Annotated in this window: 44 protein-coding genes, 1 tRNA gene and 16 pseudogenes (2 of these 61 cut by a window edge); 24 read left to right on the top strand and 37 right to left on the bottom strand. The window is 33.8% G+C overall.

The features are described 5' to 3' along the window. From wVul_RS00535 to wVul_RS08035, 4 genes and pseudogenes are all read right to left on the bottom strand, one after another. Positions 1 to 602: the 5' portion of a DNA recombination protein RmuC gene (locus wVul_RS00535; RefSeq protein WP_047758735.1), read on the bottom strand. Its footprint begins 730 nt before the window's first position; the window shows 602 of its 1332 coding nt (coding positions 1-602); its start codon is at positions 600 to 602; its stop codon lies off the left edge, out of view. Between the two features lie 106 nt (positions 603 to 708). Further along, on the bottom strand, positions 709 to 1311 hold the full coding sequence (locus wVul_RS09415) for a hypothetical protein (RefSeq protein WP_047758736.1): 603 nt from the start codon (positions 1309 to 1311) through the stop codon (positions 709 to 711). Between the two features lie 88 nt (positions 1312 to 1399). Then, on the bottom strand, positions 1400 to 2539 hold the full coding sequence (locus wVul_RS00545) for a phage major capsid protein (RefSeq protein ID WP_047758737.1): 1140 nt from the start codon (positions 2537 to 2539) through the stop codon (positions 1400 to 1402). Positions 2540 to 3203: 664 nt separating this feature from the next. Then, positions 3204 to 3302: pseudogene (locus wVul_RS08035) on the bottom strand (orotidine-5'-phosphate decarboxylase); the annotation flags it as partial. A gap of 104 nt (positions 3303 to 3406) precedes the next feature. On the opposite strand from wVul_RS08035, the gene wVul_RS00550 reads away from it, so the two are divergent. Continuing rightward, complete coding sequence (locus wVul_RS00550; protein WP_047758738.1) at positions 3407 to 3682, top strand: hypothetical protein; 276 nt, start codon at positions 3407 to 3409, stop codon at positions 3680 to 3682. A 133-nt stretch (positions 3683 to 3815) separates the two neighbouring features. Here the strand turns inward: wVul_RS00550 and wVul_RS00555 are convergent. The 3 genes and pseudogenes from wVul_RS00555 to wVul_RS00565 form a co-directional block, all read right to left on the bottom strand. Then, positions 3816 to 5018, bottom strand: a pseudogene (locus tag wVul_RS00555) (IS256 family transposase). Positions 5019 to 5137: 119 nt separating this feature from the next. Further along, on the bottom strand, positions 5138 to 5809 hold the full coding sequence (gene pyrF, locus wVul_RS00560; protein WP_047758739.1) for an orotidine-5'-phosphate decarboxylase: 672 nt from the start codon (positions 5807 to 5809) through the stop codon (positions 5138 to 5140). Positions 5810 to 5845: 36 nt separating this feature from the next. After that, positions 5846 to 6994, bottom strand: a complete 1149-nt coding sequence (locus wVul_RS00565) for a coiled-coil domain-containing protein (RefSeq protein ID WP_047758740.1) — start codon at positions 6992 to 6994, stop codon at positions 5846 to 5848. Positions 6995 to 7277: 283 nt separating this feature from the next. Here wVul_RS00565 and wVul_RS08040 point away from each other — a divergent pair. Then, positions 7278 to 8380 (top strand): annotated as a pseudogene (locus wVul_RS08040) (IS256 family transposase). A 63-nt stretch (positions 8381 to 8443) separates the two neighbouring features. On the opposite strand, the gene wVul_RS00580 reads toward wVul_RS08040, so the two are convergent. The 13 genes and pseudogenes from wVul_RS00580 to wVul_RS10010 form a co-directional block, all read right to left on the bottom strand. Further along, positions 8444 to 8857 carry a hypothetical protein gene (locus wVul_RS00580; protein ID WP_047758741.1) on the bottom strand — a complete coding sequence of 138 codons (414 nt, stop codon included), beginning with the start codon at positions 8855 to 8857 and terminating at the stop codon, positions 8444 to 8446. Positions 8858 to 9426: 569 nt separating this feature from the next. Then, positions 9427 to 10380 (bottom strand): annotated as a pseudogene (locus tag wVul_RS10380) (IS110 family transposase). Positions 10381 to 10484: 104 nt separating this feature from the next. Beyond that, positions 10485 to 11577 (bottom strand): annotated as a pseudogene (locus wVul_RS08055) (IS256 family transposase). Between the two features lie 79 nt (positions 11578 to 11656). Then, positions 11657 to 12406, bottom strand: a complete 750-nt coding sequence (locus wVul_RS09625) for a hypothetical protein (RefSeq protein ID WP_238580334.1) — start codon at positions 12404 to 12406, stop codon at positions 11657 to 11659. A gap of 77 nt (positions 12407 to 12483) precedes the next feature. Then, positions 12484 to 12705: a hypothetical protein gene (locus wVul_RS00605; RefSeq protein WP_153295372.1), complete on the bottom strand. Its 222-nt coding sequence runs from the start codon at positions 12703 to 12705 to the stop codon at positions 12484 to 12486. Positions 12706 to 12719: 14 nt separating this feature from the next. After that, positions 12720 to 13151, bottom strand: coding sequence for a group II intron maturase-specific domain-containing protein (locus wVul_RS00610; protein WP_161794178.1), 432 nt, complete (start codon positions 13149 to 13151; stop codon positions 12720 to 12722). A gap of 218 nt (positions 13152 to 13369) precedes the next feature. Beyond that, positions 13370 to 13711 carry a hypothetical protein gene (locus wVul_RS08065; protein WP_153295381.1) on the bottom strand — a complete coding sequence of 114 codons (342 nt, stop codon included), beginning with the start codon at positions 13709 to 13711 and terminating at the stop codon, positions 13370 to 13372. Further along, a complete protein-coding gene (locus tag wVul_RS08070) occupies positions 13701 to 14156 on the bottom strand; it encodes a recombinase zinc ribbon domain-containing protein (RefSeq protein WP_161794179.1) in 456 nt (151 codons plus the stop codon). Before wVul_RS08070 ends, wVul_RS08065 begins: the two co-directional genes overlap by 11 nt. A gap of 61 nt (positions 14157 to 14217) precedes the next feature. Next, complete coding sequence (locus wVul_RS10215; RefSeq protein WP_153295385.1) at positions 14218 to 14364, bottom strand: recombinase family protein; 147 nt, start codon at positions 14362 to 14364, stop codon at positions 14218 to 14220. Beyond that, the gene (locus tag wVul_RS08080) at positions 14324 to 14818 is read right to left on the bottom strand and encodes a recombinase family protein (protein WP_161794180.1); all 495 of its coding nucleotides are present in this window, start codon (positions 14816 to 14818) and stop codon (positions 14324 to 14326) included. Before wVul_RS08080 ends, wVul_RS10215 begins: the two co-directional genes overlap by 41 nt. 17 nt (positions 14819 to 14835) lie before the next feature. Beyond that, a complete protein-coding gene (locus tag wVul_RS08085) occupies positions 14836 to 14973 on the bottom strand; it encodes a recombinase family protein (RefSeq protein ID WP_153295389.1) in 138 nt (45 codons plus the stop codon). Between the two features lie 262 nt (positions 14974 to 15235). Then, the gene (locus tag wVul_RS00620) at positions 15236 to 15751 is read right to left on the bottom strand and encodes a reverse transcriptase domain-containing protein (RefSeq protein ID WP_202966467.1); all 516 of its coding nucleotides are present in this window, start codon (positions 15749 to 15751) and stop codon (positions 15236 to 15238) included. 460 nt (positions 15752 to 16211) lie between these two features. Further along, positions 16212 to 16343, bottom strand: coding sequence for a hypothetical protein (locus tag wVul_RS10010; RefSeq protein ID WP_255351219.1), 132 nt, complete (start codon positions 16341 to 16343; stop codon positions 16212 to 16214). 43 nt (positions 16344 to 16386) lie between these two features. Here wVul_RS10010 and wVul_RS10385 point away from each other — a divergent pair. The 11 genes and pseudogenes from wVul_RS10385 to wVul_RS08100 form a co-directional block, all read left to right on the top strand. Then, a pseudogene (locus wVul_RS10385) lies at positions 16387 to 17464 on the top strand (IS3 family transposase). A gap of 142 nt (positions 17465 to 17606) precedes the next feature. Continuing rightward, positions 17607 to 18674, top strand: a pseudogene (locus wVul_RS00635) (IS4 family transposase); the annotation flags it as partial. 145 nt (positions 18675 to 18819) lie between these two features. After that, positions 18820 to 20238 (top strand): gluzincin family metallopeptidase, encoded by a 1419-nt coding sequence (locus wVul_RS00640; protein ID WP_047758744.1) that lies wholly within the window; start codon positions 18820 to 18822, stop codon positions 20236 to 20238. 20 nt (positions 20239 to 20258) lie between these two features. Beyond that, positions 20259 to 21335: a rod shape-determining protein gene (locus wVul_RS00645; protein WP_047758745.1), complete on the top strand. Its 1077-nt coding sequence runs from the start codon at positions 20259 to 20261 to the stop codon at positions 21333 to 21335. 318 nt (positions 21336 to 21653) lie between these two features. Then, entirely contained in the window at positions 21654 to 22766 is a 1113-nt protein-coding gene (gene mnmA / locus wVul_RS00650; protein WP_047758746.1) for a tRNA 2-thiouridine(34) synthase MnmA, read from the top strand. Between the two features lie 105 nt (positions 22767 to 22871). Beyond that, positions 22872 to 24089, top strand: a complete 1218-nt coding sequence (locus tag wVul_RS00655; protein WP_047758747.1) for a WD1261 family protein — start codon at positions 22872 to 22874, stop codon at positions 24087 to 24089. A gap of 65 nt (positions 24090 to 24154) precedes the next feature. Beyond that, the gene (gene ppa, locus wVul_RS00660; protein WP_047758748.1) at positions 24155 to 24661 is read left to right on the top strand and encodes an inorganic diphosphatase; all 507 of its coding nucleotides are present in this window, start codon (positions 24155 to 24157) and stop codon (positions 24659 to 24661) included. A gap of 99 nt (positions 24662 to 24760) precedes the next feature. Then, a tRNA-Ser gene (locus wVul_RS00665) sits at positions 24761 to 24854 on the top strand. Between the two features lie 209 nt (positions 24855 to 25063). Next, a pseudogene (locus tag wVul_RS00670) lies at positions 25064 to 25408 on the top strand (IS110 family transposase); the annotation flags it as partial. 42 nt (positions 25409 to 25450) lie between these two features. Beyond that, positions 25451 to 25670, top strand: a pseudogene (locus wVul_RS08095) (IS481 family transposase); the annotation flags it as partial. 39 nt (positions 25671 to 25709) lie between these two features. Beyond that, positions 25710 to 26008: pseudogene (locus wVul_RS08100) on the top strand (hypothetical protein); the annotation flags it as partial. 572 nt (positions 26009 to 26580) lie between these two features. Here the strand turns inward: wVul_RS08100 and wVul_RS00675 are convergent. After that, positions 26581 to 27396: pseudogene (locus tag wVul_RS00675) on the bottom strand (Mur ligase domain-containing protein); the annotation flags it as partial. A 17-nt stretch (positions 27397 to 27413) separates the two neighbouring features. Here wVul_RS00675 and wVul_RS00680 point away from each other — a divergent pair. Then, positions 27414 to 28082, top strand: coding sequence for a septal ring lytic transglycosylase RlpA family protein (locus tag wVul_RS00680; RefSeq protein WP_047758750.1), 669 nt, complete (start codon positions 27414 to 27416; stop codon positions 28080 to 28082). 333 nt (positions 28083 to 28415) lie between these two features. Here wVul_RS00680 and wVul_RS10390 read toward each other — a convergent pair. Then, positions 28416 to 28512: pseudogene (locus wVul_RS10390) on the bottom strand (WPE palindromic element domain-containing protein); the annotation flags it as partial. A 364-nt stretch (positions 28513 to 28876) separates the two neighbouring features. On the opposite strand from wVul_RS10390, the gene wVul_RS00685 reads away from it, so the two are divergent. Continuing rightward, on the top strand, positions 28877 to 30706 hold the full coding sequence (locus wVul_RS00685; protein WP_047758751.1) for an AAA family ATPase: 1830 nt from the start codon (positions 28877 to 28879) through the stop codon (positions 30704 to 30706). 22 nt (positions 30707 to 30728) lie between these two features. After that, a pseudogene (locus tag wVul_RS09630) lies at positions 30729 to 31089 on the top strand (IS4-like element ISWosp2 family transposase); the annotation flags it as partial. Here the strand turns inward: wVul_RS09630 and wVul_RS08110 are convergent. From wVul_RS08110 to wVul_RS00720, 7 genes and pseudogenes are all read right to left on the bottom strand, one after another. Then, positions 31075 to 31469, bottom strand: a pseudogene (locus wVul_RS08110) (DUF6444 domain-containing protein); the annotation flags it as partial. The pseudogenes wVul_RS09630 and wVul_RS08110 sit on opposite strands and share 15 nt — an antisense overlap. Before the next feature lie 227 nt (positions 31470 to 31696). Continuing rightward, positions 31697 to 32989 carry a cbb3-type cytochrome c oxidase subunit I gene (locus wVul_RS00695; protein WP_047758753.1) on the bottom strand — a complete coding sequence of 431 codons (1293 nt, stop codon included), beginning with the start codon at positions 32987 to 32989 and terminating at the stop codon, positions 31697 to 31699. 395 nt (positions 32990 to 33384) lie between these two features. Continuing rightward, complete coding sequence (gene ubiA / locus wVul_RS00700; RefSeq protein WP_047758754.1) at positions 33385 to 34251, bottom strand: 4-hydroxybenzoate octaprenyltransferase; 867 nt, start codon at positions 34249 to 34251, stop codon at positions 33385 to 33387. A 3-nt stretch (positions 34252 to 34254) separates the two neighbouring features. Next, the gene (locus tag wVul_RS00705) at positions 34255 to 34605 is read right to left on the bottom strand and encodes a ribosome-binding factor A (protein ID WP_047758755.1); all 351 of its coding nucleotides are present in this window, start codon (positions 34603 to 34605) and stop codon (positions 34255 to 34257) included. A 9-nt stretch (positions 34606 to 34614) separates the two neighbouring features. Continuing rightward, positions 34615 to 36936: a translation initiation factor IF-2 gene (gene infB, locus wVul_RS00710; RefSeq protein ID WP_047758756.1), complete on the bottom strand. Its 2322-nt coding sequence runs from the start codon at positions 36934 to 36936 to the stop codon at positions 34615 to 34617. A 4-nt stretch (positions 36937 to 36940) separates the two neighbouring features. Further along, on the bottom strand, positions 36941 to 38497 hold the full coding sequence (gene nusA / locus wVul_RS00715; RefSeq protein ID WP_047758757.1) for a transcription termination factor NusA: 1557 nt from the start codon (positions 38495 to 38497) through the stop codon (positions 36941 to 36943). Between the two features lie 87 nt (positions 38498 to 38584). Continuing rightward, a complete protein-coding gene (locus tag wVul_RS00720; protein WP_179943846.1) occupies positions 38585 to 41659 on the bottom strand; it encodes an efflux RND transporter permease subunit in 3075 nt (1024 codons plus the stop codon). A 161-nt stretch (positions 41660 to 41820) separates the two neighbouring features. Here wVul_RS00720 and wVul_RS00725 point away from each other — a divergent pair, with 161 nt between their 5' ends. After that, positions 41821 to 42498: a hypothetical protein gene (locus wVul_RS00725; RefSeq protein WP_047758759.1), complete on the top strand. Its 678-nt coding sequence runs from the start codon at positions 41821 to 41823 to the stop codon at positions 42496 to 42498. A 48-nt stretch (positions 42499 to 42546) separates the two neighbouring features. Here the strand turns inward: wVul_RS00725 and wVul_RS00730 are convergent, their stop codons facing one another. Further along, positions 42547 to 43284 carry a type I glutamate--ammonia ligase gene (locus wVul_RS00730; protein ID WP_047758760.1) on the bottom strand — a complete coding sequence of 246 codons (738 nt, stop codon included), beginning with the start codon at positions 43282 to 43284 and terminating at the stop codon, positions 42547 to 42549. Between the two features lie 325 nt (positions 43285 to 43609). Here wVul_RS00730 and dnaA point away from each other — a divergent pair, with 325 nt between their 5' ends. From dnaA to wVul_RS00745, 3 genes are all read left to right on the top strand, one after another. After that, positions 43610 to 44992 carry a chromosomal replication initiator protein DnaA gene (dnaA, locus tag wVul_RS00735; protein WP_047758761.1) on the top strand — a complete coding sequence of 461 codons (1383 nt, stop codon included), beginning with the start codon at positions 43610 to 43612 and terminating at the stop codon, positions 44990 to 44992. Between the two features lie 164 nt (positions 44993 to 45156). After that, positions 45157 to 46029, top strand: a complete 873-nt coding sequence (gene secF, locus wVul_RS00740; protein WP_047758762.1) for a protein translocase subunit SecF — start codon at positions 45157 to 45159, stop codon at positions 46027 to 46029. 82 nt (positions 46030 to 46111) lie between these two features. Then, complete coding sequence (locus wVul_RS00745; protein ID WP_047758763.1) at positions 46112 to 46432, top strand: hypothetical protein; 321 nt, start codon at positions 46112 to 46114, stop codon at positions 46430 to 46432. Between the two features lie 24 nt (positions 46433 to 46456). Here wVul_RS00745 and wVul_RS00750 read toward each other — a convergent pair whose 3' ends face one another. Next, on the bottom strand, positions 46457 to 46981 hold the full coding sequence (locus tag wVul_RS00750; RefSeq protein WP_047758764.1) for a TIGR02281 family clan AA aspartic protease: 525 nt from the start codon (positions 46979 to 46981) through the stop codon (positions 46457 to 46459). A 113-nt stretch (positions 46982 to 47094) separates the two neighbouring features. Between wVul_RS00750 and yidC the strand changes: the two genes are divergently transcribed. From yidC to wVul_RS10220, 4 genes and pseudogenes are all read left to right on the top strand, one after another. Continuing rightward, on the top strand, positions 47095 to 48795 hold the full coding sequence (yidC, locus tag wVul_RS00755; protein ID WP_047758765.1) for a membrane protein insertase YidC: 1701 nt from the start codon (positions 47095 to 47097) through the stop codon (positions 48793 to 48795). Continuing rightward, on the top strand, positions 48773 to 49201 hold the full coding sequence (locus wVul_RS00760) for a 6,7-dimethyl-8-ribityllumazine synthase (protein ID WP_047758766.1): 429 nt from the start codon (positions 48773 to 48775) through the stop codon (positions 49199 to 49201). Before yidC ends, wVul_RS00760 begins: the two co-directional genes overlap by 23 nt. Beyond that, on the top strand, positions 49198 to 49665 hold the full coding sequence (nusB, locus tag wVul_RS00765) for a transcription antitermination factor NusB (RefSeq protein ID WP_238580335.1): 468 nt from the start codon (positions 49198 to 49200) through the stop codon (positions 49663 to 49665). The genes wVul_RS00760 and nusB overlap by 4 nt, the downstream gene beginning before the upstream one ends. A 59-nt stretch (positions 49666 to 49724) precedes the next feature. Further along, positions 49725 to 49836, top strand: a pseudogene (locus wVul_RS10220) (IS481 family transposase); the annotation flags it as partial. A 7-nt stretch (positions 49837 to 49843) separates the two neighbouring features. Here wVul_RS10220 and wVul_RS00770 read toward each other — a convergent pair. The 6 genes and pseudogenes from wVul_RS00770 to ligA all read right to left on the bottom strand — a co-directional run. Continuing rightward, complete coding sequence (locus tag wVul_RS00770; RefSeq protein WP_047758768.1) at positions 49844 to 51115, bottom strand: MFS transporter; 1272 nt, start codon at positions 51113 to 51115, stop codon at positions 49844 to 49846. 335 nt (positions 51116 to 51450) lie between these two features. Then, positions 51451 to 52926, bottom strand: a complete 1476-nt coding sequence (locus wVul_RS00775) for a type II secretion system protein GspD (protein WP_458694594.1) — start codon at positions 52924 to 52926, stop codon at positions 51451 to 51453. Positions 52927 to 53092: 166 nt separating this feature from the next. Further along, complete coding sequence (locus wVul_RS00780) at positions 53093 to 54433, bottom strand: ankyrin repeat domain-containing protein (protein ID WP_047758770.1); 1341 nt, start codon at positions 54431 to 54433, stop codon at positions 53093 to 53095. 566 nt (positions 54434 to 54999) lie between these two features. Further along, positions 55000 to 55161 (bottom strand): annotated as a pseudogene (locus tag wVul_RS08115) (BRCT domain-containing protein); the annotation flags it as partial. A 123-nt stretch (positions 55162 to 55284) separates the two neighbouring features. Next, positions 55285 to 55980, bottom strand: a complete 696-nt coding sequence (locus wVul_RS00785; protein WP_161794181.1) for a hypothetical protein — start codon at positions 55978 to 55980, stop codon at positions 55285 to 55287. Between the two features lie 239 nt (positions 55981 to 56219). Continuing rightward, a protein-coding gene (ligA, locus tag wVul_RS00790) for an NAD-dependent DNA ligase LigA (RefSeq protein WP_047758772.1) crosses the window boundary here: on the bottom strand, positions 56220 to 57671 show its 3' portion. 522 nt of this gene lie beyond the right edge of the window; only the last 1452 of its 1974 coding nucleotides appear in the window; the start codon falls outside the window, past its right edge — the gene reads right to left on this strand; it ends in the stop codon at positions 56220 to 56222.

The following is a 57671-nucleotide window of genomic DNA, read 5'->3' on the forward strand; positions in this document are numbered from 1 at the left end:
CTTTTGAGTTGCATTTCACCCCACTTGCCCCTAATGTGAGGTTTCCTCAGGGCGTTAGCAAGGTTAGAGGTTTGACTCATTAATGCTCCAATTTGCTCCCTTAAACCTTCGTAGGCCCCTACCCTCTCTTTCTCTAGATCACGTATTTCACTATCGAATTTTTCTAATTTTTCTTTTATTGGCATTACAACTTCGTTGATTGTTGCTTGCCTTTTTTTGAAGTCACTTTCTGTTTCTTTTAGTTTATTATCTATTACTTCCTTTGCTAAGTTCAGAAAATTATTATTATTTACCTGCAAAGCATCAAGAGAAAGTGCTTTAAAAGTGTTTGTGAGTCTCTCCTCTGCTTTTGTCAGTAATTCTATTTCCTTTTTCTTTTCCTCACGCTCTTTTTGCAGAGTTACTTCAAGCTCTGCATTCCTCACTTTCAAATCAACTATCTCTTCATTCTTATTCAGTAAAGTTTGCTTTGCCTCTTGAAGTTCATGTTCTACTTTAAGTAAATTCCTTTCAAGCTCCTTACTTAGCTTTCTATTCTTTCTTGAAATGATATAGAGAAATAGTAATAAGGAGAGAACAAGAACTATAGAATTGAGAAGCATCAGAATAAAAAAACTGCGTTTACAATTCTATATGATTTTTGTTTATATAAGAAAGAAAAAAAGAGCACCTAAAGAGGTGCTTCTTTTTAACAGTTTGCTATAATGACTATACATTAAGAGATTGACTAGCACCAGCAGCGTGTTGTTCTGCTTCTGGATTAGTAGTTTCTGAATTTGGTGTGTTACTATTTGCAATAACTTTAGGTGCATTGAGATTTATTTCTATATACCTTTTTTTATCGCTCAAATCTAGCAGCCCTTTCATTTTTTCTGGCTCATTATCACCATAAACTTCTTTGCCATCTAGAGTCCCAACCGAATTTATAGATAGACGTATATTACCACTTTTCATTGTCGTTTTCGAGTCATAACGACCTGTGATATACAATTGTTTATCATTATTTAAATTTAAACAAAACTCGTCATCAATTACAGTGCTATCCCCTCTTTTGTTTTTAAAATGCTCTTGCAGTGTTTCATAATTCTCAGCTGATGTAACCAGCTTTATTTTACCATCGACAAACTTTAATAAAACATTATGTTTTGTTTTACCTTTAGCAGGTGCTTCTGATTGTGGCATATCTAAAAAGACAAAATCCTCTTCTTGACCAGTAGACTGATGGTTTTTCCAGCCTAATTTTCCTAAAATCCATGAAATTCCTGTGTGATCAGCAATCCATTTAAAAAACTTTTTTATGCTTTTCCACATATTGTACTCCTTAAATTAATAATATATTAACTTAATTATTTCATAAGAAACATGGTATGTCAACTATTTTAGAGAATATTATAAAACTTTAATACTTGCTCGCAATTTTTAACAATTTAATAGCGCTGGTGTTTACAACTTCTCCACCAACGCGCTTAGTGACAAAAAATCTAACATAAGGTTTGTTTGTATAAGGGTCTCTCAATATTCTCATCCCTCTGTTATCTACGATCTTATAAGCTTGTTTGAAATCTGCTACTGCAATCACTGTAGGTGGCATATCAGCAGATTGATATACTGGTATTCCCATTAAAGTATCTGGAGTTTCAAGAGATAAACTCGGCTGCCAAAGATATTGACCTGTTTCAGATTTTAGTAGCCTAACGTCCTTTAACGTACTCCTGTTCATCAAGAATGATGCATTTTTAGAGTAATGTTCATTCAGAGAATAGTACAATATCATTATGGTATCACTATCTAGCTCATCAGCTTTAATTTGCTCTATTTTATCTTCATAAGCTAAAATTCCTTTAGGCTGAAAAGTGCCATCACCTTTAATAAAGGCTTCATTCTCCTTCTTACTGAAAGTTTCGGCAACCTTTTCCACAAGCCAACTTTCAACATTGACAAATGCATCATCGAGCAATTTTTGTGATATTTGCGGCTGAGCATAGAGCTCATAAGTTGTGATGGAAATCTTTTGAATTTTAGGTGTACTTGTGTCTTGTGCAAAATCATACTTGGATTTATAGCCACCATCTTCATCTTCTACTGTTTCACCACTCCAACCTGCACCAGCACGGTCACAATCTTCTATAATATAATCCAATGTTTCAGTAGAGATTCTTTGATTGGAACATATTTGCCGCATTGGAGATGAATCAGCTATACGCTTGTTTATCCGTTTTACAATATGAGGAGTAACTAAATACCCTCCAATATCATTATCATCTCCACTGAGGGTTTTATGCGATAAATCGCCCTTGCGGACATAATCAGAAAAATGTTTGTCGTTTGTTGTGCTCGCCTCTGGACGTTGAGCTGCAGTTTCAATAAAATCTAAGCGCTCTTTGCAATTATCAATATTACTATTTATCTTACATAGCTGCTCGATTGTTGCAGGCCCTTTGCTTTCAATTTCTTTTAGTTTTCGATCATTTATTAGTTTAAATTGCTCCCATGATGAAGCGAGTTCATTGACACGGTGAGCGATATCAGTAAGTGACATAATAGCCTCCTTTAAAAATAAAATTAGAATAGTTATTGTAATTTGAGGATAATCTTTATCAGTACCTTTTCATTGTCATGCATGTAGCTAACACTGGAATCAAGAAAACCAGCGCGTGACGCTGGAATCCAGTTAAGTTAGTAAACATAAAAATAGCTATTTTATGTTAAAATACAACGTTTTGATGATTATGAAAAGGCTAGATGCTAGTGTCAAGCACTAGGATGACACTGTGTACCTAATTTAAAGAACTATCAACACTATACAGCGTTTATTTTTTCCTGTCAAGCACTTTTTTTCGCTGCATATCTGTTCAGGAGAATGTGCAAATAAAGTACGTAGCTGTACAAACTTGCCAAAACAATAAATGGTATCCTTTGAGTATCCTCAAAATTACAAGTATCAAAGTAGCTGCTTTATGTTAAAATACAATGGACTTCTTGCATAACCATATGAAAAATTAGCAGCTCACTGTTCTTTGTCATTCCAGCGCGTGACGCTGGAATCCAGAAAAAAAGAACCAGTGTCAAGCACTGGGATGACACCCATTTGCTCCCATAGTTGTCTTTTCTCGTCTACCTTGTTTTGCCACCCTGCTGAGCGGATACATACCGTTTGTTGCTTTTACTCTATGCTACCTTATCTACCTTGCCGCTCTCCTGCTTCAATCAGTAAGAGATTTCAATATTAATTCTGCACTGATGGATCTGCCAATTACAATAAACTCAGCTCCTGAATTCATTGCTTCTTTTAAGGTACCAGAAATGATTTCAACCTGTCATATATACCTAAAAAGTAATTATATTAATACAATATTTACACCTATATGCTAATATAGATATTGCTTTTAAAATTAAGGAGTAGATTATGAATAAAGAAAAAATAGAAAGTCCCGATCTTATATGCACACGTCAATGTAGATCACCATCCAAAAAAGCATGCGAAAACAAATGCCAAGATTACTGCATTAAGTATGAATTAGAAAAAGCAGAACGCGATTTAGATAATCTAAAAGATCCAGATAATTTAAGTGAGAAAGATCGGCAAGACCTTGACAAGTATCTAAAGTGTTTAGAAGATAATGATGATGATTTTGAATACTGTTTTTCAGGTGGTCAACCCAGTTCAGATTATCTATTTTAAAAAGCTTCTCGTTAAGTAACACTTTAATGAGAACGTAAAGTTATTGTCTATCGCAGATGAAATGCAAGATCAAGAGTTCATGTATTTTTAATCTGTAAAGGGAGTGTTAAATAAACTGTGTCAAACCACATTTTTAGCTCAACTGAATTTTCAATCTGTTAGGAAAGAAAATATCAAGCTGAGAAATAGTTAATGCCCAATTAGGCAAAGCCATGACCCATTTTTGCTCTACTTTTTTTATAGCACAATATACCTGTTTGTACAAGGCGTTTGTGTTGGTAAATGAGCCTTTGGTCTTAGTAAATTTTCTGATCTGCCTATGCAGCCCCTCAATAGGATTAGTAGTATAAATTAACTTTCTAACTGGACCTGAATACTTGAAATAACTGGACAAATTTTCCCAATTATTCTGCCAAGATTTTACAACTAACGGATACTTTTCGCCCCATTTTTCTTCCAGCTCAAGCAAATAATTTTCAGCAATTTCTTTACTTGTAGCACGATATATTTTTTTCAAATCATTCATAAAAACTTTCACATCTTTGCTAGATACATATTTCAATGAATTTCTTATCTGATGCACTATACATAGCTGTACTTCTGCATTAGGAAACACATTATTTATTGCTGTAGGAAAGCTTTTTAGTCCATCTACACAAGCTATCAGAATGTCCTCTATACCTCTCTCTTTTAGGTCATTTAATACACCCAACCAGAAGTTAGCTCCTTCGCTTTCAGCTAAATAAAAGCCCAGTACTTCTTTTTTACCATTTTGGTCTATGCCCAATATATTGTACATACATTTACTTACACAATGCCCATCCTCCTTGACCTTAAAAAACATGCCATCCATGAACACTATCGGGTATACAGATTGCAGTGGGCGACTGCGCCATTCATTGATTATCGGTAGCAATTTGTCAGTAATACTTGATATTTCTGCTGCAGATATTTTGTGATCATAAATTTCCTCAACATGTGACGCTATATCTCCATACCACTGGCAAATGTGCTTAAGACCTTTGCTTCAAGTTCGGGATGTAGGCTTGTTTGTCTTTTTCTAACTACTTGAGGTTCAAAGCTTCCCTCCCTATCTCTTGGTGTTAACAATTCAAATGAGCCTGCACTTGTACGTAAAGTTTTTCCCATTTCTTCGATTATTTTCTTCGCTTTCACCAGACAAGTGGTGTTCTATTTCACCTTCCAGACTTGCCTCAAGCAGCTTTTTTATAAACGGTGTCATCTCTTCCTGTTAGCGGTCTTCCTTCTCGTATAGACGACAGGTTTCTAATTCTTTATAATCTACCAATCCGGTAGTTTTATTTACTTGACTCATGTCAAACCTCCGTTTTTTTATATCAATTATATTTTTATTTCTTGGTTTGACACAGTTTATTTAACACTCCCTCTGTAAAAGACAGCATTTGATCTTAATAGTTATTTACCTGAACTGCTTCAATCAATAAGGGATTTCAATATTAATTCTGCATTACTTGCGGTTTTTGTAATTGGCCTGCCAATTACGATATAATCAGCTCCTAAATTTATTGCTTCTTTTGGTGTTGCTGTCCTTTTTTGATCATCATGACCTGAATCTATACGGATTCCTGGAGTAATAATTTTAAAGTCTTTACCACATTCTTGGCGTACTTCTTGAGCTTCTAATGCAGAGCAGACTATTCCATGTAGTCCAACCTTTTTTGCAAGCTTTGCGAGTAAAATTACCTGTGATTTTGTTTCTCTTGCTACTCCAAGCTCGCTTAGATCTTCATTACCCATACTAGTTAGTACTGTCACTCCAATTAGCTTTATCTTAGTGCCTTGCGCTGCATTTAGTGCTTCTTCAAGCATTTTTGTCCCACCGCTGATGTGCAATGTTAGCATTTCAACATCTAGAACCTTTATTGCTTCAATTGTTCTGGCTACAGTGTTTGGAATATCATGCAATTTCAGATCTAAAAAAATTGGTACATTGCATTTTGCAACTTCTCCCACTCCAGAAAGACCATGTGCAGCAAAAAATTCTAACCCAAGCTTTACCATGCCAACCTTATCACGCAGAGCATTAGCTAAAGATATAGCTTTATTCAAATCTTGTGTATCTAGTGCGCATATTATTGGGTTCATTATCTTGTATAATTTTTTTTATAATAAGGCTAATCATCACATTCTACAATCTCTATCCAGATACTCATGATGCTTTGTACACACTAAATCCAATAATTTGGTAGGAGTCGATGAAAAGTTGGCATATCCAGAATCTTCAAATTCTGATGATTCAGGATCTTTTTCCTCTAACTCTTTTAACACTGTTTGAATTTCACTAAATAGTTCTTTTAATACTGCTTCTGTATTACTATCTCCGCTCTTTGTTTCTTCTATTTTGTATATTATACAATTCACTACTTTATTAATTTGATCATCTTTCTCTAAGAGTGAAATTTTAAAACTCCTCACCTTATTATCGTAATCTTTTGTTAAGTCAAGGAACCGATCTTCAATAGAACCATTTGCTTGATTTAGCTCTTCAGATTTCTTTTCTAACTCTTCAGATAAATATTTCTTTTCTTTTGTAAGCCTTTTAATTTTGTCTTGTTGTTCACTTAATTCGTTATTTAATGTATCCTTCTTTCTATGTAATTCTTCTATTTCCTCGCTTAATATTTCTTTATCTTTAGATATTTTTCCTATTCTCTTGAGTAAATCCTCTTTTTCTTTAGATAATTTTTCTACTTCCTTTTCCTTATGCAGTTTTGCATTTTTCAATTCTGTACGTTTATTATTGTCTATTTTCCTTTTCAATTCCGTTATGCATTTTTCTTTTTCGGCTAGATTAGCTTCTTTTTTCTGTAACTGCTCACGTAAAAGCAAGATCTCAGAAAGTAATTCATCAAACTTATCTTTCGTTATTTTTTCTAATTTTTCTATATAGCGCTTTTTAGCTTCTAATTTTCGCTCTAAAGATTCCCTCTCACTTTCTAACTTACTTTCTAACACATTTACCTTATTTACTTCCCTGTTTAGATTTTGCTCTTCTCTGGTTAATTGATCCTTTAAATTTTCTATTTTTTTTGCAGCCAGAGTTATTTTCTCTTCTAACTCTCGCTCTTTTTGAGTAAATTTATTCTCTATTCTCCTATTGTTACTCATTATTTTATATAAGAGCATAAGAGCCAAAGCAGACAATGCAGCTAAAGCGAGAATTAAAGAACTAGGTACATTAATAAGCACTAAAGATGTAAGTAATGTAAGAGTAGCTAGAGAACTAGCTATAAAATAAAATGTATTACCTTTATTAAGTAAATTGTTCATAACCTATATACAAAACTGCTGCAGTTTTATATATATTGATTAAAATTGTCTTACCTGTAGACCATACGCGTCAAGTTAAGGAAAAAGATATGAGGAGATAGAATAATAAGTTCTCACAGATATGTTTTTAGTGAGAGAAGTAACGATGAATAAAATAACTTGCCTATCAAAAGACCTCAACAAATTTTTCAATGAAATGGCAATTCTTCTCTGGGAGTGTTAAATAAACTGTGTCAAACCAAGAAATAAAAATATAATTGATATAAAAAAACGGAGGTTTGACATGAGTCAAGTAAATAAAACTACCGGATTGGTAGATTATAAAGAATTAGAAACCTGTCGTCTATACGAGAAGGAAGACCGCTAACAGGAAGAGATGACACCGTTTATAAAAAAGCTGCTTGAGGCAAGTCTGGAAGGTGAAATAGAACACCACTTGTCTGGTGAAAGCGAAGAAAATAATCGAAGAAATGGGAAAAACTTTACGTACAACTCATTTGAGTTGTTAACACCTAGAGACAGGGAAGGAAGCTTTGAACCCCAAATAGTTAGAAAAAGACAAACAACAGAACTTGAAGCAAAGGTCTTAAGCACATTTGCCAGTGGCATGGAGATATAGCGTCACATATTGAGGAAATTTACGATCACAAAATATCGGCGGCAGAGATATCAAGTATTACTGACAAACAGTAATCAACGAATGGCGTAGTCGTCCGCTGCAGTCTGTATATCCGATAGTTTTCATGGTTTTTTAAGGAGTTGTGTAAGTAAATGTATGTATAATATATTAGCAAAATGGCAGAAAAGAAGTTTTATTTAGCTGAAAGTGAAGTTCTGGTTGGGAGTACTAAATGATCTCAAAGAGAGAGGAGTGGAAGATATTCTAATTGCATGTGTAGATGGGCTAAAAAGCTTTCCTGCAGCAATAAACGGTGTGTTCCCTAATGCAGAATGTGTATAGTGCATCAGATACGTAACTCACTGAAGTATGTAGCTAGTAAAGAGTTTTTTGAGTGATTTAAAGAAAAGCTTCAAGTAAGGAAATTGCCGAGAATTATCTGTTGGAATTAGATGAAAAATGGGGCACAAAGTACCCTATAATCTTGGCAGAATAATTGGGAAAACCTATCTGGTTATTTTAAGTATTCCGACCCAGTTAGGAGGATAATCTATACTACTAATCCCATAGAGGGGCTACATAGGCAAATTAGGAAATTCACCAAAACCAAGGGCTCATTTACTAGCATAAATGCCTTGTATAAACAGGTATATTGTGCTATAAAGAAAGTGGAGGAGAAATGGACTATGCCTGTACATGATTGGGCATTGACTATATCTCAGCTCGACATTTTCTTTCCCAACAGATTGAAAATTGAGTTGAATTAAAAATTCGGTTTGACACAGTTTATTTAACACTCCCAATAACAGATTTTTAGGCAAGGTCAAGGGTTATAAATTACCTTTCTTCAAGCCGATTTTCGAGATTACAATTTTATTTACCTCTTGTGAGTAGCTCTCTACAGTTGGAGTTACATTAAATTCTACTATGTTTTTATCCAAAGTTACATCACTTACCACATAGTCAGAATTCGAAAGATCACTAGAATAGCTTCCGCTTCTCCAGCTACCCTCTGATATTTGCAAATACTCTTTGTCTAGCCATATAAGAGATGTTCTCTCATGATCTTTATGAGAAAATGCTAAATTTTCATCTTCTTTTCCACACGCGTGGAGCACCAGCGAGTATAAGTAAAAATCATCTTTAATATGCTGACCATCTTTATTATATTTGTGTACTTCATAATAAAAGTTATCATCAACAAATTCTGAATCATTATTGAAAAAATCTATAAAGTCTGTCATGATGTTAGCCTCTTTTATTAATAAATTACTAATAGTGTAACTAATATTTTTATATAAGTTAATTTATTAACTAAAATTTTGAACTAAACTCACAAGTAACTTGTCATTCCTTACTGGGAAGATTTTCCTGCTTTTCACTGTTTGTTAATATATATCAAGATCTTCGCTATTTTATGTTAATATCCTTACATATTTGAGTATAAGTTTCTGTGAGCATTAGTGATCTCCTTTATAAACGTTACAACACTAATCCATAAAACTTCTCTAGATACTGTCTTTACTGTCAACAAATTATTTGACTAAAAAGATAAAAAATAACAAAAAAATTTAAGGTTACATCTTCTATAAATTAGTGTAACTGTGCTTTTGTTTGTATAGGCGCACAGTTACACTAACTTATCATTGTGTCTTCTTATATAATAGGGCTTTGTTTTAAAATAACCAAGCGTCTCTATCAAAATGAAATAGTAGCTATATAGCACCAAAACTCTAAGCACAGTCTTTTATGTTAAATAGCATATATTTCAAAACTGTTGAGCATAAGCTCATGTTACTCCTTACTGTCAAAATTATTTCACTAAATTACCATTGAATGGTTGATTGTTTTTAAGAATACCAAAAAATACATGCTTTAGTTTTCTCATCAGCGCAACAATTATGACCATTGGACATTTTCCTTTGCTTGCTAAACGTTGGCAAAATTTTTGAAAGTGAGAATTACGGTTTTTGACTACTATAGCTGGCATATAAAGAGCCTTGCGGATACGCTCAGATCCTATTTTACATATTCGGCTTTTTTTACTTACGGATGATCCTGATTGGTAATATTGAGGATTTAAACCAGCAAAAGCTGTTAGCATGATCAAAATTATCAATTAATGGCATTTCTGTAATAACAGCAATAGCAGTAAGGTGTCCTACACCTTTTACAGTCTTAAGATTTTCTATCATATTTTTTAGGTGTGAGTAGTTATTGATATGCTCGTTAATTTCTTTCTCTATGGAAGCAGTTTGTGTGTCTATTGTAGCAATCACCTCAAGTATGGCTTGTTTGCAACTGGAATACATATTTTTATTTTCCAAACGTGTTGCAACTTGTCATCTTTAAGTGCTTGCAAACAACGATAAAGTTACCTTAAACGCCTAATTTCAGAAGGGGCGGGTTTCCAAAGGTTAGGTTTGTTAGCAATACAAAATCTAGCAATCATAGCAGCATCTGACTTATCTGTTTTATTTCTAAGTAGCTCACTTCTGCCAAAAGCTTTGATTTGGGCTGGGTTTATTACGCTTACATTGTGTCCCAGATCATACATAAAATTAACTAAATCTTCACTATAACAACCTGTCGCTTCAAGACACATATGAATATGCTCTGCTCTGTGATTATTGCACCAAGCTACAAGCTTTGCAAAACCATCATGGTGATTTTGAAAGACTTTGTGTCGTTCTTTGTTGCCTAACAATAAACAAACATCAAATTTTTTTTTAGAGATGTCCACACCTAAAACAGCATTTGCTTGCATAACATTGCCTCCAAGACTATAACAAATTAAGAGTTAGACTAACCTTGCATACGGGATATAATTCCAAAGAGGGAGTGTTAAATAAACTGTGTCAAACTGCATTTTTAATTCAACTCAATTTTCAATCTGTTGGGAAAGAAAATGTCGAGCTGAGATATAGTCAATGCCCAATCATGTACAGGCATAGTCCATTTCTCCTCCGCTTTCTTTATAGCACAATATACCTGTTTATACAAGGCATTTATGCTAGTAAATGAGCCCTTGGTTTTGGTGAATTTCCTAATTTGCCTATGTAGCCCCTCTATGGGATTAGTAGTATAGATTATCCTCCTAACTGGGTCGGAATACTTAAAATAACCAGATAGGTTTTCCCAATTATTCTGCCAAGATTATAGGGTACTTTGTGCCCCATTTTTCATCTAATTCCAACAGATAATTCTCGGCAATTTCCTTACTTGAAGCTTTTCTTTAAATCACTCAAAAAACTCTTTACTAGCTACATACTTCAGTGAGTTACGTATCTGATGCACTATACACATTCTGCATTAGGGAACACACCGTTTATTGCTGCAGGAAAGCTTTTTAGCCCATCTACACATGCAATTAGAATATCTTCCACTCCTCTCTCTTTGAGATCATTTAGTACTCCCAACCAGAACTTCACTTTCAGCTAAATAAAACTTCTTTTCTGCCATTTTGCTAATATATTATACATACATTTACTTACACAACTCCTTAAAAAACCATGAAAACTATCGGATATACAGACTGCAGCGGACGACTACGCCATTCGTTGATTACTGTTTGTCAGTAATACTTGATATCTCTGCCGCCGATATTTTGTGATCGTAAATTTCCTCAATATGTGACGCTATATCTCCATGCCACTGGCAAATGTGCTTAAGACCTTTGCTTCAAGTTCTGTTGTTTGTCTTTTTCTAACTATTTGGGGTTCAAAGCTTCCTTCCCTGTCTCTAGGTGTTAACAACTCAAATGAGTTGTACGTAAAGTTTTTCCCATTTCTTCGATTATTTTCTTCGCTTTCACCAGACAAGTGGTGTTCTATTTCACCTTCCAGACTTGCCTCAAGCAGCTTTTTTATAAACGGTGTTATCTCTTCCTGTTAGCGGTCTTCCTTCTCGTATAGACGACATCTTTATAATCTACCAAACCGGTAGTTTTATTTACTTGACTCATGTCAAACCTCCGTTTTTTTATATCAATTATATTTTTATTTCTTGGTTTGACACAGTTTATTTAACACTCCCCTGTTATTTTAACCTGGAGCACTTATACTCCTCCTATTTCCACTTGACTTGCTATGCTGCACTGAGTGACTTGAGTTCATACTAGCACCCTGATTTTCTGCACAGCCTTCTCTACAGGAATTTAACGAAGAGTTCACTATATCGCCATACCCTAAATCTTTTACTGCTTCCAAGACTCCCTCCTCAATTTTTTTTATAATCTCTAGACTTAAGTTAGGGTAAAATTTATTTAACGCTTCTCTTATGTGAATCGTATACTTTTTATCTATATCAATATATTCGCCATCTTGTCTGCTCTTCTCACATCCTCTTCGATCACATTCATCAATTTGCTCTTCAAGGCTACACTTTTTTAATATGTCACAATTTATGTTTGCTTTTACTTCTTCGCTTATTTTTTTCTCTAATTCATCCTTAGTTTCATCATCAATCTCAAACTTAAGATCTTTCATTATCTCATTTTTTATCTTTTCTTTCAATTCATTCTCAGTCTTATCACCAATCTCAAACTTAAGACCTTTCTCTAGCTCACTCTTAATATCTTCTTTCAGTTCATTTTTAGTCTTATCATCAATCTTACACTTAAGATCTTTACCACATTTATCATAAATCAACTTACTCTTATTGACTTTACAATCATCCAACTTTGTGAACAAATTAACTTTCACCATGTCACTAACAGAACATGTATCAGGTGGTAATGAACATGCACGACTTGTATTTTTTTGATTTGAATAAAAATAGGTACTTTTTAACATAAAATGACTCCATTAGTAAATAAATTTATTAAACATAAAATGAAGTGTGTACTAACAATGTACATATTTCACTACTTTCATATAATATAAACAGTACTTTCTGGCACTGACACATTGTAAGCAGAAAAGAAAAGTTCTCTATCTACTATAGAGTTATTCACCGCCTCTACGCATCTATCACATTCAGAATTGCCGTGACAACTGCCCGCAATTCTACCGTCTACAATCTCAAGGAGAGTAGACCAGGAGAACTTCCCTCCTGGCCCCTCGCAGAACCCTACGCGAGACTCTTGCCTCATAAGGCTCCCACTAGTCATTGCCCTAATCCTATACTTAATTTCCAGTGCACAAAAAGATTTGGTCTACTCTTTGCGATTCTTTCTAGTAACTTAGCTGCTTTGGTCTTATGCCTATTCAGCTTCTTGTACTTTGTCTGCAACCACTTTCTGAGTTTCCTATTAAACATTCTTATTATGCTATCTAGTGCAGTTATATGATGCTTCCCGTAATAGTTAAACCACCCTCTCAGGATTGGATTACATATTCGTGATATATCTTCTATTTCCAAGTTTGTTCTTCTAGCAAATTTCCAGCTTCTAATTTCTTTCTTCATCTTGTTCAGGCTTTCTTTACTTACAGTTGGAGTAAAACTTACAAACAGACTACTATCTTTTCTATTTCGTACAAGTCTTTTTCGAAATTCATATCCAAGAAATGTAAATGACACATTCTCATGATTATCCATTCGTTTTCCATCTTGACAGTAGATAATTTTGGTCTTTGTATGCTTTACTTCCAATTTGCAAATCTTCAGTCTCTGTTCAAGTTGAGTTAAAATTAGTTGTGCTTGGTACACAATGTATAACACCATCATCAGCATATCTTGCCCACTTTACACTTGGATATTCTCTTCTCATCCATGCATCAAAGCTGTAGTGCATGAATAGATTGCTTAAGATAGGACTAACTACCCCGCCAACAATGTTGCAAATTTTTCTTTTCTTCTCGATTATTTCCAGGAGAGTTTGGTAGCTCTTTTACACGAAATACCACATTTACGTCCTCAAGGTTAATTTCAATTCTCTTGACTAACGTTCTAATAATATCACGTTTAGTTAGCCAGCCTGCGTTATCAAGGTTTGATGTAATATTGGAAGAAAAGTCTTCTAAATTGGTTACAACCAAAGTTAATTCCTGTTTTAATTTCTTTTGATCGAATATCCTTTTCTTCTCCTCTTCAATTGTTTTTAAACTTTGTTTCATTGCTTTAATTCGTGGTTCAAATTCTTCTTGATTATTGAGCATAACTATCAATAAGTCTAGCAATACCACGTTTTAATTTATTTTCTTGTTTCTCTAGTAAATCGCTTTTTTGATCCCATGATGATTTTTTAAGCTCTGAAAGTCTACGCCTGTATTCTTCTAAAACCCTATTTGGATTTTTCAATAAATGCTTAACCTCTTCCCACACGGCTGTTTCTAATGCATCTGTACGAATGTGTTTATTATCACAAATTTTATTACCACCAAAACGGTAAGAATCTCTACCTATACAATGATAATAAGCATAATGATCAATTTTTTCTCCTCGCTTATTTCTTACAGGACTTCCGTAATATGCATAACGACAACGCTTACATACTTGTAGTGAATGTTTTGCTCCTCTTTCTCTTGTCCTTGCTATTTTTCTATTTTCAGCTAATTGTTCTTGAGCTATATCAAATACATCTTCGTCCACTATATTTGGCACTTTAACATAAATCCAGTTTGCTTTTTCAACAGAATAGGTAGAGTAATTATCTTTCGGTTGTTCACAAGAATGTTTCTGTGGTCTGATATGTTGTACCTACTTTTGTTTTACCAAAAGCTGCTTGTCCTTTGTAAGCAGGGTTTTTTAACATACCCCAAATCACACTTCTATCCCAGCACTTTTTTCCTGTTCGTGTTATAATAGACATAGTGTTTAGCCGACGACACACTTCCCCAACTTTCTCTTCCTACCCACAAAAATACTTTCCTAACAACATTAGCTTCTTCTTCGTTTATTTCAAATAAAGCTTGTCCTCCTCCCATATATTTATCTATATAACGATAACCATAAGGAGCTCCTCCCATTACGCTTACACAACCTTTATTAGCTGCGTAAATCTTTCCGCGACGACTTCGTTCCATAATTTTCGCTCGTTCATATTCTGCTATCATACCTTGCATTTGTAACAGTAACTGAGATTCTGGATTATTGTTAATCTCATAATTTAAGAAAACCGTTTCTGCTCCTGCTTTCTCAAATTCTTCAAATTTGATATGCATATTTCCTAGATAAGCGATCAGGTGAATGAATCTATCAATTTTACCTTCTGTTACTTTATCACGTAATTTTTCTAGATCAGGACGGACTAACACTGTAGCCATTGTCAATAAATTTATACTCACTTGTACCCATCCGTACTAATTTGCTTCTCTAAAGCTGCAACTTGACTTGCTATTGTATTTTCTTGTGCTTGTTTCCCTGAAGAAACTCTTGCATATAAACTCACTGTTACCATTTGATCCTCCTTGAATCCCATTTTTATGTTTTAAATTTTTTTGGCTTACTTGCTTTGACACGGCTTTTTCATAAGCATCTAACAAATACTTTTCTGCCAACTGGTTAGTTTCATAGCTACAGCTAATCCGTATAGCTAATCTCTTATTCCCCATGAACTTTCCTTGAAATAATATGTTCATATCATTCATTGAAACTGATGGTTAATTGATTGTTGGCACTATAAATAAATGGCACTCTTGTTTTTGGACATAGAAGTTTTCGAGAAATGCTTTTCTCTAATTTTACGTTTTTTGCAACATTGTTGGCGGGGTAATTACACCTCCCTGCGGCACTCCGCCGAGACGCTTTATCTTTGTTCCATCTTCAAGTTGCATATCTGCACTTAGCCATCTTTGTATGTATAAGATAACCCATTTGTTTGTAGTGTGTCTTCTGACTGCTTTCATCAGTAGATTGTGGTCTATGTTGTCAAACATTCCCTTGATGTCAAACTCTATTAACCAATTTTGGTATCGCTTCCTGGTTTGTCCTATGGCATCTAATGCTGATTTATTTGGCCTATAACCATATGAATCTTCATCAAATGCCTTCTCAAGTTCTGGTTCTAAAACACTTCTTACAACTTCCTGTGCTATACGATCCGAGACAGTTGGTATTCCAAGTGTCCTTGTCCCTCCATCTGCCTTAGTTATATCACAAGCCTTCACTGCAGGTGGAAAATAACTACCGGATGATAGCCTATTCCATAGCTTGTAAAGGTTCTTGCTTAAGTCTTGATCAAACTTTTCAATTATCAATACCTGCTCCTCCTCTGTTTTCTTTAACTCTTTTATAAGCCAAAAACACTAGAGATTTTGGTATGTTAAAAGGCTTTGTTCTTTCAATCATTTTCATCCTCCTTCAAGTTGAATGATTTACTAAAATCAACTAGTTCAACCCCTTTGCTCCATGGTCATTACAACCACTTCTTCACTACTACGCGCCCCAGTGATTTGCATCGCTACTCTAAAGCTTGAGGATTAGCCTCTTGCTTATCTCGCTTTTCATCAAATCGACTGGTTCCTGCAGTTCCTTATTAAAGCCCAGATCAGACTCGCGCTACCTTTATGCCGAACACCACCTACACAGTAATCAGGTTTCTTGTAAGCTCATTAAGAGGAGAACGACTCACTCCCCCTTTCGATGTTCACTTCCCATTTCGACACGTTCATCAGTGGTTCACTTACGTTCGCCTTTCTGATCCTCACCTTCCAGCTCTTACGCTGATTTTTCCTTAACGCTTATGACCCTATCTCTTAAATAGAGCCACTTAAGGTGGTTTGAAACCTGCTCCTGAAAACCGATTTCGAAGGACCTTCCTTCATCTTCAATAAAGCTTCTCACAAACATTATTCTGCTTGTTGCTGCAGCACACAGCCATTTTTGAGGTAAAATAAAACATGATTATGAGGGCTTATTATACAGAAAAAAGTACACAGTGGAATTTAAATTAGAGGCAATAAAGTTGGTAAAGGAAACGGGGCAAGCAAAATAGCTAAAGATTTAGGAATAGATAACAGTACACTAAGTGACTGAAAATATAACGAAAAAGGATCAATAGAAGAAGCATTTCCTGGTAAGGGAAAGTTGGCACCATGTGATAAAGAAAAGTTTGAATTAAAGAAAGAACTAACAAGAGTTACTAGAGAAAGAGACATTTCAAAAAAAGCCCTGGGATATTTTGCAAGTTACAAAGATTTATTTATCAAAAAGCATAGAAACTACTATAAAGTACAGGAGTTATGCAGGATTTTGAAAGTATCTGCTAGCGGCTACTATGGACTAGTAAGAAGAAAAGCAGCAACAAGGGAGCAGCTTCTAGCAGATATTCAAAAAATATACCAAGCATCTAATTGTAGATATGGGGCACCTAAACTAAAGGCTTTAGGTAAAAATTGCAACATCAAAACAGTGCAAGATGTAATGCAAAAAACAAGCTAAGCTTAGAAGAAGATTCAAAACTAAAAAACAGCAAACAGACAGTAGGATTATAGCTCCAAATATCCTGGATCAAAATTTTACTACGGACCAGCCCAATAAGGTATGGGTTTACTTGTATAAAAACCAAAGAAGGCTGGCTATATTGGGCAGCAATAATTGACTTATATTCACGTATGGTAGTTAATGAGTAGTTCAATGGATAAACAATTAATTATAGATGCTTTATTTATGGCTGTTAATAAACGCAAACCCGCCAAAGATCTACTGTTTCATAGTGATCAAGGTTTACCTCTAAAAATTATCAGTTTTTGCTGAACACAAAAAACATCATTTCCAGCATACAGGCTGTTGTTATGACAACTCTGTTATTGAAAAGCTCACTCAAACGGGAGCTTCTTATTGATGATACTTCGCAACACTCTGCTCAGCAAACTAGAACTGCTATATTTGAGTACATAGAAATTTTTATAACAAACAGCGTAGACATTCTACATTGCATTCCTGAGAAATTTGATTCATCATTTTCATAATAAAAATGCCTTAACTTCCTCTCTACTTTTTCTGGGTAAGGTCAGTATTTAAATCCTTACTATTACCCACAAATATAAATGGACTTATAAATAAAGTATTAGAATATTAAAGTTTGCAAATATTGAGGGTATAAAAATGGCAAGTGGGTTGGGAATTATCTCAAGAAAACGTAGTAAAGGTGTTATGCTGCATACAGCTTTTGCTGTTAGTACAGAAGGCTTGGCATTAGGAATAAAAAATTTACTCGAGACCACCTGTTTCTGAAGAAGCCAAAGAGCTAAAAGAGAGGAATCGTAAAAGAGCACATATTGAAGATAAAGAAAGTATAAAGTGGCTAGAAAGCCTAAAGAAAACAGATAGCATTATAGACTCAACTAAAACTGAAGCTATAACTGTATGTGATAGAGAGGCAGATATTTATGAATTTTTTGAACTTGCACGTAATCTTAACTCAGCAGTTTTAGTAAGAGCTTCCAAAGATCGAGATATAAATAGAAAATCCAGATTTTCCAACGATAAACAAAAATTATGGAATTTTTTGAAGACTTCTCTAGCATTGGTACAATAGAAATTGAAATCCCTGTTAGAGATAATAAGCCAAAAAGAACAGCATGTTTAGAGGTTAAGTTTGGGAAGTTTATGATGGATCCGCCTAAAAGGCACATAAGGTATAAAGAGTTATATAACCTACCACTTTATGCAGTTTATGTTGTTCTGTCCTCCTGAAGCAAGTCCGCTAGAGTGGATGCTTTTAACGAATCTTCCTGTTAATACTTTTAATGAGGCAGTTGAAAAGGTTAGTTGGTATTGTCTTAGATGGAAGATAGAGATACTTCATAAAATTTTAAAATCTGGCCTTAAAGTTGAAGAATGTAGACTTGAAACAGCAGAAAGATTAATGAGGTATTTAACGGTTATGAGTGTTATTGCTTGGAGAATTTTTTTTATTACAACAATTGCAAGAACCAATCCAACACTACTTTATTAGCTGAAGAAGAGTGGAAAGTTTTATACGCGAAAATACACAAATGCCCAAATGTAACTCCTACTATAAAAGAGGTTGTTTCATGGATTGCTCAGCTTGGAGGCCACTTAGCCAGAAAAAATGACCCAGAACCAGGCCCCATTACTCTTTGGAAAGGATGGAGACGTCTCTTTGATTTATCAGAAGGATGGAGGCTTGCTACTGAACTTTATACTTATGGGTAATAGTAAGGTTCTCGACCCTACGTTGAAAAATCCAATAAAGGAATAAAAATACAATTTTTTTATTGTACTGTAAGCAAATATACTTTTAACTTTATTATTAATCTATTACGATGTTAAACAGATATTTTCAAAACAATGAATAAAAATGAGATCTTGTAAGTTTTTAGAAAAAGTATTATGTGAGGTAAGGAATATCGAAAATACACTCAAAGTACTAAGCAAAAGCCAATTGGATATAGAGGATAAGATCGAACAAATGTGTCTTCTAGAGGAAATTAGACATGAAATTATCTCTCATGATGCAATAAAAGAATCATTAGCAGATGCTCTTAGCAATACTAAGGGTGCAGACGCTACGCAGCTAAAGTTAATAGAGGGAATACATAAAAGCAATAGTGCTATTCCTGTTGATTTAGTCAAATCTTTGTCCAAAGCTAAGATTGAATGTCAAAATTTATGGAAGCTATCTAATTATGAAGTCAGTAACTTAGAAAAGCTAAAAGAACGCTTTGCTGATCTAATCAAACTCATTCGTGAAGTAGCTTCTATAAAATCGCAGCAATTAAAGTGCTCAAAATATGACTCACTGCTTGCTGACTATGACTCTAATATCACAGAAAAGAACATAAAGGAAATATTTCCTAAGTTAGGCAAATTTTTTAGTGAAAACGTAGAGAAAATAATTGAAAAGCAGAAGAAAGATAAGGTTACCAGTATACAAAAAGTTGCAATTCAGAAACAGATTGAACTTGGCTCGTCGTGCTTACATCAAATGAGTGTTACACTAAATGAGATTTCCACTTCTTATTATGATCCTATAGATTATGATGAATCTGATTTTTGTTGTGGTTTGTTTTTACTTTTACGGCATAATGGTTATGCAATTCATCAAAAATGTTTAGCGCAAAATTCTATAAAGAGCTCCATTACGAAACATGTTATGCATGAAACTCAAGGGTTATTCATGGAAAGGATGATTGGAACATCTAGAGAATTTATTGAGTTCATCCAACCACACATAAAAGAGAAATTTGCTATAAAAGGCAAAACTAATAGCAGTGTTGAAAATTTGTACTTGATTTTCAATAAAGTAAATCTTTCATCTTTTTTAAAGAATGCGGATGAGTTCACTTTATTAGCACATATTATGATGAGAACTAAGTTAGAACAGGATATAATAAATGGTACGTTAGAAATCAAAGATCTGCATGATAAATGGCTTGAAGGTATTAAGCACTATAAAATTCCAGTAAAAGCTAAAAATGAGCTAGACACTTATTTTCAAGATGAGCATTGGACAAGTGGTGTTATAGGCTACTTTCCTATTAAAGTTATAGCATTAATCGCTGCTGTGCAGTTTTTTTCTTTCATTAAGAAGAATCATTACGAATGTTTGGATGCTATAGTAAAAGGAGATTTTAGTTTACTTATCGATTGGTTCTCTCAAAATGTATACAGTGCAAAGTATGACTTTTTGAAACAGCTAAAAAAGGTAACAGGCAGGGATTTAGATATTGAATGCTACACTAGCTACTTATCTGAAAAGTATAATTTGTCTCAATAAATGGTTTTCTTGAGTTGTGTATGAGTTTTGTTCAAAAATTAACCGGAAAGTTTTATAGCCTTTTTACTTTCAAAGGTTTGTTTGCTAGCGATATTGCTATAGACCTTGGTACTGCAAATACTTTAGTTTATCAGAAAAGTCAGGGGATAGTGCTTGATGAACCTTCTGTTGTAGCGAGAGTAAAAGAAAAAGGAAGCTACGTTCCTTATGCTTTTGGTAAAAAAGCTAAGATGATGCTTGGAAAGACGCCTGGAGAAATAGAAGCGATAAGGCCATTGAAAGATGGAGTTATTGCTGATTTTAAAAGCGCGGAAGAAATGTTAAAATATTTCATACGTAATGCAAACACAAAATTCACTGTCAATAAACCTAATATTATCATATGTGTTCCATCTGGGTCCACTCCAGTTGAAAGGCGTGCTATACAAGATGCAGCAGAAAGTGCTGGTGCAAACGAAGTATTCTTAATTGAAGAACCAATGGCTGCAGCAATTGGCGCTGGACTCCCTGTTACCGAGCCTGAAGGCTCTATGATTGTTGACATAGGGGGTGGTACAACTGAAGTTGCAATTATTTCTTTAGGTGGAATTGTTTATTCACGTTCTGCCAGAGTGGGTGGTGATATTATGGATGAGGCAATAAAGTCATATATTCGCGAAAATCACAAGTTATTAATTGGTGAAACAACTGCTGAAAAAATTAAGAAAAATGTAGGTTCAGCCAGTCTTCCAGGTGAAAATAACAAAGAGGGAATGATAATTAAAGGCAGGGATTTAGTGAGTGGCATGCCAAAGGAAATGCTTTTATCAGAATACCAAGTTGCAGAGAGTCTAATAGAACCTGTACATCAGATAATTTCTGCTATTAGGACTGCACTGGAGAGTACTCCACCTGAACTTTCTTCTGATATAGTTGATAGAGGAATAATTTTATCTGGTGGCGGTGGATTATTGCGTAACTTGGGTAAAGTTATTAGTGAAACAACAAGGTTACCAGTTCGCGTTGCAGATGATCCACTTTGTTGTGTTGCCTTGGGTAGTGGAAAAGTGCTTGAAAACATGGATTATTTTGGCCATGTTTTATTCAAGCAAGATTAAATTGTTTTTGAAGGTAGTTTATCGAATTGTTTTGATGGAATTATGTAATATAAATGAGATACCAGTGTCACGCACCAAGTAATTTGAAGGCAATTTTCATAAGGAAGGGGTGTCATCTCAGTGTCCAAACACTGAGATCCAGGAAACTTGATTACAAATAAATATGCTGTTTTAATGAATTTGTATAAATAGACACTAGATTCCAGTGTCACACACTGGAATGACATCATCTACTATGTAAATTTCTCCCAAATCAAAACGTTTGCACAGTTGTATGTTAGAATGACACAAGATTTGCGTTTATAAATTAAGGCGATTATGCTAAAAGAATTTGAAATTGAACCTTTGTTAAAAGATAAAGCTCCGCATCAAACTAAGGCTGTTGTTGCAATGTCTGGTGGAGTTGATAGCTCCGTTGCTGCAGCACTGCTATATAACTTTGGGTACCAGGTGATAGGTGTGACTCTTCAACTCTATGGCACCGACGGTAATGCTAACGCAAGAAAAGGTGCATGCTGCGCTGGACAGGATATTTATGATGCCAAATACGTGGCTGAAAGTGTTGGCTTTCCCCACTATATTTTAGACTACGAGGAAATATTCAAAAAGGAAGTAATAGAGGATTTTGCGAGTACCTATATGCGTGGGGAAACTCCCATACCATGCGTAAGATGTAACCAAACAGTAAAGTTTCGTGATCTATTGCAAGTTACAAAAAATCTTGGTGCGGATGTGCTCGTAACAGGACACTATGTGAGAAGGTTAGAAAAAAATGGTGAGGTAAAGTTGTGCAGAAGCATTGATAAAAGTAAAGATCAAAGTTATTTTTTGTTTGCAACTACTGAGGAGCAGTTAAAGCTTTTGCGATTTCCACTAGGTGGGTTCTATAAAAGTGATATAAGAAAATTAGCAAAATATTTCAGCTTACAAATTTCTGAAAAGCCGGACAGTCAAGATATATGCTTTGTTTCCGAAAGCTATAGTAAAACAATAGCTAAATTAGCTCCACAATCTGTACAGAAAGGAAAAATTGTGGATGTGAATGGAAAAGTGCTAGGTGAGCATAGTGGCATAGTGAATTTTACAGTAGGGCAAAGAAAAGGCTTAGGTGTTGGGTACAGTGAACCTCTTTACGTGATAAAAATTAATACAGAGAATAATGAGGTTATAGTAGGCCCGATCAACGCGTTAATGCAAAAAAAGATATTGATCAAAGAGTTAAATTGGTTAGAACAACCAAAGGAAGGTATGGAAGTAACTGTGAAGCTGAGATCATCACATGCGGGAAGTTTAGCAACAATACACTCAACTGACGAAAAAAATAAAGCCTGTGTCATTTTAAACGACGATTACTTTGGCATCAGTCCAGGTCAAGCCTGTGTAGCGTATAAGGGCGAACAAGTTATTGGTGGAGGGTGGATATGCTCTTAATTTGGTAGCTTAATTTTTTAATGCAGAGTGTAAACGTACAATAATATTTATTGCTATTTTATCCTATATACCACAAAGGTAATTATTATATTGTGGACTAGAGGGATGGTTAAAGAAGTTGAAGAATTAATAAAAATTGTTGGTAAAGGCAATTTATTAGAGGCCTTGTTTATTTTTTTAGGCAATTTTCAACATGCTAACTTAACTGGTAAAATAGACCACAGAAACCATATTGGTTTGTCTTCATTCGTTAGAAAAAAAGAGGAATCATTAGATAAATATTTTAACTTACAATTTAGTCTACAAGGGTTGTTCTTAATTTATACTCAAGCTTATAAAATTTTAAGCAGAAGTAATAATCTGAGCACTCAAGATATCATAGATGAAATATATAAAGTTATTAAGGAGTCTGAGTTAGGTAAAGACATACACGAAATAGTAGATGGAAGAAAATTAGATTTACTTAACGTTTTGGCAAATCCAAAGAGAGAATCAATATTTAAAACAGTAGAAGATTTTGAAAATAAGGTACTTATTGATGTTAGAAAGTTACTAAGTGAAGAAAATGCATTAAACGAATATGACAGAGAATTTGTATTAAATAAGTGCATTATCAGCAGCTATTATTCCATCCACAATATAAAAGTAGATAAAGATGTAGCATTGTTGTTTTCCATAGGTAGTCACTATAAAAAACTTTCATCATCTAACAAAACAGTAAAAAGAGAAGTATTAGAGCTAGTTGGGAGTCCGTTAATATTATTCTTAACTAAAATATTAGGATGTATCGATTTACCAAATGAGAATGGACCTACTAAATATACGCTGAACCGTGAAAAGATAGGTGGAGTAAACAGAACATTTAACATATTGGCAAATCAGAATAATCAAGATTTTTTAACCTTTAAAAGCATCGGCCCAATCTTGAAGCAATTGCTAGAAAAGCAAAATAGTAATAAATTTGAAGAAAGAGTAACAGATCTGAGAAATATACGCTACTTAGCTCCGCAAGAAAGGGGTGAGTATGTATTAGGTAGTAACAATAAACAAAAAGGAGGGTATAAAAACACGTTCTGTAAACTAGCTTTAGGTATGTTTATATTATCTGTTGGATTATATGCTGCTGACTATTTCCTTATGAAACAAAGGTTATTCAACTCAATAACAAATACTATACCACAAGCTAATCTGATGGTTGCTGCAGTACTCACTATTGTAATAGTATATGCTTTATTTCAACTACTGAAACCACCGCAAGAACCACCGCTTTCAATAATCAATGGAGCGACAAACGAGAACTTGATGCAGCATCATGTAAAATAAGTTTATAAATGTAGCAACTTCAAGGTACATATTGTATAATACTCACTCCTGATAAGAGGTAATTTATGGACTTAAGCAAAATAACGATAAAGCCAGATGCAATAAGTGTAGTAATTGAAATAAGTGCAAATGCTGAACCTGTAAAGTATGAATTTAACAAAGAGCTCGGGCTATTACAAGTTGACAGATTTTTGTCTACGTCAATGACTTATCCTTGCAATTATGGATTTGTACCAAACACCTGTGCAGGTGATGGAGATCCTGTGGATGTTTTGGTGCTAACTCAATTTCCTTTAGCGCCCGGGGTTTTGATATCGGTGCGTCCAGTAGGTGCATTACTAACTCAGGATGAAAAAGGAGAGGATGAAAAAATATTAGCTGTGCCTATCTCCAGTGTTGATAGCTATTATGACAATATAAAGAACTATTCTGACTTACCTAAAAACCTACTAGATAAAATTGCTCATTTCTTCTCTCATTATAAAGATTTAGAAAAGGGAAAAACGGTAACAGTTGGAGAATGGGCTGATGTAGAAAAAGCAAAAAAAATCATTGAAAAAAGTAGAAATTAGTTTGCATTAGAGCTGCTTAGAAAAATATTGTTGTTTTTAATATTGCAGTTAAAAGCATTAGACAGGCAGTAAAGGTCTTGATATTATAGTAATTAATTTGGAAGGGTGGCCGAGCGGCTGAAGGCGGCGGTTTGCTAAACCGTTATACGATTGAAAAGTCGTATCGAGGGTTCGAATCCCTCTCCTTCCGCCACTATGTCAAATTTCTGTACTCAATTGAGTGTTAATTATTTTTAACCATAAAAAATATTCAATTTTTGCGGTAGGTCTTACGTCTCCAACTATCTAAATTAGTTCAATATATCAAAGAAAAACAAACTGTTTCGAAAATTTTAACCACTATGTAGCAAATTTCATTTGATTAATAAAAAATATAATCTAAGTTCTATTTAATTTGATTGCAGCCCAGGTAATAAAATCACTGGAGAAAAAGTGTTTAGCACAAGAACTCGTAAGGTTAAGAATCGTGCTGCAGATGCTTTCAGAATGGCTGCTCACTGTGTATCAAAAAGCAAAAGTGGAATGGGTGCATATTGTAGAAGATTAAAAAAGCACCTAGGAGCACCAAAAGCAATTACTGCTACTGCAAGGAAAATAGCATGTATCTTTTATAGTATGTTGAAGTATGGACAAGAATATGTAGAAAGAGGAATAGATTATTATGAAACACGTTACAAAGAGAAAGTTGTAAAAAATTTAATCAAAAAGGCACAGGAATTCGGTTATATCTTAGTTCAACAGGAATAACTAATGGGAAGTTTCTTAGAAGAAGATGAATGTTACAATATTATCTTTAGGAAAAAGATTTATAGTACTTTGGAAGAGCTTCAGTTAGATGTTGATCATTGGTTGCATTCTTACAATAGAGCTAGACCTCATTCTGGTAAGTATTGCTATGGCTATGCAGACCTTTTTTGACAGTATGCATATTGCCTACCAAAAAAATATTGATAACATTAGAACAGATTCTGATATCGGTTTTGACTTCGTCGATTCTTCTGTCAGTTAATTCATGCCTGTCAGATTAAGTCTGGACTATTACAGCTTAGCAAGTTTTGTAAAACTTACAGAGTCAAGAGGAATGAAAGTTTTAAAAAACAATGTATGCTGCAATCATAATAGTTTGGTAGTAACCGAGAGGTACTTTGCTGATAAAAAAAGGCAAATCTTTGGAAATTTTTGGATGATCCTGCTGCTGACGTGCTGAACGGCAAATACGACATTATGTTGTTTACCGCAAAAATTCATATTTTACACAATCGAAACAGGAACTTGAGCAGATAATTTCGTTATACTTAACATGGAAACGAAGGGCCTTTTCACAATCTTCTATCTATCATTTCTTAAACCTCTCCCCTGAACAGATACATATTATTAGTAGTATTATGCATTTCTTTACCACCACTATTAGTTTAGAGCCAATTTTCAACGCTTAGCAATAACCTGAAATCCTGTAATATATAACATTTTTTTAGCAATCTTATCCCACTTTCAATAAACAATGATATTTTAAAAAGGACGTCCACTAGTCTAATTAAAAGGGGATAGACTAACAACAGAAAAAATTGTGTAAAATATCTTTGATACACAACTAGTTTGGTACTATGTCAATTAAACATAAGGCATTTCAAATTCCAACTTTCTTTCAAATAACTGTTTCTTGCTGTTTTTGTGCCTCAAAAAAATTTAGCTTACTTTTGCGCTAGTTCGTTCAAATAGCATTAGTACGATTTACTTTTTTTGGGATGTAGAGATTTTCTAGGGATTGTCTTTTTGAATTCTATAGTATTTTGTTCAACATTGAAACGAGAGTCCAGTTTCAAGCATTGAAGAGACGAATCAAGAGCTGCTTTTGCCTCATTACTCTTAATTATTCGAGTAGTTGGCAATCTAATCAAGTTATTTTCGTTTATACTAATCAGCACATCAAATTCTATGCTATTATTGTGTTGTTTGATATTGCTAGCCCTAATCTTACCGTTTCCAAACCCAAACGTTACAGAATTACTTTCATTATAGTCAATGTCCAAAAAATCAGGTAAAACTGCAAAATCCGCGTTGTTTGCAAATTGAGAAAATGCATTTTTGATGTCGTTAAATGTACCGTAATGGTCTATATGGTCGTCATTAATACTTGTTACAACAGCAATATTTGCAGGAATTTTTAACATAGTTCCATCAGACTCATCAGCCTCGATTAAGAAAATGTCACTCTTGCCAAATTTTGAATTACTCTGATAGGAATTTAATATTCCTCCCACAACTACAGTGGCGTCAGTCCCATAATGATCAAAAATGGAAGCAATCATAGCTGTTGTTGTTGTCTTGCCACTTGAACCCGAAACCGCTATCACATATTTACCTTTCATAATTTCAGCAAGCATATCTGACCTATGTAAAACGGTCTTATTGTTATTTCTTGCTTCAACTAGCTCCACATTATCAGGTTTTATTGCAGAAGAATGTACGACTATTTGAGCTTGTCTAATGCTACTGGCATCGTGACCAATATAGACCTCTATACCTAGTTTTTGTAACCTATCTATATTGTCGTTTAATCGCGTATCACTGCCTTGAACTTTATAACCGAAATTGTGAAGAATTTCAGCGATTGCGCTCATTCCTATTCCACCTATACCGATTATATGTATTACTTCTTTTTTAGTTCTGTGCATATTTGGCAGTAGACGTTTACTTATTACTAAATTTATTATAGTATAATTTAAAATCCTCATGGCTTTCACTAAATACAATGATAAAAAACCTAGCCTTTCCATGCCTAATATTCATTTTGATGAGCAGTTGTAGTTTTAGCAACAGGTATAATCAGACTGCAGGTCATTATAAAATTGGCAATAGCTATACAATAAATGGTATCATTTATCATCCAAAATACTGTAAGTGTTACGAAGAAGTAGGAATAGCGTCGTGGTATGGAATAGAAGATCATGGGACACTTACAGCAAACGGTGAAGTGTTTAACCGTCACTTGATTTCTGCAGCGCATAAGACTTTACCCCTACCCTGCTTTGTTCGTGTTACTAACTTAGAAAACAAAAGAAAGCTTGTTATAAGAGTGAACGATAGGGGGCCGTTTGTTGAAGGTAGAATAATAGATCTATCAGAAAAGGCAGCACAAGTTTTAGGACTTCATAAGTCTGGGCTTGCAAAGGTAAAAGTCGAGTACCTAAGAAAGAGGTCAGAACAATTGATACAAAATACTCCTCATTACAAAAGGCAATATGAAAAAGAAATGCAGAAACGTCACCCAAAACAAAATAGTGCAGAAAGCAAGGGATATGTCGCATTTTTTGTAAACGCTCAGGCTGCTAAATTAGCTGCATCAAAGCTTCGTAATCAAGGAATAAAAAATGTTAGATTGCTTTTTAAGAACAATCAATATTGCATAAAAGTAAGTTAAAACCTGCAGTGCATAGTATGCCAAAAACTCCTTGACAAACTTTTTCACTTTCCTTATTATATCAATGAGAGTATTTATCCTTGTTTTTGGGCTCAACGACAAAATTCAGTAAAAAAACTCAGATATTTATTGGCAAATTACATAAAATTATAGCGGCTGCATGTCTTTTTTATTTTTTCTACATTCAGCCAAATCGCGCTTAAAATAAGCGTTAGCACATTATTACAATGCCAATTTAAATTATTATAGGGTCAAAACTCGCTATACGGGGGTTTTTTTATCTTTTTTTATTTAGTAAATTTCTTAATATTTATAGCTAAAAGAACCTAAAAGAGGTGTCATTCCAGTGCTTGACACTGGAATCCAGTTTCTATTTGGTGCGCTCATTTAAAGTGAAGTTGTTTTCTAGATCCCAGTGTCTGGGCACTGGGATGACAACGAAGGGGCTACTTGAATGACAACGAAGGGTTATTTGGATGATAGCCGTACTTGATCTGGATTCCAGTGTCAAGCACTGGAATGACAGAAAAAGGAGTACTCCCAAAGGGGCTATTGTGTGACATTCCACTATGTCATTCCAGCACTTGATGCTGGAATCCAGTTCTTATTACCTGATCAGCCTTCTGGATCCCAGTACTGGGATGACAATGAAGGTCTACTTGAATGACGAAAAAGGGGTGAATGACCGAACCACTATTCACAATCCCAATTATTACCTTATTTAAAATAAATATTGACTTTTTATTATAGCTATATAATAATTAAATATATTACTTAAGATTAAAGATAAGATTATGACAAGTGATCAATTACTAGCAAAAGTACTCAGTATAATTAACGATAAGGCAGATTTAAATGAAGATAATATAATTCAGGAAATACAAGAAGAACTAAAGAAACAGGATCAAGATCTATATGAAGAGTGGAGAAAAGTTGGATTTGATGTAAATCATTTATTTAGTCAAAAACTTAATGAAGAGTGGAGAAAAGCTGTATTTGATTTAAATCATTTATTTAGTCAAGAACTTACATTGTTGCACGTAGCTGCTAGAGGTGGCTTTGAAAACGTAGCAAAAGTCCTGGTAGCAGCAGGAGCTGATGTTAATAAGAAAGATAGTAAGCACAAGAAGTTTCCTTTACATTTAGCTGCTGAAAATGGTCATGCTGAAGTAGTAGAATTTTTCTTAAATAAAGGGATAAGTGTTAATGTAATGGATAAAGAGGGCAATACTCCTTTGCATTATGCTGCAGATAATGGAAATAGAAAAACAATATCAATTCTAATAAGAAAAAATGCAGATCCTTGGTTAAAGAATTTTCATGATAAAACTCCAGTGGATATTTATGCATCCAAGCATCCTAATGGCTCTGGATACTTAATTCAGCTGAAAAAAGCGAAAATTCAAGGTTATATCGTTTTTTGCTCAATGTCGTTGTTAGGCGCTGCTATGGCAACATCAATTGCTGCGATTAATGTAATTGCATCTGATGTGCCTGTATTAAAGGTGTTGTTGTATGTAAGTATTTTGTATGCATTTGCATCTATAGCTAGATATATTACGTACAAAGTGGCTGAACTGAATGCTAAAAATGAGATTGAAGAAGATCAAGATTTAGACATAATAAATGTTGAAAAAGTGAGTGATGAAAAAAAATCGGTTAACAAAGCAACACACTCAAAAGAATTAGATGGTCTTGTTCGTGCAATAAAAGGCTCTTCTAGAATAGAGATAGTTGATCCATACAAGCAGAAAAAAGTAACACTTGATGATGTTATTGTTTCAGAGAAAGTAAAAGAAGAGTTAAAAATGATTTGTGGTCATATATCAGAGAAGAAGAAGCAAGCTCTTGAAATGTTAGGTTGCAAGATGCCAACAGGCTATATTTTATATGGTCTACCTGGGAATGGTAAAACTCTTATTGCTCGTGCAATTGCATGTGAAGCTAATGCTAAATTTATTAGCGTTTCTGGATCTGAATGTATGCAAAAATATGCTGGACACAGCGCACATTACATAAAAGATCTTTTTGAAAAAGCGAGAGAAAATGCTCCTTGCATAGTCTTTATAGATGAAATAGATGCTGTTTGTACAAAACGTAGTAATAGTGGACGAAGTAATGAAGAACACAACCGAATTGTAAATCAGTTTTTACACGAGCTTGATGGTTTTAATCCTATGGAAGGCGTGACAGTGATTGCTGCAACTAATCGTCTAGACAGTTTAGATGAAGCGGTGATTAGACCAGGTCGCCTCTCTAAACACATTGAAATTTCTTTACCAGATAAGAGCCTACGTGAAAAAATATTGACTCTTTATATGAAGGGAGTACCAATGGCATCAGATGTAAATCTGGCAGAACTTTCAGATAAAACTAATGATTTTTCAGGAGCTGATCTAGAAAATTTGGTAAATGAAGCAAAATTTCATGCTATAGATCAGATCTACAAAGAAGAGTCAGAAGATGAACCAAAAATAACAGTGACCATGGATGATTTTAATAATGTACTTAAAGATCTTAAATCTAAAAAGGTTGAGAATGAGCAAGCGGATAGTAAGATGGAGTTGTTGAACAATATTGAGAATTTTATAAATTTGAGCAAAACGCTTAATAAAAGTGCATAGAAAACAAAAGGATTAGCAAGATGCAAAAGGCATTATAATGCATACAGCTCTTGCTGTACAGAAAGTCTAGTTCTAGGGATACTGAATCAAAAAGTTTATTCGAGACCTGAAGAAATGACAAACCTTCAAAGAACCAATTATGACTTTTTTGAACTTGCACATAACCTTAATTCAGCAGTACTCGTGAGAGCTAGCAAAGATAGAACAGTAAATAAAAAATCTAGATATCCTGAACAAGGCGAAAAGAAGTTATGGGAAATCTTTTCGCCTTGTAGGTACAATAGAAGTTGAAATTCCTGCAAAAGATAAAAAGAACAGCAAATTTAGAAGTTAGGTTTGGAAGCTTCATGATGAATCCATCTAAAAATAACATTAGGCATAAATTTGCTACTTTTTCTTTTTCCGCATCTCCGACAACCTAATTGATATTCCACTATATAAGGCTTGATTTCCAACTTTTTGATGAATGTACGGTTTTTGCCATCTCTCCTTCGCATTTGCAAGTAGGTAACTTTTACCACCTCATCTGCATCCATTTTGGCACGAAAACTTCCTTTGTGCCCAACCTGACCACCTATACTCTTTTCACTTTTTGGCTTGCCCTTTTTTATTTTGTATAACTCTTTTGAGCTGGGAATTGATGAATTTTTAGAATTTAAACCTAGCTTTTCCTTTAATTGAGCGTTCTCAGAGCTTCATTTTCTGCTTTTAAATTTTCTATCTCTATTTTTAAGTTTTCGCAGAGTTCTAAAACATCAACCATATTACCTCACAGCTACTCTATGATTAGTCTTTTTTGTCTACCTTGTTTCACCGCTACCCTGAACAGACACTTGAGGCCCAGGATGAAAATAATGGATCAGCCACCAAGCCCTAAGCGCGCTAGCTCTCGACCCTACTACAGGTCAAAAACAAGTTTTAATACCCTTAGGGCTATGGTAATGGAGTTGGCGGAGTTTGTAAAGCAATTTTTAGTTTTGTTTCTATGGGTCAGTTGGTACGCGCTTTGCCTTTAAGCAGATGTAAAAGCACAACTATTACGAATAACATTCCACCAATAACTGATATAGCGCCACCCGTAATAAAACAAGCACGTGCCAACATCGATGAAATACTTGGCAGATCTGCAACTTTTCTTAAGGCACCATACCCACCAAGCCAAACAAGGCCAGTAATATGGAGAAAATGTCCCAAGCTGTATGCATAAATCTGCCATTTTATGCTAGAGTTTTTTACTTCTTGAAAGTTTAATTTAGGTAATAGCCAATAAATGAAATTCATAAAAGCTATAGTGATTCCAACCACAGAACCATGATAATGAGCAGGAATTGTGACATTGCCTTCAATAGTTAGCACTCCAAGCACACCTCCATAGATGAACAATACAAACGAATGAAGCAAATAATTGCCCTTATCATTGAGTAGGGTCTTTATATTGCGATACACTAGTATTATTAGGAAGCACGGCAGAACTGCTCCAGCAATTCTCATATGCCAAGTAAAGAACTGTACTAACTCAGCACTATCCACTGTATAAACAAAATATGTAAACGGTGCACCTACAGCCAAGATTGTGTTGATAAATAGCGGTAAAATTTTATTGCTTGAGGCCAGACTGGCACTGGAATTCAGCATGATTAAATACACTAAAAACATTGCTTGAGCAAACGCAAATTGCAGCAAATGTCCAGCTCCCCAAAAGAGATATTCATAAAATAAATTCTTATCTGAGTGATATATATCTGTTGGCATATTATTATATGCTAAAACAAAGCAAAGAAATGATGAAACAAGTATAATAACTAGCCCAATCTGTCCCACATAGAGGTATGAGGTTTGCTTATTTGACATATATGCAAGAACTGCATTTATTAATACGCTGACAATAAATAAACTTAGTCCGAGTAAAAATAATTTGTTTTGTAACACAGGAATATAGTTACTTTTGATAACCTCAGTGTTTGGAACAAATGCAGATATAAACATCAGCAGCATAGAAAGGGTTGATAGAACCCATAGGAAGCTAAACCAATTATTGGTGTTTTGTAGGTTAATGATAAAAAGCAGAGATATTATGGAGCACATCCACACCAAAATTGATAAATTTACGTGTATCACCAGCGCATTATCAAAAATATATTGTGCAGAAGGAACGAAGGAAGAAATAAAAGGCAATCGTAAAAAAATAACAATTATTGACAGCAATCCAGAACAAGCAAGAGCACATACTGCCAAAAATATCCATTGTTTGCAAGTTGTGGCGTTATTTTGTATGTTGAGCATGGTCTTTCTTACTTCTGATTGCTATAATACAATACAGGATGAATTTTTCAAATTGATTAGTGTTTCCATGTGTGATTCAAATGACATTACAACAATCCATTGCTCTGTCTAACCAATTTTAATACACGCTCAAAGCACTTTTTTTATTTGCCTGAGGCTTCTCACTCCATTTTTTAAAGTAGTCGTAGCAACTGCACCATTTTGGAAACTCTTTTGGTTCACTGACAACCGCTTTTCAAGACATTTAAGAATCCACAAAATACATCATAAGTCTTTTTGGTTTTGTTTTTTCTACAGAACTCTACTTAGGTTTTTCCCTAATTATGTCACTTTGTTCTCATAATTTATATACTCTATCTCCTGCTTTATTCCTTTCTTGAGATCATGTACAGGTTCTAAAAAGTAGAATTTACAATTCTATCTAAAAGAATACCGAAGAAGAGCAAAAGTCCTACCTGGGAATTATTTTTAAATATGAACATGCATTGACTGGAATCGTCAGGATTGAAATTTTTGTGTTGGTTGTAAAATATGAACCCTATAGCAAGTAGAGCAATATAAAAGATGTTATTTAATGATGATAGTATACCAGCGTATAACCACGCCATTAAGGATATTAAGTAAAATCTTTTCAACCAAGATTTTGTTGTATTGCCAAAATATAATGCGGTAGATTTCATTCCGAGTTTTTCATCATCTTTTTTATCTTGATGAGCGTATACAGTGTCATAACTAAGTGTCCAAAAGACGCATCCTATATAAAATAGCAAGGATTCTATGCTAATCTGGTTTGTTATTGCTGCTGAGCCCATGAGTGATCCCATGTTAAAAGTAAACCCTAAAAACAATTGTGGCCACCAAACGTAACGTTTTAGTAATGGATAAACAACTACCATACACATTGAAACTATTCCAAGTATAAGCGTAGTTCTGTTAGTTAATAGTAAGATTAGCAGGGCAATAGACAGTAACAGTGAAAGTAGAACTAAAGCTTGCTTTATATTTAATGCACCACTTGCAAGTGGCCTATATTTTGTTCGTTCAACATGTGCATCTATTTCTCTATCGAATATATCGTTGATTATGCATCCTGCAGGTCTCATTAAGAATGCACCTATAGTAAACAAAATAAGGAGCAAAAAAGCCTGATATGATAGAAAAGTTGAAGCTAGCAGAATACCGCTCAAACTGGGAAATAGTACAAGCCATAAACCTGTTAAACTGTGTATTCTCATTAATGAGAAGTAATGGTTGAAATACATTAATTAAGTGTAATTACGTAATATTTTACTTACATTAACAAAATTATCGAATGCTAAATCAGGCTTGAAAACTAGCTCAGGTATAAACCGTAGGTCAACATAACGCAATATAGATTTGCGTATTGACCATGCAGATTGGTTCATTTCATTAATAACAGTGCTGATATCATCATTATCATTTTGGATGTTCAATGAAGATAACACAATATATACATCTGCTTTCTTCAAATCTTTGCTTAGCTTTACATCAGATACTACTACTTTTTCATTAAGCACATTACCTTCCATTAAGACTTTTGATATTGCCTTATGTAATACTGATGCTACTTTTAGGTTTCTAATTTCCTTTTTCATGTCCAGCTACTATAACGTTCTTTCTTCTTGCACTAATTGATAAGCTTCCAAAATATCTCCTACTTTAACATCGATATTACCCTCTAGCGATATTCCGCATTCAAAATTTACACCTACTTCTTTAACATCATCTTTAAATCTACGTAGTGCTTTTAACTTTCCTTCATGCAACAATTTGCCGCCACGCACTACCTTAATTAAAGAATCTTTTTTTATAATTCCATCAGTGACATAACATCCGATGATATTACCGGCTTTAGATGCATTAAATATTTGCCTTATAGATGCAGAACCAACACGAACCTCTCGTGTAACAGGCTTTAACATTTTAGTTAGATACATCCTCATGTCTTCAATAAGCTCATATATTATATTGTAAGTATGTATTTCTATACCTTTTTGTTTTGCTAATTCTCTTATTTTTGAGTCCACCCTTACATTAAAAGCTAAAATCACTGCACTTGATGCTTCTGCAAGCAGCACATCTGAATCTGTTACTCCCCCTACTGCTTTGTGTAGAATATTTAATTTCACTTGGTCTTTACCAAGCTTATCAATTGAGCTTGATATTGCTTCAATAGAACCAGTTACATCGCACTTTAAAACTACAGATAGTTCTGTTATTTCACCGTCATTACGACTGAATATATCTAAATTATTGTCGTCTGAATCTTCTTTCTTTTTCTTGAGCACTTCTAACCTGTATTCAACGATTTCACGAGCCTGCTTTTCAGAGTTTACAACAACAAATTTATCTCCAGCATTTGGTACACCATTTAGACCAGTGACTTCAACTGGAGTAGAAGGTAGTGCCACTTTTTCTCTTTGACCAAGGTGATTAACCATACTGCGTACTTTGCTGTATGTTGTACCAATTATCATTATATCACCAATCTTTAATGTTCCTTCTTCAACTATTAATGTAGCTGATATTCCTTTAGCTTTATCTATTTTGGATTCTATTACCCATCCAAGTGCTCGACAATCCTCTATCCCTTCTAGCGTCATTAATTCAGCGATTAATAAAATTGCCTCTTCTAGTTTATCTAAGTTGGTTTTCTTTTTTGCTGATACTGGCACAATTATAACATCACCACCAAGTTCTTCAGGGATTAGATCATATTGAGGCAAACTATTAATTATTCTTTCTACATCACCAGATTGTGATTTATCAATTTTATTAATGGCAACTATAATAGAGACATTTGCTGCTTTTGCATGGTTTATTGCTTCAACTGTTTGTTTCATGATTCCATCGTCAGCTGCAACTATTATTACAACTATATTAGTAATATTGGCACCACGTGCACGCATTTCAGTAAACGCTTCATGCCCTGGTGTATCAATGAAAGTAATTTTTTGCTTATTTTTTGTCGTCAATTGATAAGCACCTATGTGTTGAGTGATGCCACCTGACTCTCTTTCTGCAATATTAGATTCACGAAATGCATCGAGCAATGAGGTTTTACCATGATCCACATGTCCCATAAAAGTAACGATAGGTGGTTTGAGTCTTTTAGGTAAGTTTTCTCTGTTGCTTATGAAGAGTAAATTCTTTTCTTTGTCAGCATCACTTGCTCGTTTAGCCGTATGATTAAATTTTTCCACTATCTCAGATGCTATATCTGGATCCACCAAATCATCTACTCTATAACTCTCACCGACTTCTTCTTTGAACATTTTTAGCACACTCTTGCTATCTTCTGCCATACGAATAGATAACTCCCTGATAGTTATTTTGTCTGGTATAATAACTTCTCTTGATATATTTTTACCCTTAGTAAATTTTGACTTTCTACTTCTTATACCAAATCTTTGCTTAAATACAGGGAGTTGTTCAGTTTTTTCATCTATTGCCTGTGTAATGACTAGTTTAGAATGCTTAGAGTATATATCTTTGCTAGCTTTAAAAGACTTTTTATCATTATTCTCATATTCAATACTATCTTCTTTTTGTTCAACTGAGTTAGTATTACTTAAAATTTTCTTATTTATTTCTTTAGGCAAAGAGTCCGCTTCATTTTTATCTTCAACCTCTTTATGGCTGTCTTCTTTTATTGTTTTTTCTTTTTCTTCTCTCTGATTTCTTTCTTTCAGCAAAGCTGCATTCTGCACAGCATTAATGCGGGAAATTTGTTCTTTTTCAGTTAAAGAGCCTAATTTACTCTCGTCAAACAAATTATATTCTTCTGTAGAATGAATTTTTCTTCTTTTTTTTACTATTGTAGTACAAGTACTTAGATTAGCTAAAGAGTTTAAATTACTGTCCAATTTAAGCTTGCTTAAGCCTTGGATGGTCAATTTTTTATTACTGATATCTTCATTATTCATATGTTTATTCTATTAACCCAAGCTTTTTGCGTGCTTCTATGATTATTAAATCCGCTGTATCTTTTAGATTTTCTTTATTATTAGTTGAGGAAGAGAGTATGCTACAAAACTCATAATTTGATAAATCTGCTATGTCCTCTAAAGTTTTAATATTATGTTTACTAAGAGCAATTTTATTATCTATTGATAAGGTTAAGTTAATTACATCGTCTTCCATACCTAAATTTTTTAGCTCTTCTATTTTTCTATCATTCTCTGCTTTCAGGTAATTATTTGCTCTATTATGAAGTTCATTTGCAATATCTTCATTAAAGCCCTCTATTGAAGCAAGCTCCTTAATTGAAGTGTTAGATATATCTTCTACACTTGAAAAGCCTTCTGTTACCAATAACTGGCCCATAATCTCTTCTAAGTTTAAAGCTTCAGCAAATAAAGCTGAACATTGATTAAATTCTTTACTTCGCCTTTCTGATTCTTGCTGAATACCTAATATCTCAATTTTCCATCCAACAAGCTCTGAAGCTAATCTTACATTCTGACCCTTTTTTCCTATAGCTAAACTCAATTGATCTTCAGCAACTATTAACTCTATGCAATTTTCATTTTCATCAATAATGACCTTTGATACTTCTGCAGGAGTAATGGCTTTAATAACAAATTGACCCAAATCTGATGAGTAATGTATGACGTCGATTTTTTCACCGTTTAATTCGTGTATAATAGTTTTTATTCTATCTCCTTTAACTCCAACGCAAGCACCCACTGGATCGATATTCTTATCAGGTGAAAAAACAGCAACTTTAGATCTTGAACCAGCATCTCTAGCTATACTTTTAATTGTTATCAATCTCTCAGCAATTTCTGGTATCTCTTGATGCAACAATGCCTCTAAAAAACCTTCATGAGTCCTAGAAAGAATGACTTGACGTCCATCATCAGAGCGCTTAACAGACTGTATGTAAGCTTTTACTTTATCTCCTTCACGAAATGACTCGCCACCAATCAAGTTCCGCAAAGGAAGGTATGCCCCAATGCCATTTATGTCTATAATAAGATCTGAATATTCTACTTGTTTAACGATGCCATACCTCATTTCTCCTACCTTATCTTTAAATTCCTCATATTGCTTTTTTAACTCTGCCTCTTTAATTATTTGAGAAATCTTTTGTTGGGCAATCCTTGCTGAAACAAGATCAGTATCAAGAGAAATCAACTCACTAATAGTGTCTCCAACTTTTGCATCTCCTTTTTTTAACTTAGCTTGTGTCAACTTAATTAAGTCACATTCATTTTCTTTTGACTCATCATCAATGACTTTTAGTTGTCTATATGAGGTAACTTTGCCTGTGTTTCTATCTATATTGACTATAATCTTACTTTTGCTGCCATACTTTTGTTGAGCCACTGCTTCGATAGCACTTTTAAGTGCATTTATTATAATATCAAAATCTAAACCTTTTTGAAGTGAGAGCTCTCCTGCTGTTCTGATTACATCAAGGCTTCCAACTATGTTATTCTTGTTGCTTTTCTGCTTAACACTGCTTTTACGATTAGCAATCATATAAATAAATCCAATTTAATTAGTTATAATTATAGCTTCAACGGGCAAAGAACGCTATCTAAAATGTTAAATAGTTGCTAATTTAAGTCAAGCTTTTTCATATTTTTGTATGACGAGCAGCGCAGGAGTAAAGAATAAGGTTAAAATCGTTGCAGCCAATACTCCACTTGCTATGGTTGCTGAAATATCAACCCACCACTGGCTTGATGGAGCATCATATGTGATTTGCAACGTAAAAAAGTTGATATTCAATCTGGTAATCATTGGTATTAAGCCAAAAATTGTAGTTGCAACGGTAAGGAGTATTGGCCTGACACGAGAAATTGAAGCGTTTATTACACATTGCTTAATGCTGTTTTTGTGTACCTTAATTTGTTGATGAAAGGCATCAAGCAATAGTATGTTATTATTCACTATAATTCCTGCCAAAGCAATTATTCCCACTCCGCACATGACAATTACAAAAACTTGCTGAATAAGAAAGAAAACGAAAAATACACATGTTGTGGATAAAAATACTGCTGTCATTACTATAAATGTATAGTATATGTTGTTAAACTGTGCCACTAGCACTAATATCATTAATGTAATTGCTAATATAAAAGCCTTTAGTAAAAATGCTCCTGATTTTTGTTGATCTTCTTTGTCACCTTTAAAATCGATTCTTACTTCCTTGTTCCAATCTTGGCTAATAGAATTTTGAATGAGTTTTACTCTTTCATCAACAAGATAGCCAGTATCAATATCAGCAGAGATTGTCACTGTGCGTGATCCATCAATCCTACTTAGCTTGTTTGCCTTTTTTTCGGGAACATATTTTACTATGCTGCTCATAGAATACGGTCCATTTACTGTATTAATAAAGAGATTATTTATAGTCTTCATGCTGCGACTCTTTCTGGGAAAGCGTAGTACAATATCAATTTCTTCATCTGTGTTATTTGGTCTATATTTTCCAATTAATACTCCGTTTGTAGCCATCTTTATAAAATCGCCAATGGTTGCAACATTTACTCCAGAGCTTGTAGCCTTACTCTTATCAACACTCATGTTCCACTCTATTTCAGGCACTGATCTACTGTCTTGAATATTTATAAATCCGGATGAAGGTTGGTCCATGATTTTTAGGATTTTCTCTGCTACTGAATTCAAACTGGATGCACTTCCGCTTAAGTTAATTTGTATTGGCTTGTCAGCTGATGGTCCTGACTTTTGTTCCTGTACATCAATTATTACTCCTTTCATGTTTTGCACACTGCTCCTTATATCATTTAGTATTTGCTTAGCTTTGCGCCTGCAGCGCCAATCCACAAGTTCCAATTGAATTTTGGCAATAACGTTGTCTGAAAATATTCTCGATCTAGTATAAAAAACATAAATTTCTTTTTCAACACCCAGAATGCGTTCTTCTACTTCTTTAAGTATCAAATCTCGTTCTTTGGCTGATAAGCTTTCTTTTACTTTAACGCTGATTAAAATGTTATCTGAATCTACATCTGGAAAGAACTTCAACCCAGGACCAAAAGTAAAATATAGTATACTAGACAAAAATAAAGCAAACACAACAACACATACAAATTTTTTGGGGTGATCTAAGACTTTCTCTAACATACGTACATAAGTTCTTATTATAGGCCCAGTATTTTTTATCTCACCACTTTCTATAGCACTCATTCTTGTTATTTCTTTTTTTGAAGTTATCGAAGGCTTACCAAATATTGCACCAAGTGTTGGTATAAAAACTAAAGCCATAATGAGCGATCCAGTCAAAGTTAGAATTATTGTAATTGGTATGTACTGCATAAATTTACCGACCGTATCGGGCCAGAGTAACAGAGGGAAAAACACTGCTAATTTAGTCAATGTTGATGATAAAACTGGATAGAACATATCATGAACTGAGGTACAAAAAGCTTCTACTTTATCCATGCCACAAATCATCTTTCTATCAGCATATTCGCTGATTACAATTGCATCATCAACCAGCATGCCGACTGCCATAATTAGACTGAAGAGCACAACTATATTTAGAGTAATACCCATGAGGTAAAGAGCTATTATTCCCATGAGGAAGGAGCCAGGTATTGATAGTGCAACAAGAATAGCAGTCCTTGTTCCCATAAAGAGCATTATTATGGTTAATATTAGTAATACCGCAAATATTATACCGTTTTCCAAATCGTCAAGCACATCACGTACATTTTTTGACTGGTCATTTAAATAAACTACTTTTAAATTTTCAGGTAATTGATCTTTTGCTTTGTCCATTAAGTATTTTACTTGATTTACCGTGTCTATTATGTTTTTTCCATTACGTTTTGAAATCTCTAGTACAATGCTAGGTAGTCCATTAATACGAGCAAATCCTTGGCGATCCTCAAACCCAAGGTATACTTTTGCTATATCTTTGATTCTCAAAACTGCATCACTTTGAGATCTAATAGGAATATTCATAATATCTTCTATGTCTTTTAATAACCCTGATATTTTGATCGAATATTTACCGGTATCATTTTCTAGTGATCCGGCTCTCACCAATCTGTTGTTGTTTGATATAGCTTGAAATATCTCATTTGATTGAATGTTATATTTTGTTAGAACTGTAGGCTCAATTATAACTTCTACTGTTTCTTTGCGTATACCTGCTACTTCAACTTTGAGAACATTTGGCAGAAATTCTATTTCTTTCTTTAGTTTGCGCGCTATTTCAGTTAAAGCTCTTTCCGGCAAATTACCAATCAAGCCAACGTTTAGTATCGGAAATAAGCTCAAGTTTATTTCATTGATTATCGGAGATTCCGCTTCAATAGGTAACTTTGATTTTATGTTTGAGAGCCTTGAACGGACGTTATCAAGTACTTCTTTGGTATCATATTCTGTGCCAAACTTAATTATCATGTGAGCACCGTCATTAGTTGCAAGTGCCCTTAGCTCTCTCACGCCCTCAATAGACCTTAGTTCATTTTCTATTGGAATAGCTAATAACTTTTCACTATCCTCGACAGAAATACCAGGAAGCCCGACAAATATGCTGATTATAGGAATCTGTATATCAGGGTTGCTTTCTCTTGGCATTTTTATATAAGTGTATGAGCCGAAGGTAAAAATCAATATGAGCAATAATATTACTGTTCTATTCCTCTCTACAAGTAAGCTTTTCATGCCAGACATTATACGCATTTATATCATATTATAGCTAAGATAAATTATATATTAATTAATTCTTATACAGTTTTATGTAAACGATCAAAATTTTTACAGATTTGCAAGCATAAGAAAATTTCTATATAATATAACTTTAGCGTGGTATTTGAGGAGTTATTATGGTAGCAGTTCTAAGTGTAACAGAAGGCAAGAATAAAGTTATTGTATCTGGGTTGGTTGGTGCTTCATCAACTTTAGTATTTTTAACAGTGATTCACATCGCTGCAAAGATAGCCATTATGGTTACTGCTGCTGCAGTTACTTACGCATTACTTTCGTTGATTCATAAAGTAAAAGCTAGATCTGCTAAAACTCATGGTATATCAAAAGATGAAGGGTATGAAAGTGAAGAAAAAGATACCGTAGAAGAGCCAGAAAAAACTGAAGCTGAGTTAGAAGAAGAATTAAAAAATAAAAGAGCACAAGAACGCATGGAGAAAAGATTACTTGGTGGTCCTATAAACGCATTTGGCGAACCAATTCTTGATGAAATCAAGAACACTGAGTGCAGTCATTCTGTTAATTATACAAAAACTATGGCAGTACCTGACAAAATTGTTCTTGGTGAGCCAGATAATAAAACTTTTGCACAAAATAATTCTAGCTCTGTAAAGAATCAAATGAGATCTTTACCTGAACGCATAGATGTGTTTGGTAATCAAGTTTTTGGGCAGTCAACGGGCAACCTTACTAATAATACAGGGCTTAGATCTCAAAGTACGCAAAAACCCTCCCCTTCAGACTTGTTATTACAGTACGGAAATGTAGATAATGATGTGAGAAGAGTATTAGAATAATCAATTACCCAAAAGGGGTTTAACGGATTAGGATTTGACAGATAGTTGTTATATTAACCTCTCCATCTCATATTGAGGATCAGATGCAATGCCGTAGACTCTATCTGGCGGGGTAATTTTGTTCTCTATACCAAAAATTATACCTTCAATTATTGCTATAAGCACTTGTTCAAGGTTACAGTCTGCTCCGGGAACACGGTGCTCCAGTCGGCACCTTTTGAAATCGTTGCCAAAATAGGGAATTCTTATTGCAGCAGTTCTGTTATTTACTCCCCAACTAATCGTAGTTGGAGTATGAATATCTGGGTGTTGAAACCTTAAATATGATTCATCATTTGGAGCAAAAAACAACATATGTTTTTTCATCATTGAACATAATCCACCAATACTATGAATCAGGTAGTCACTATATTTTTGCTCGTTGCTATAAAATAAGTTATCGTGATTTGAATTCACGAGATTAACATGCACATTTAATGCACTCCCTGCTCTATCCAAATAGGGCTTTGCTTTAAAACAAACATTTCCACCAAGTTTTTGTGCTACTTCAGTAAGTAATTGTTTTGCTAACTCAAAATGCTTAATTAAATTATCGGAATTCGTATAACAAACACTTTTTATCTCATATTGATTTATAGAACTCTCTTTCTCACAAAAAAATCCAAGTGAAGCTATTTTATTTTTGATGCTACTCAGAAATAAATATTCTTTTTTTATTCCCTCAGTGTAAAACTCCAGTTCAATACCGAATACAGTATGATGGCTCAAATTACTTAATATAATCACAAATTTACTTCAATAAATTTATATTAGATTAGCTATATTTATATGAATACTTTACTTATTTGCCAGTAAATTTAATATTTTATTTATACATAATGTATTACTGTTTTTAATAACATGCTTCTAATCCTCGGTACAAGCGACATTTACAAATTGATCATTTTTATTTCAAAAAAATGATTAATTTTAGTGTTTTTATATCCTTTACAAATCACCAAAAAATCTACATAATTTTTAGTATGTATTAAGTAGTATTAGCTTTTCATCTTACAATAAGCTATTGATTATCTTATGTTTTTCTGATTATTAGTTTTTCTTGGTGTGGTATATGAACTTAATTAGCCCTAAGGTTTCTACTATGTTTTTTGATCAGATTATTACAGTAACAGACCACAATGTTACTTGGGAAAAAATCAAAAATTGTCTTTATAATCTCTATGGAGAAGCAACATATAACAGCTGGCTGAGTTCACTGAGATTTGTCAGCAGCAGAAATGGAGAAGTTTTGTTATCTGTATCAACAAGATTTATAAAAGAGTGGATTACAGTTCACTACATGGAAAAAATATTATCATTATGGCGAAGCGAAGATCAAAGTGTATGTTCTATTGATATTCAAGTAATTGAAGAAAGGAGTTCAAATTCTAATACGATACTAAAAAATAGAGAGGAAAATAATCATAATCTTGGTTCACCGCTAGATCCCAGATTCACTTTTGATAATTTTGTGGTAGGAAAGTCAAATGAGTTAGCATTTACAGCAGCAAAGCGTGTAGCGGAATCTATAGATCCAATATCAGGAAGCAACCCTTTGTTTCTATACGGCGGAGTGGGACTTGGTAAAACACATTTAATGCATGCTATAGCTTGGGACATAGTCAATTCTCCATCAGCAAAAAGAAAAGTGGTATATTTATCGGCAGAGAAATTCATGTATCAATATATTACAGCGCTGAGGAGCAAAGATATTATGTTATTTAAAGAGCAATTTAGATCAGTAGATGTATTGATGGTAGATGATGTGCAATTTATCAGTGGTAAAGATAGTACACAAGAAGAATTTTTTCACACTTTCAATGCATTGATAGACCAAAATAAACAATTGGTTATATCAGCTGATAGGTCTCCTAGTGATCTTGATGGAGTAGAAGAAAGAATAAAATCACGACTTGGTTGGGGATTAGTTGCAGATATTAATGAAACAACTTTTGAATTAAGACTTGGTATATTGCAGGCGAAGGTGGAGCGAATGAATATGTATGTTCCAAAGGATGTCCTAGAGTTTTTGGCAAGGAATATAAAATCCAATATAAGAGAATTAGAAGGAGCATTAAATAAGGTTGCCCATACCTCGTTAATTGGAAGAAGTATGACGGTAGAATCAGCTAGTGAGACCCTAATTGATCTTCTTAGATCAAATCATAGGTCAATCACAACAGAAGAAATACAAAAGAAAACAGCTGAATTTTTCAATATAAAGGTTGCAGATATGCAATCTAATAGAAGGCTCCGCAGTCTTGCGAGACCGAGACAAATAGCTATGTATTTTGCCAAGAAATTTACGCAAAAAAGCCTACCAGATATTGGAAGAAGCTTTGGTGGCAGAGATCATGCTACTGTTATACATGCAGTCAAACAAGTAGAAAATTTTATAAGAACTGACCCAAAATTTGCTGATGAAATCAGTCGATTAAAAAAGGTGTTTAAGTAGCACTTTATTAATGATAACCAGGCTGTTTTCATTTCTTTGATCGAATATCCTTTCCCTCTCTTTCAAATAGATTAAGTGAACCAAGGATCAATATTAGTAAGCTAAGAGAAAATGGCTAGTCGATTGCTTGAAAAGTATATAAAATCAAAATTTAAGTAGGAAATATGGCAGTTAGACTTATTCCAGACAATCTTGATATCAAATTTAGTAAATATGGAAAATTGACAGCGTTTATTAGCGTTATTCTTATCATTTTTTCAGTGCTTACTGTTGTGCTGCGTGGAGTAAATTTAGGCATAGACTTCACAGGTGGAATTTTGATGGAGATAAAATCCTCAAGTGAGGATCATACCATTCTTAATATATTAAGAGAGAATGGATTTACGATACAGAGTTCAAAAGCTAGTGATAATTTAGTTATGCGGTTTAAAGACGAGAGAGATGAGGATAAAATTAAAAAAGTCAAAAATATACTAGAAGAAAAACTGGGTAATTCAATAATTTACCGCAAAATAGACTATGTTGGTCCACAAATAGGTTCAACACAGATATTTGAAGGAATATCATCCATGTTAATTGCAATTGTTGGAATATTTTTTTATGTTTGGCTTAGGTTTAATTGGCAATGTGGATTTGGTGGAGTAACGGCACTAATTCATGACACAATTTTAACTCTTGGCTTTATCAGCTTGACGGGTATTGAGTTTAATATTTCATCAGTTGCAGCTCTACTTACCGTGATTGGCTACTCAATCAATAATTCAGTGGTTATATACGATCGGATTCGAGAGTATCAAAAGAGTAGAAAAAATGCAGCAATGGATGAAATAGTTGATGCTAGTATTAATTCTACGCTATTTCGCACTATGTTAACTTCAGGTACTACTCTTCTTGCTGCTCTTCCTTTAGTGCTGATTTGTACAGGTGTAGTTAAAGATTTTAGCTTGATCATCTTTTTTGGCATTGCAATTGGCACTTGCTCTGCAATATTTATCTCTGCTCCTATATTGACCTGCAGAGCTTTAATAAGCAGGTGAAGCATAAGAGTTAATATATCAATTGACACTTACTAAAATCTCAATTATGATAGTTATATAATTAATAAATTATGGTATTTTTATGATAAAACATCAAAGCCACTGTCATGATAAAGGTAAAATAGCCGGTTTTATCTGTGGTACAGTTATTGGCCCTTGTTTATGCATCGGTATTTTATACTTTGGCTCTACAACTCATATGAGTACAGCAGACAGTTATTTTCTTTGTATTGGTTTGATGGCAGTGTTAGCTACATCTTTAGTAGTCTGTATGTTGGCAGGTCGTGGTATTGAATGGCTTTGTGATAAAATTAGGGAAGGGAAGCAAGAAAATTCCGATACCAAGGATGAGCTTTCTAATGCATGTACAGCTAATTTAAAGGATCAGCATCGAATGCATTGAATTACTACTCATCAGTAGCATTCTCTAGTCACGATGTAATATCAACTTATTATCTCTAATAGTAAAATGAAAATACCTCAAAAAGCTCATTCCAAGTAATGAATGGGACATAGAATGAGTGTTAACGCTAGCCTGCACATCATTGATTAAAAACTTTCCTATTTTAACCTGAGGGATGTGAACAACACCAGCTTTTATTTGACCTTTTGCAGTTTCATATATTTTAAAATCTTGAATGTTTTGTAAGTTAATACCAGCATGTAACGCATCTTTTTGTGATAGAACAATATCAGTTGCTCCAGTATCAAGCAGAAACGTTATATTACGATCATTGACTTGAGCCTGAATATAAAAGTGTCCATCGTATGATTTTGTAAATTCGATACTTCCGCCATCTTGAACTCTTCCTTTATATGGTAGAAAAGTGCTCAGAAACCTATTGCTTAGTTTATCTCCTTGTGAATCAATGAACATTGCAGTAATGACTATTATCAGTAGCCAAATAACTAGATTTTTTGCTGCGTTCATACTATTAACATTTGAAGCCATAAGAGTAAATTTTTAAGATTAGCGTTAAAAGCTATTATTAAAAATAAGTAAATTTTATTGTTTTAGTACAATATTTAATATATACTTTAAGGAGGTATGTTCGATTTAATTTCATGTCAGAAGCAAAAAATTTAATTTTAGCAACAATTCTTTCCATGTTAATTATGGTATTATGGCATATTATTTATGATAATTTTCTTAACACAAGCCAAAGCCAGCCATCGATTGAACATATTGAATCTTCTAACGACCTTGCTCCTATAATACATCAAAATCGTTCTGAAATTATTAATTCTACTCGAGAACAGAGAGTTAATTTAATCAATAACATGATTGAAGGATCGATTTCTCTGAAAGGTGCAAGATTTGATGACTTAATTTTAACTAATTATCACTTAGAACCGAGTTCTTCCTCTTCACAAGTAGTTTTACTGTCACCTGGAGAATCAAAAGATGTATATTTTGCAGAATTTGGATGGCTCGATCCAAGTGGCAAAATTAAAATTCCAGATTCTAAAACAGTCTGGCAAGTGGATGAGACTGAGCTGGCTAGTCGAAAAGTGGCCAATTTATTTTGGAATAATGACAATGGGATTGTATTTAGAATGAAAATTAGCCTTGATGATAACTACATGTTTAAAATCGAGCAAATTGTTGAAAATAACACAAAAAATAACGTAGTTTTAGTTCCTTATGGTAAAATCAATCGTAAACGTGATAATATTAACGAATCCTATTGGATATCACATGAAGGAGTACTAGGTGCATTTAACAATAAACTGGAGGAGTGGACATATAAGGATATTTCCAAGAAACGTTTAATAAAGACAAGCACAAGTGAAAAAAGTTGGTTTGGTTTTGCTGATAAATATTGGTTTACAGCTATCATAACTGAAAAATCTGATAAAATAAATGTAAGCATCAAGTATACGAATGTTAATAATATTGATAAATTTCAAGCAGATTTTGTTAGACCTTACAAACATATACTCCCTGGTGCAAGTGCTTCTACTCTGAACTACTTTTTTGCTGGGGCGAAGAAATTGAATTTACTTGATGCTTATAAAGACACTCTCAATATACCTTTGTTTGATAAGGCTGTAGATTTTGGTGTTCTTTATTTTATAACCAAGCCAGTGTTTTTATTGCTTGAATATTTTAACTTTGTTTTGAAAAATTTTGGCTTAGCAATATTATTGCTAACTTTAGTAATCAAGCTTTTGATGCTTCCCTTGTCTAATAGATCATATATTTCAATGTTTAAGGTAAAAAGTCTTCAACCTGAACTAACTCGTATAAAAGAGTTATATAAAAGTGACAGCTTAAAGCAGCATAAAGAGACAATAGCGTTGTTCAAGAGAAATAATGTAAATCCAATGTCGAGCATTTTCCCTATGCTCATACAAATACCAGTATTTTTTGCTCTATATAAAGTATTATTTGTTACTATAGAGATGAGACACGCCCCTTTTTATTTATGGATTAAGGATCTTTCAGCTCCTGATCCAACAAACATTTTTACATTATTTGGGTTGTTTAATTATAACTTTCCTATTTCTATAGGCATTTTACCTATAGTTTTTGGTATTACTATGATAATTCAGCAAAAGTTAAGCGAACCCAGCAAAGATGACATTCAAGTAAATGTTATGAAATTTTTACCTTACATTTCTGTTTTTATCTTTTCTTCTTTTCCTGCCGGCTTGGTGATATATTGGATATTTAGTAATATTATAACTTTAATTCAACAATCCTTAATAAAGTTCTTCTTAACAAGAAAAGTGGGGATGAATGTCGAAAATACTAATAGTTAATTCAAATTATTATACTGAAATAGCAAACCTTTTGCTTGAGGGTGCAACTAATAAATTCAAAGGAAATAATATTAATTATGAGATAATTGAAGTGCCTGGTGCATTTGAAATACCAGCTACAATTCTCTTTGCGATCAAAGGCAAGAATACTAATTATAACGGTTATTTAGCTCTTGGATGCGTAATTTGCGGTGAAACTGATCATTATAAATACGTTTGCAAAGGAGTAATCGAAGGCTTAAATGCAATTGTTATGCGTTATGCAATACCTCTTGGTATGGGCATAATCACAGCAGATAGTAAAGATAAAGCACTAGTTAGAGCTGACAAAAACAAAAAGAACGTTGGTGGCCATGCAGCCTCAACTGTTTTGCGTATGATAGATTTACACAATAAATTAAAATGATGGATATAGATAAAAGTTGGCGCATAAAAAGAAGTACAGCAAGATTTCTTGCCGTACAGGTTGTTTATTCGAATATTTTCATAGGTTACACTTTTAAATTGGAAGATTGTGAGCTTAAAGACTACATAAGTAAGTTGGAGAATATATTGGAATGCGAAGAATGTGACTATCAGTTCTTAGAAAATTTATTGCATAAAGTTATAAAAAGTAGTGAAGAATATGATAAAATAATAGAGTCTTATTTACACTCAAGCTGGTCACTTTCAAGATTAAATCTTATAAGCTTATCTATTTTGCGTGTTGCAGTATGTGAGTTAATTAATTGTGATACACCAGCCCCAGTTATTATTAATGAATATACTAACATTGCATCTGATTTACTTGATGCCCCAAACAAAATTGGTTTTATTAATGGGTTATTAGATAAGGTAAAGGATGCAGTCAGACTAAATAAAAATCCTTAGCCACTTCTCACGTATCTGTTTAGGGGAGTGGTTTAAAAAACGATAGATAGAAGATTATGAAAAGGCCTTTTGCTTCCAAAGGTCTTACCCCTTTTGAATTTATATGTTCTCAATGCTCCTGATTTATTTATACTAAACCCTCACCATTGCACTCTGGGACCATATAGCTAAGAGAAAATTACCAATCACATTTTTTATCTTGTGGCTTTATTTGCAATATTGCTATCAGGCTGACCAATAAGCAGAAGACTATATAAAGCCCAGCAGCAAAGTTTATTTTAGGGAATGTTATAGTAAACCAAGTGCATATCATAGGAGTGAATCCACCATGCAAGGCAAAAGAGATGTTGCGTGATAAGCTCACACCACTAAATCTAACATTGGTAGGAAAAAGCTCAGCAGTAACTATCCCTATAGGATTGATACCTCTCTCTATTATAGAAAGAACCATCACACTCAACATAATTATAAGATAGCTCTTATAGTAATATGCAATAGATAACATAGGACAACATAGTGCCATTGTGATCACTATAAATAAGATTACTGTACGCTCTCTTCCTACCTTATCAGCTAAAATTCCAAGCACTATTGAAGATATCGGCATTAATATACTGGTTATAACGAGCACAACTTCGTTGACATACGTTGTTACATAAGTCTCAACCGACACTATTTCTTTTGCAATTGTTCTAAGAAATATGGTAAATCCAACAGCAACATTAACAGGTACAGATATTAAAATGGCAAGTATCAGGGCTCTCTTGTAGCGTTTTGTAAGCTCTATTATTGGTAAATTAGGTAAATTTCTTTGTTCTCGATTTTTTTCATACGCTGGAGTTTCTCCTAATGTGTATATACTATATGCGCTGATTAATCCTAAAATAGCTGAAAAAGTAAACGGCACCCTCCAACCCCAAGCGTTAAAATCAGTGTTTTTTTTGCAGATGATCACTGCAATTACAGAGAGCAATATACCAATGGAGCGACCAAAACTTATTATTCCAAAAAACATTCCTAGTTTTTTCTTATTAGGTAAATGCTCTATGAGATAAACAGAACTGCCTCCTTGTTCAGCGCCAAGTGCAATCCCTTGTATCAGATGGATTGTAAGAAGCAATACAGTAGAAGTTATACCTATTTTATTATAACTTGGAATAAACGCAACGAGACTAGACGGAATCGATATTAGCAAGATAGCAATCGTTAACGCCATTCTCCTTCCATACCTGTCACCAATGTGACCAAATACAGATGCACCAAGTGGCCTTACCATAGCACCCAATCCTGCAATTCCAAACAATTGCAGGATGCTGTAGTAGATATCTTTTGCACAACAAAACTCTCTACTAATTATGTTAACCAGATCGATAAAGAGCATATGGTCATACCATATTGCGATTCTGCAGAGTATCGTTGCTATCAATACCCTTGTTTGTTGATTGTACACTTAGTTTAATTTGTAAATGTCTGCTTATTTTTATTTTGGCTTCTTTTTGGAATTTTGCAACTCAAGCGTATGGTTCGTATGTAGCAATTTAAATATTATTAAAATTGGAAATAGATTTCTTGCATAACCAGGTGTCATCCCAGTACTCCTTTCCCTGTCATTCAAGTAGCTGACACTGGGATGACACCTTTGTGTTTAAGACAAAACCTACTATAATATTTCTTCGCGAACAAATGTTCGTACAGTAGCTACTTGCATTTGTTGTAAACTCACTTTTTCTTGATTTTTTGGTTTATCTTGTCTACCTATTTTGCTACTCTGCTGAACGGATACATTTAATATATATATAAATTCCTATCTTTTATGTCTAACAAACCAAGTGTTGGTACGATTGTTGCTTTCAAGAAGATAACGGTTTCTACTGTCTTGGAGTTATTAGCCAGTTTCTTTGATTTTTGATGCAGTGAGCTTGAAGTATCTTTTCTATGCTCTATAAGCCCACCAATTACCATAACTTCGCCGCTCTTAACTTTTAAAGTAGAGTGCATTTCTCTGGTTTCAACAATTGGAATGTTGCTATTTAATTTCATTTTATTCTGCTGTGCGACATATTCTATATTTGGGTCTTTAGTGTAATCGTTAATCCTTGATAAAGTTGGGTGTATATCCATGAATATTTCATTAGTATCAATGTTAATGCTTGGGTGGATTATTAACACCACACCTATTGGAGTGCTATTCATCTTGGTAATTAAAGAATTTCTGGTATCTTTCTGTATATCGGAAGTAAAATAGATATGGTTTTTAGTAAATGAAATCATTGCTTGCTGATTATTTATAGCATGTACTCTAGGGCTTGAAATTACCTTTGAAGTGCCAAATTTATTTAGATTTTTTACTAAATACCCTAGATCAGAGTTTATCGCTAGGTCAATAATGGAGTTACCTTGATTTGTCATAGATTTGGTTTCATTATGCAAATCATTTAAGTTGATACCAGAAAGGTATTTATCGTCTAATATAACTTCAACTATTTTGGCCTCTATCATTACTTGAGAAGACGCCAATTTCTTAACTTTATTAATATATTCTTCAACAGCTTTGTGAATATCTTTTCTAGCATTCAGAATAATGACACCAGCTTCTCTGTTGGATGAAAGAAATTCACCATCATCCACTCCGTTAACATCCATTATTGCGTTTAAGCCTTTTTCTAACGAATTCCATAAGTCACTACTATATTGAGACTTCGTAACATTGTTATAGTTTCTATCAGCATCGCTGTCGGTAATATTGTTACCAATGACAAAATTGCTTTGAGCAGAGTGTTGAATATTGATGAAATCTACGTAATAATTTTGTGCGTATGGCAAATCCTGTTCAATTCTAATTACATCATTATTTATTGAGTAACGCAATTTGGCACTGTTGGCTATATTCTGAATTACTTCATTTATATTCTTATCCTTTAGCTTTAAAATAATATTACCTGATATTTTGGGGTCTATATCCAAGTTAACGTCAGAAAGTTTTCCTATCTCAACCAGTAAATCCTTTACTGATACTTCTTCATTAACATTAATAGAAAGAAACTGATTACTGATTGTAAGATCGGGAAATTCTACCGGCAAAGGTATCATTTCTGGTATTGCTGGTTCATTATTCTCCAAAGGAGTATTGTATTGTTGCAACAAGTAATTGTGCTTATAATTGTTTATGTTAATAGGATATTGCTTGGTAGGTAGATGTGTACAAGAAATAATAAAAAGGAGTATTAAACATCTAAAAATAACCATGAGGGCAGCATACAAGTCTATACTAATAGTTTTCTATAAAAATGTTAAAAATGTATTTAATTTCATTTTCATCGAGCAGATAGTTATCATATATTAGCTATAGCTAAAGTGACTTAGACAACCGTCATTCCGCTACTCGTTAGCACCGCGGCTAATATGTTTTGCACACTCTATCTTGTATTTAAATGTAGATCAGCATAGCCCTAATTTTTTTATATATTTTACTTCTTTCTCTATATTTTATAATAGGCTTGAAAATAAATGGTAAACCTATAATTGTTAAGCTTAGAGCTAGGATTGAAAGTACACAAAAGGCTTTGTGTTTACTATTTAGCTCTTTCAGGTAAAGCATCAAAAATCTACAAAATTTTTTGTAATTTTCTTCGATATTTTTTTTTCTATGAGCCTTGTCAATAAACATATCTATTGCAATATAATCATTACTACAATTAATTGCTCCTTTTTCTATTAACAGCTGAGCTATATCAAAATAATCCTTTTGAATAGTAAGATGCAGAGGTGTAAAACCTTGTTGATCACAAATATTCATATTGGCTTTTACTGCTAATAACATTCTTACAATTTCTACATGGCCTTTTTTAGCTGCAAGTAGCAGAGGAGTTCTGTTACATCTAGTGACGGCGTTAACATTTACCTTAAGCTCCAGCAAGAGCTTAACTGCTTTAGTATCACCATTATAGCTAGCTTTATGTAACCTGGTATTACCGCTACAATCTTGGTCATCTGCTTCTATTCCCTTTGAAACAAGGTATGTTACCATTTTCCTATTATTATGCTCAATAGCGCAATCCAGTGCATCAAAATCATGGTTGTTTTTTGTGCAAATAAACTCTTTCAACCTAGCTTTTGCTTGCTTTACAATAAGCTTTACCAGTTGTATTTTGTTGTTATACGCTGCTAGAAAAAGCGTAGTATTATTTTCTGAATCTTTGGCCTCTATATTTGCCCCTTTCTTTATCAGATATTCTATAATCTCTGCTCTACTTTCATAATGTGTAGTACATTGATAAATGGCCAAAAATAAAGGAGTGCGAAAGTTGTTATCTTCACATTCGAGATTTGCTCCACTATTAATTAAAGTCTGGACGCTCTTTTTAGAGCCGTATAATGAAGCTATGTGAAGAGGAGTGTAGCCCTCCTCAGCATCTTTTTCATTAATTTTTGCCCCTTTTGTTATTAAAAAATCTATTAACTCTGTGTCATCTTGTAATGTAGCAAGGTGCAGTGGAGTAAATCCATTTTTATCTCTAGAATTAATTGTTAATTGATTAACAAGAAGTTTAGCAACTTTTTTATGTCCATCCATAATAGCATAATGCAGTGGATTTCTGTTTTCGTTGTCCACAACATTAAAATCAGCTTCGTGCTCTAGTAATGATTTTACTCCAACTAAATCACCTTCTTTTGTGAGCTTATGCAAGAGAGTGATTCCGCTTGCATCTTTTGAGTTAATATCAAAACCACTTTCTACTAATTGATGTATGTCTTCCTCACGTGCCATACCATTTCCCTCTTTCGCATTAACAATACTCCCACTTAATTAAGTTTGAATGAATCTATAAGAGATAACGTTAGGGAGATTTGCGATAAACGGTAAGAAAAAGGGCGGGAGGATGGCTAAAGTCAAGATTAACTAAAAAGGCATGCTTAAGTTTTATCTAATACAACTAAAATGTAATAGTTTAGACTTGATCTGACAGGTGTGAATTAACTAACAGAAGAATTGAAAACTAATATCAGCATCTTGTTTAATACTACTAATATTTTTCTGAAAAGCAACATGCATACTATCAAAAAACGTTTACATAGCAATATTTACTCAAATGTGGTGGCTTTGTTGCATGGCGATGTATAAGAAGCAGTGGAGGGAGGGATTTATGAGGCAAATTCGAAAATAGACATAGGGAGTACCATACGCGTCAAGTTAAGAGAATACGCCCAATATAGCAACCATTTAAGGTTTATTTGTTATATTTATTTTTTAAGAAATCTTGATCTAAAATAAGATAATTTTTTTTAAAGAGTCTATAAATTACTAATTTTATCGTTTAGTATCTAAAATAATTTTTACCGCTTCTCTTCTGAACTCACCACTTTATTCCACTGTTCTTCATCTAAAATTTCCACCCCCAATTCCATTTTTTTATATTTTGATCCTGGTTCTTCTCCTACAATTAGGTAGTCAGTTTTAGCAGAAAGGCTTGAACTAATCTTTGCCCCCAAAGCTTTATTTTGCCTCCCCTCTGCTCATAGTAAAAGGCTTAAGGTCAATGATAAAAAAATATTAACCTCAAGCAATATAAATCAAAAGCAAGTCCAACAAATTTTGCTAAACCCTGAAGCTTGTTAGTGTTACCATGCAAATTCATCCTGATCTTTTACATAAGCATCATAATCAGCTTCATCCAAAGTTTCTACTCTAGAAAAAGGCAATTTTATTTTACCTTTTATACCTTCTATCACTTTACCTGGCATTTCTTTTATTTCTTGCTTTATGTCTTCTTTTAATTGCTCTATTCGTGCCTTAATAAAATTTTCCGTGAGCTTCATAGATTCTGCTGTTATCTCTTTTATTATATCTTGACTTTCTGCTACAACTTCCTTTGCAATAGGCAATGCAACTTCTTTTGCAACGTACTTTCCAACTGGCGCCGCAATTTCTTTGGCAACATATTTTCCAACTGGCACCGCAATTTCTTTTGAAACGTATTTTCCAACTGGAAAGACGATTTCTTTTGCAACATGTTCCCCAACCGGAGCAACGATGTTTTTTGCAACATAACTACCAACAGGTATAATAATGTTATCTGCTGTACTTTTTGCTAACTTTTTTACTGTATCTTCAGTCAGACCTACTGCTTCCTTCAATATATTACGAACAATACCATAGTTTTTTTGGTACATCATATCTTCATCAGCAGCTTTATACTCGTCTAGATAATACATTTGTTGATAAGGTTGATCAGCTCTGTATTCTTCTTTTGGAAGTTTTTTTGAACCGAAAAAAGGAATGTAAGCAGCTTCATACCTTCCTAGATCATCAGACATTACCATTCGTTGGTGAGGTAGTTCATTTGCATCATATATGTGTCCGTATTTGTTAAATGAATTTAAATCAGACCGCATAATATTCTTCTAATTATTTATATATGCTTATTTTAACATAAGATAACTAACAAAATACTAACTTTTAAGAACTCTTCTCAATTAATACATCAATAAAGGTAAAACCATATAATCTTCTCCTTTCTCTCTTGATACTATTTCTTCCAAACTTGGTGCATTTCCTAACTCACCACTTTATTCCACTGGTCTTCATCTAAAATTTCCACACCTAACTCAATTGCTTTTTTATATTTTGATCCTGGATCTTCTCCTGCAATTAGGTAGTCAGTTTTAGCAGAAAGGCTTGAACTAATCTTTGCCCCCAAAGCTTTAGCCCTTACTTTTGCCTCTCCTCTACTCATAGCACGTAATTTACCAGTAAACACTACAATTTTGTTATTTAAAACAGAATCGCTAGAGTTGGAGCTCATAGGGAGAATTTGCAGATATGCGGTAAGATTATTTAACATTTTAATGTTACATTTCTGAGAAAAAAATGATTTCAAAGACTCAGCTACTTTTTCTCCTATGCCATCTATACCTACTAACTCAGCAGCATTTGATGACATCGAATCATACCAGTTATCGTAAGAAATATAATAATTTGCGAGCAATTCCGCTGCAACTTGGCCGATAAATCTGATACCCAAAGAAAATATAAATCTATCTAGAGTGATTACTCTTCTATTTTGTATAGCACTTAATAGATTGGCTATTGACTTCTCGCCCCAACCATGCTGCTCTTCTAAGGAAAATTCCTTTAATCTTTCCTCTAAAGCAAAAATATCTGGAATTTGTCTTATTAGGCCAAGATCATAAAAAAACTTTATTTGTTTTTCACCAAGGCCAACAATGTCAAATGCATCTTTTGACACAAAGTGTTTTAGTTTTTCTATTATTTGAGCTTTACAGGCAAATTCCTCAGGACATCTTACTGCTACTCCTTCAATCTGTACTTTACTACCACATTCAGGACATATGTCAGGAAACACAAATTCAGGCGTATTTGCGTGACGAGAACCTTCATCTACTTTGACAATTTGAGGAATCACATCCCCTGCCCTTTTAATTGTTACAACATCTCCCTCTCTTATGTCTTTACGTTTTATCTCATCTTGGTTATGTAGACTTGCTCTGCTAACTAGCACCCCACCAATGTTGACTGGTACTAAATCTGCAACTGGAGTTAAAACTCCCGTTCTACCCACCTGTATAAATATCTTATTTAACTTTGTTTTTGCATAAACCGCAGAAAACTTGTATGCAAGTGCTGAGCGTGGCGCTTTGTGTGTACTTCCCAGACGACTTTGTAGCACAAAATCATTTACTTTATAGACTATTCCATCGATATCATAATCCAAGTTATAGCGGCAATCATAGACCTCATTATAGAACTTCAGCATTCCATTCAAACTACTTGTTAAGGAACGATGCTCATTTACACAAAAACCAAGTTTCTCAAGCTTTTCTAGTACTTCACTTTGGCTTTTCTCCATCTCACCAATTAAAGAATAAGCAAAATATCTAAGAGGCCTCTTTGCTGTAATGTTCGCATTCAATTGCTTTAAAGAACCAGCGGCTGCATTTCGAGGATTAGCAAACTCATTGTTTTCATTTAACTTCAAAAAATCGCT

The sequence above is a fragment of the Wolbachia endosymbiont of Armadillidium vulgare str. wVulC genome (assembly GCF_001027565.1).
Classification (GTDB): Bacteria; Pseudomonadota; Alphaproteobacteria; order Rickettsiales; family Anaplasmataceae; genus Wolbachia.

Coding starts and splice junctions, on each gene's coding strand:
- wVul_RS09415 (WP_047758736.1), bottom strand. CDS start 1,311: ATGTGGAAAAGCATAAAAAAGTTTTTTAAATGGATTGCTGATCACACA.
- wVul_RS00545 (WP_047758737.1), bottom strand. CDS start 2,539: ATGTCACTTACTGATATCGCTCACCGTGTCAATGAACTCGCTTCATCA.
- wVul_RS00550 (WP_047758738.1), top strand. CDS start 3,407: ATGAATAAAGAAAAAATAGAAAGTCCCGATCTTATATGCACACGTCAA.
- pyrF (WP_047758739.1), bottom strand. CDS start 5,809: ATGAACCCAATAATATGCGCACTAGATACACAAGATTTGAATAAAGCT.
- wVul_RS00565 (WP_047758740.1), bottom strand. CDS start 6,994: ATGAACAATTTACTTAATAAAGGTAATACATTTTATTTTATAGCTAGT.
- wVul_RS00580 (WP_047758741.1), bottom strand. CDS start 8,857: ATGACAGACTTTATAGATTTTTTCAATAATGATTCAGAATTTGTTGAT.
- wVul_RS09625 (WP_238580334.1), bottom strand. CDS start 12,406: ATGTTAAAAAGTACCTATTTTTATTCAAATCAAAAAAATACAAGTCGT.
- wVul_RS00605 (WP_153295372.1), bottom strand. CDS start 12,705: ATGAGGCAAGAGTCTCGCGTAGGGTTCTGCGAGGGGCCAGGAGGGAAG.
- wVul_RS00610 (WP_161794178.1), bottom strand. CDS start 13,151: ATGGATAATCATGAGAATGTGTCATTTACATTTCTTGGATATGAATTT.
- wVul_RS08065 (WP_153295381.1), bottom strand. CDS start 13,711: ATGCTCAATAATCAAGAAGAATTTGAACCACGAATTAAAGCAATGAAA.
- wVul_RS10215 (WP_153295385.1), bottom strand. CDS start 14,364: ATGTCTATTATAACACGAACAGGAAAAAAGTGCTGGGATAGAAGTGTG.
- wVul_RS08080 (WP_161794180.1), bottom strand. CDS start 14,818: ATGGCTACAGTGTTAGTCCGTCCTGATCTAGAAAAATTACGTGATAAA.
- wVul_RS08085 (WP_153295389.1), bottom strand. CDS start 14,973: ATGGGATTCAAGGAGGATCAAATGGTAACAGTGAGTTTATATGCAAGA.
- wVul_RS10010 (WP_255351219.1), bottom strand. CDS start 16,343: ATGTTTGTGAGAAGCTTTATTGAAGATGAAGGAAGGTCCTTCGAAATC.
- wVul_RS00640 (WP_047758744.1), top strand. CDS start 18,820: ATGAGATCTTGTAAGTTTTTAGAAAAAGTATTATGTGAGGTAAGGAAT.
- wVul_RS00645 (WP_047758745.1), top strand. CDS start 20,259: ATGAGTTTTGTTCAAAAATTAACCGGAAAGTTTTATAGCCTTTTTACT.
- mnmA (WP_047758746.1), top strand. CDS start 21,654: ATGCTAAAAGAATTTGAAATTGAACCTTTGTTAAAAGATAAAGCTCCG.
- wVul_RS00655 (WP_047758747.1), top strand. CDS start 22,872: ATGGTTAAAGAAGTTGAAGAATTAATAAAAATTGTTGGTAAAGGCAAT.
- ppa (WP_047758748.1), top strand. CDS start 24,155: ATGGACTTAAGCAAAATAACGATAAAGCCAGATGCAATAAGTGTAGTA.
- wVul_RS00680 (WP_047758750.1), top strand. CDS start 27,414: ATGATAAAAAACCTAGCCTTTCCATGCCTAATATTCATTTTGATGAGC.
- wVul_RS00685 (WP_047758751.1), top strand. CDS start 28,877: ATGACAAGTGATCAATTACTAGCAAAAGTACTCAGTATAATTAACGAT.
- wVul_RS00695 (WP_047758753.1), bottom strand. CDS start 32,989: ATGCTCAACATACAAAATAACGCCACAACTTGCAAACAATGGATATTT.
- ubiA (WP_047758754.1), bottom strand. CDS start 34,251: ATGTATTTCAACCATTACTTCTCATTAATGAGAATACACAGTTTAACA.
- wVul_RS00705 (WP_047758755.1), bottom strand. CDS start 34,605: ATGAAAAAGGAAATTAGAAACCTAAAAGTAGCATCAGTATTACATAAG.
- infB (WP_047758756.1), bottom strand. CDS start 36,936: ATGAATAATGAAGATATCAGTAATAAAAAATTGACCATCCAAGGCTTA.
- nusA (WP_047758757.1), bottom strand. CDS start 38,497: ATGATTGCTAATCGTAAAAGCAGTGTTAAGCAGAAAAGCAACAAGAAT.
- wVul_RS00720 (WP_179943846.1), bottom strand. CDS start 41,659: ATGAAAAGCTTACTTGTAGAGAGGAATAGAACAGTAATATTATTGCTC.
- wVul_RS00725 (WP_047758759.1), top strand. CDS start 41,821: ATGGTAGCAGTTCTAAGTGTAACAGAAGGCAAGAATAAAGTTATTGTA.
- dnaA (WP_047758761.1), top strand. CDS start 43,610: ATGAACTTAATTAGCCCTAAGGTTTCTACTATGTTTTTTGATCAGATT.
- secF (WP_047758762.1), top strand. CDS start 45,157: ATGGCAGTTAGACTTATTCCAGACAATCTTGATATCAAATTTAGTAAA.
- wVul_RS00745 (WP_047758763.1), top strand. CDS start 46,112: ATGATAAAACATCAAAGCCACTGTCATGATAAAGGTAAAATAGCCGGT.
- wVul_RS00750 (WP_047758764.1), bottom strand. CDS start 46,981: ATGGCTTCAAATGTTAATAGTATGAACGCAGCAAAAAATCTAGTTATT.
- yidC (WP_047758765.1), top strand. CDS start 47,095: ATGTCAGAAGCAAAAAATTTAATTTTAGCAACAATTCTTTCCATGTTA.
- wVul_RS00760 (WP_047758766.1), top strand. CDS start 48,773: ATGTCGAAAATACTAATAGTTAATTCAAATTATTATACTGAAATAGCA.
- nusB (WP_238580335.1), top strand. CDS start 49,198: ATGATGGATATAGATAAAAGTTGGCGCATAAAAAGAAGTACAGCAAGA.
- wVul_RS00780 (WP_047758770.1), bottom strand. CDS start 54,433: ATGGCACGTGAGGAAGACATACATCAATTAGTAGAAAGTGGTTTTGAT.
- wVul_RS00785 (WP_161794181.1), bottom strand. CDS start 55,980: ATGTCTGATGATCTAGGAAGGTATGAAGCTGCTTACATTCCTTTTTTC.